The following is a 57,671-nucleotide window of genomic DNA, read 5'->3' as shown; positions in this document are numbered from 1 at the left end:
AGTGCCGGTGCCGAGCAGTACTACTGTCGTATTGGCGATGGGTATGTTCCAGTACTGTTTTTCTTCCTTGGCTTCTGTCAAATAGAGTACGCGGCCGTCTTTTTGCATCACCCGGCATTTTTCCAGGTAATAAATATTGGCGCGTTTGGAATGCAGTATGGCTTTAAGGTCGGTCAGTTGTTCCATTAAAAAACTATCCTGTTACATCTTGATGGCCTGGGGTATCGATTTTCAGGTTTGTATTATGAACCAGGCAACGGACAAAACCTGTCCTAGTTGCAAAATTTTTCGTAGGACTCCCTGATTCTCGCCGCGACCGCCGCTTTCAGTTCGACAGGTTCAAGCACTTCCACATGCGGCAGGTAGCGCATGATGTCCATTTCCAATTCTTCGCTTTTGTGGTAGGGAATTTCCAACAGATAGCTTTGCCCTATCCATTCCGATTTTTGTTTGCCATGCCAATGTTGCATGGAGATTTCTCTGGCAATGGAAGGGGCGAACTTTAATTTGGCAAGCCGAGTAGGTTGGCCGGCGAAGATGCCGTAGCTCTCTGAAAAATGGCGTTCCAGCGCTGCCTTTTCGATACTCTTGGCAGTCGCGTCCTGCAAACGAACGTCCGTTATGCGGGCAATCGAAAATGTTCTGATGTCCTCGCGCCAGTGGCACCACGCATCCAGATACCAGTTATCGCGGTAATATACCAAGGTCTGCGGACTGATAGTTCTTTCCGATGTTTGCTGCTCGAAATCGACATATTGAATGGAAGCCTGCCTTCCTTTGAATAAAGCTTCGCTGATCGAGTAAAGCGTTTTCGATGGCGGCGTTTTTTGGGCTATCGGCAAGACTTTCAGTTTTGCGCCGATAGCACTTCTGTCCAGCCCTCTGTCTTCGAGCAATTTGGTGATATAGGCATCGGCGCGCCGCATTTCTTGATTCAACAGTCCATTGCCGAATGTCTCCAGAATCGATAACAGCATGATCAAAGAGATCAGTTCGCTTTCGTTCATCCACAAGCCGGGCAATTCGAAATCTTCGGTAAGATCGGGCGAATAGCGCCAACCGTGATATTCGCGCAGATATTCCAACGGCGCATTCAGCTCCGCCTGCATTTGCCTGAGGGTACGGCTGATCGTTTTTTCCGAACAGCCTAGCTGCTCGGCCAAGTCGACAATCTTTACGGGAACTCTTCGATTGCTAAATTCCTGATGCAACTGCCAGATGCGATTAAATTTATCCATAGCCAAGGGAATCCGTTATTGGTCCGTTGGAAATTTAGCCGACTTGAAGACTCAGATCAACCCAAGAAACGTTTCCACCTGCTCCAACAAAGCATCACATTGCGTAGCGATGGGAAAAAGAAGGGAACGCGAGAATGGTGCCCAGGGACAGAATCGAACTGCCGACACGGGGATTTTCAGTCCCCTGCTCTACCGACTGAGCTACCTGGGCTTGGAGGATATGCATTTTTTGATGGTGCCCAGGGACAGAATCGAACTGCCGACACGGGGATTTTCAGTCCCCTGCTCTACCGACTGAGCTACCTGGGCTCACCAAAAGTTCGCTATTAAACTAATTTATCCGCCTGGAGTCAAGTGAAACATTCAAGCGGTAACACGACTAAGCCTGGGGCGGCTCGGCTTTTCTGGCAAACAAATTGATTATAAAGCCAAAAACCTTTTTGATGCCGCACCATATCTTCGGTAACAACCAGATCATCAATCCGATGAATACTGCCAGCGCGATCAAAAAGGCGACCGGGTGGTTCAGGCAGGCCCAGACTCCGCTGATGACGGCGACATCCTCGGCTATCGAAGCGGTCCAGTTGGTAAATGGCTCGGGCGAGGTGTTGATCAGGACGCGACTGCCGGCCTTGGTCGCATGCGAGCCGGCCGCCAGTCCTCCGCCCATGATCGCCGCCGCCACTTCCACCGCCGGATTGAGGTCGCCGACGGCGCCGGCCGCCAGCATCGCACCGGCGGGAATGCGGATAAAGGTATGCAGGGTGTCCCAGCCGGTGTCGACACCGGGAATTTTGTCGGCGAAAAATTCGACGCAATACATCAAACCGGCCGCCCCCATCACCGCCGGATTGGCCACGATTTGCAGGCCCGGCGGCAAGTCGAGATTACCGGTATTGGCCAGATAACCGAGCATGAACAGAGTCGCGTATAGGTTGATGCCGCTGGCCCAGGCCACTCCCATCGTTAACGCCAATGTCGTCGAAATTTGATCCAGTGTTTCCATAACCCCGCCTTTGCTATAGGTATGATCGGATATCATGCCTCGGTTACGATGAACGAAGGCTGACCGCCTGTTGTCGATTGTAGCAACAATTCGATTTTGTTGGGTTAGGTAGCGCCGCACCAACCCACTTTTCGGCTCTGACGCCATAGCCATCCAGGAAACTACTGAAGAAGTAATTTTGCCATGCGTAGAAGAGCGTCGACATTGGCTTAACTCTGGTCCGTCATCTGCTTGCCGTGACGCCGATATCCATATCGAAACGCATGGCGTCAACCAGAAAGAAAAAATTATCGCCATTCGCCTTTAAAAACCAAACTTTTCCCCTATATCGAGTAATAACCCTGTAGAATTGAAAAATTTTGAAATTTTGAGTGAGAGAGCTGTGAATTTAAGAGGTACCACCATACTTTCCGTCCGCCGCGGCGATAAAGTGGTGATCGGCGGCGACGGCCAGGTCACCTTAGGCAACACTGTCATGAAAGGCAATGCTCGCAAGGTGCGCCGCCTATATCACGACAAGGTCATCGCCGGTTTCGCCGGCGCCACCGCCGATGCGTTCACGCTATTCGAACATTTCGAAGGCAAATTGGAGAAACACCGCGGCAATCTGACCCGCGCCGCCGTGGAAATGGCGAAAGACTGGCGTACCGACCGCGCCTTGCGCAAGCTCGAAGCCCTGCTGACGATAGCCGACGCCAAGACCTCGCTGATCATTTCCGGCACCGGCGACGTGATCGAACCGGAGTACGACCTCATGGCGATCGGTTCCGGCGGTTCTTACGCGCAATCGGCGGCGCGCGCCTTGTTGGAGAACACCGATCTGAGCGCGCGCGATATCGTCGAGAAATCGCTCAACATTGCCGCCGATATCTGTATTTACACCAACCACAATCTGATTATTGAAGAATTAGACGCCGAGCCGCAAGAGTAATTCAATGAGCCAAATGACACCGAAAGAAATAGTAAGCGAACTGGATAAACACATTATCGGTCAGGCCAGCGCCAAGCGTTCGGTTGCGATTGCCTTGCGCAACCGCTGGCGCCGCAGCCGGGTCGAGCCCGCCTTGCGCGAGGAAATCACCCCGAAAAACATTCTGATGATCGGGCCGACCGGCGTGGGCAAGACCGAAATCGCCCGCCGCCTGGCCCGCCTGGCCAACGCCCCCTTCATCAAGATCGAGGCAACCAAATTTACCGAAGTCGGCTATGTCGGCCGGGATGTCGAATCGATCATCCGCGACCTGGTCGATACCGCGGTCAAGATGACCCGCATGTCAGCAATGGAAAAGGTACAAAACCGCGCCGCCGACGGGGCCGAGGACCGGGTCCTCGATATCCTGCTGCCATCCGCATCCGGCGGTATGCTCTCCGAATCCGAGCAATCCACCCGGCAAAAAATGCGCAAGAAATTGCGCGAAGGCGATCTGGACGACAAGGAAATCGAAATCGATATGCAGGCGCCTTCGGTCGGCGTGGAAATCATGGCGCCTCCGGGCATGGAGGAAATGACCAGCCAATTGCAGGGCATGTTTCAGAATCTGAATACCGGCAAGACCAAGACCCGCAAGCTGAAAATCAAGGACGCTTTGAAAGTGTTGCAGGAAGAGGAAGCGGCCAAGCTGGTCAACGAGGACGACATCAAGATGTCCGCGGTTGAAGCGGTGGAGCAAAACGGCATCGTCTTCCTCGACGAAATCGACAAGATATGCAAACGCGCCGACCTGGGCGGTGGCGGCGGCGAAGTATCGCGCGAAGGCGTGCAACGCGACTTGCTGCCGCTGGTCGAAGGCAGCACGGTCAGCACCAAATACGGCATGATCAAGACCGATCATATTCTATTCATTGCCTCCGGTGCTTTTCATCTGACTAAACCGTCCGATTTGATTCCGGAGCTGCAAGGCCGTTTTCCGATCCGTGTCGAATTGGATGCGTTGTCGGCCGACGATTTCGTCCGCATTTTGACCGAACCGGACGCATCGCTGACCGAACAGTATCAAGCTCTGTTGAAAACCGAAGGCGTGGAGCTGCACTTTAGCGAGGACGGTATCAAGCGTATCGCGGAACTGGGCTGGCAAGTCAACGAAACCACCGAAAACATCGGCGCGCGCCGTCTGCACACCATCTTGGAAAAGCTGCTCGAGGACATTTCCTTCCGCGCGCCCGATCTGGTCGACAAAGCCGTGACGATCGATGCGGCCTATGTCGACACCCATTTGACCGGATTGGCCGAAGACGAGGATTTAAGCCGTTATATCCTATAAAATACGGACAACTTTGTCGGGTTACGCTGCGCTAACCTACAACCGGCAACCGGGAGCAATGAAGCGCTTGTGTGCTTCATTGATCCCTGAATGCAACGACAGCCTGTTGGCAGCAAATGTCGGTAAAAACAGGTTGATGATAAAATATAACTGTTAAAGTCGTCGCCTTGCAAAATCCGCTTCGTTTAACGTCTCGCCCAACCCCCTGCCGGAGGGAAAAGGTATTAAGGGAAGCGAATCTTGATGTGCGCACAGGTTATGTTTGTTGGGTTATGCCCACCCATTCTATAATCCCCACGAGATAAATCACCATGCGTCTGACTATAGAGGAAAGCCACCGCGTTCCGACCGAAATCAAGCTGCACCAGCTTTCCGCCATCCTGGAAATCAGCTTCGATGACGGCAAAACGTTCAAATTGCCCTGCGAATATCTGCGCGTCTATACCCAATCGGCCGATGCGGTCGGTCACGGCCCGGGACAGGACGTATTGCAGGTCGGCAAAGAAGGTGTGACCATCACGGATATCCGCCCGGTCGGTAATTACGCCATCGCACCGACCTTCAGCGACGGCCACAAAAGTGGCATTTATACCTGGGATTTATTGTATAAACTGGGCTCGGAATACGACACGTTGTGGCCGGCCTATCTCCAGGAATTAGAAGCGGCCGGTTATCGCCGGCAAGCGCCTCGATAATTTTATAAGGCAATACCATGACACAAGAAAACACTACCCATTTTGGCTTTAAACAGGTCCGCAAGGAAGACAAGGTGAGCATGGTCCGCGGCGTCTTCGATTCGGTCGCGGACAAATACGACCTGATGAACGACCTGATGTCGCTGGGCATACACCGCATCTGGAAAAGAATCGCGGTACAACTGGCTAACGTTAGAGCGGGCGATCAAGTATTGGATTTGGCCGGCGGCACCGGCGATTTGACCACGCTATTCGAGAAGCGGGTCGGCAAAAACGGCCAAGTCGTGTTGGCCGACATCAATTCGGAAATGCTGCGCACCGGCCGCAATCGTTTGATCGACAAGGGTCTGACCGGCAATATCCGTTACGCCCAAGTCAATGCCGAATGCCTGCCGTTCGAGGACAATACTTTCGATTGCGTCTGCATCGGTTTCGGCCTACGTAACGTCACCGACAAAGACGCCGCCCTGCGCTCCATGTACCGGGTACTGAAACCTGGCGGCCGCGTTATCGTCTTGGAGTTCTCGCATCCGACCGACAAACTGACCGAGAAAGTCTACGATTTCTACTCGTTCAAGTTGTTGCCGAAAATCGGCGCCGTCGTCGCCAAGGACGAGGAAAGTTACCGTTATTTGGCCGAGTCCATCCGCATGCACCCGAAACAGGAAGAATTGAAAAACATGATGGAAAACGCCGGCTTCGAACGTTGCGAATATTTCAATATGACGCAAGGCATCGTCGCCGTGCATCGGGGGTATAAGATTTAACGTCCTGTAGCCAAGCGGAATGCGGAAAAAACAACGCAGAGCAGCCCCGGATTCCGCCGCGCTGCATCCGGGCTACGATTAGGTCCTCAATCAATCAGAAATCCCTATGATCATCAAACCGATTTTTGCGGGCATATTGGAAACCGCGCTAAACCAATACCTGGCACTGGACGAGGACGTAGAACTGTTTCTGGCCCCTCTGTCCGGCAAAGTGATCGCCGTGACGATAGAGCCCTACGGCGAAACTTTGTACCTGTGTCCGAGCGAGCACATCATTCAGGTTTTGGAATCCTATCAGGGCCGGATCGACACCACGATCAGCGGCACGTTGCCGGCCCTGGGAATGATGAGTTTGGATGCTTCTTCGATACGTTCCGTCTTCAGCGGCGAGGTGCGCATCGAAGGCGATACCCATACCGGCCATAAATTCCAACGCTTGTTCCAACAATTGGACATCGACCTGGAAGAGCAACTGTCTCGCTTTACCGGCGACATCATCGCCCATAAAATTGGCAATCTGTTCCGTTCCGGCCGGGACTGGAGCAAGCAAACGCTGGAGACATTCCGTCTTAATTTAGAGGAGTTTCTGCAAGAAGAAACGCGCCAGCTGCCTGCCAAGGCGGAAGCGGACATTTTTTTCCGCCAGGTCGATGAATTGCGTTCCGATTACGATCGGCTCGAGGCCCGGCTCGAACGTCTGCAAACGAAACAAAAACAACAAAACGAGACATGAGCGATACCGACTGACCCGCCACCGTAGATGAAAAAAACAATTCCTCAAGGAACATCGATCAGCCTCGCCACTCGCGCCCGCATATTCTAATAATAAACAGGTAAACCAGTGATTCGCCCCAAAATTTTATTGCGTCTCATCCATATCAACTGGGTCATGATGTTCCATGGCCTCGACGAAATCATCCTGAAAACCCATCTCTTCCGTCCTGTTCGGTTTCTGGCCCTGTTTTCTCCCAATTACTGGTTGCGCAAGCCCAAGGAGCCCCGCGGCGTCCGTATCCGCCGCACCCTTGAAGACCTGGGCCCGATTTTCGTCAAATTCGGCCAGGCGTTGTCGACCCGCAAAGACCTGCTGCCGGAAGATATCGCCGACGAACTGGTCAAACTGCAGGACCGGGTGCCGCCATTCTCCAGCGAGGTCGCGCGCCAGATCATCGAACAGCAACTGGGGCAAACCATAGACGAAGCGTTCGCCGAGTTCGAGCCAACCCCGCTGGCCTCGGCATCCATCGCCCAGGTGCACAGCGCCACATTGAAATCGGGCGAAAAAGTCATCGTCAAGGTGTTGCGCCCCGACATCGAACGGCGCATCCGCTCCGATGTCGGCCTGTTGTACGAACTGGCGAAACTGGCCGGACGCTTCTGGAGCGACGCACGCCGTCTCCGTCCATTGGAGGTCGTGGCCGAATTCGAAAGAACCATTCTGGATGAACTGGACTTGATGCGGGAAGCCTCCAACGCGACCAAAATCCGGGAAAACTTCGCAGGCTCGGAGGCCTTGTACGTTCCGGAGGTCCATTGGCCGCTGACGCGCGAGAAGGTCATGGTGATGGAAAGAATTGAAGGCATTCCAGTCGGCGAGGTCGATCGATTGCGCGCCGGCGATGCCGACTTCAAACTGCTGGCCGAACGCGGCGTCGAGATCTTCTTTACCCAGGTCTTCCGGGACAATTTTTTCCATGCCGACATGCATCCCGGCAATATTTTCGTCGAGCTGCCGGCCAAATATCTGGCTATCGATTTCGGCATCGTCGGCACGCTGTCTCCCACCGATCAACATTATCTGGCGGAAAATTTCCTGGCCTTCTTCAATCGCGACTATCGCCGGGTCGCGCAAATGCATATCGAATCCGGCTGGGTTCCGTCGTCGACACGAGTGGAAGAATTCGAAATGGCCATTCGCACCGTGTGCGAGCCGATCTTCGCCAAGCCCTTGAAAGACATCTCTTTCGGCCTGTTACTGCTACGCCTGTTCCAGACCGCAAGACGCTTCGAAATGGTAGTACAGCCGCAACTGGTGCTGCTGCAAAAAACCTTGTTGAACATCGAAGGATTGGGCCGGCAATTGTATCCCGAACTGGATCTGTGGCAAACGGCCAAGCCGTTTCTAGAGGATTGGTTCAAGGAGCGACTGGGGCCGAAAGCCAAGGTCAAACGGGTCATCGAGCAATTCCCCGAAATCGCCGAGCAATTCCCGGAACTGCCGACTCTGTTTTTCCAGGCCCTGGATAGCGCCAGCAAAAGTAAACAACAGCTGGAAGCGAACAACCGCGAAATCGAGGAGCTGCGCCGGCAGATGGAAAACAATCATTCCAGCACGCTGTGGGCGATTGCGGCCAGCGCCGCCATTATCAGCATGGCGGTGCTATTGCAATAATTGTTTCGGCAACATCCCTGATCGGTCCTGTAGATTTACTGAGCGAACGCGAAGCGCTTCACTCTGTTCAGCGCCCCCACAAATGGCGAGCGTCGGCAGATAAATGAGTCTCCTCACCGAATTGGAAAGTTATTGCGTCAAATGCTCCTGGGTACAAAAAACGCTTACCCGGAAATAGTTTCCACTTGGGTAACCACATGAGAGGACGCCAACTCCAGCCCTTTCCTGTAACTCTCGCAAGCCTTGTCTTTTTCGCCTTTTTGCAGTTGCAGGTCGCCGAGTAATTGGTAAGCCGCGACGGTCTCGTCGGTTGCAATGCTTTTCATCAGATACTGCTCGGCTTTTTCCATTTGCCCGCATTTAGCACTGATCTTGCCTAAAATTCTGAGCAAGACGGCGTCGGTATGATGCACGGCCAGCCACTGTTCGGCGGTTTGCAATTGTTTCGCGTAATCGTCCAACTGAATATTGGCATATAAAACCAACAAAGTCTCGTCCCAATGTTTCATCAGGGAGTTAACCAAGTCCTCCTCTATTTTCGCTCCCGCGCCCGCTTCGATCATCGCCGCATAATAAATGGCCGCAACCCCCTGCACGGTTCGAATATGCTCGGGCGTATCGATCCAGCATTGGCGGATGGCATGCTCGTCCTTTTCTTCCGCCGCCTGGCGCAGCAAACTGCTATAGGTTTCCGTTTCCAGCAGCTTGACTTCCGCTTCCATCAGCACTTTGTTCTTATGCAGGGACGGAATTAATTTACGCAGCCCTTCCCAGTCACCGGCCAATTGGTATGCCTGATGCAACATTTTCAAAACGCTGGCGTGGCCCGGGTCGATGGAATGTAATTTACTCAGCGTTTCCAGCGCGCGTTCGAATTGGTTTTCCGACATATGCAGCTCGGCCTCGGTCAAACCGACGGCAATATCGGCATCGGACGCTTCCTCGGCCGCCTTCTTGAGATATTCGTCGCGCTTCTCGATCGCACCGCGCGACTGCGCCGCACGCGCGGCGGTCAAATAATGCAGCAATGGCGCGCCGCTGTTGGCGGCATGCTTGATCAACACCTTTTCGGCCCGCTCCCAATTGCCTTCGGCGGAATCGACCAGACCGGCAATCAATGCCTCCTGGGAGCGGTTGAATTTAATATTTTTACCTTTTTCCTTCATCCGCGACGGCAACCGCAACAGCCAACCGATGAAACGGAAAAACACATAAAAAATGAAAAACAAGATCACCGCGGCGACCGCGAACACCACTAACGAGGTTTCCAGCGACCAATGCCCGAAACCGATCAGCACGTAACCGGGATCGTTGTATTGGGACAACCAGCTTTGAATCACGAAGGCTGTGGCTATCGCGACAAACAGAGCACCCAGAAAATAAACGATATTTCTCATAATGCGCCCTTATTGCGTTGGTTCGGACTGAACCGCCGGTTTTTCCTGTTGTTCCAGCATGCCCTTGTCATTTTCGATTCTCAGCTTGCTGATATCCCTCAGCATCTTTAAAGATCCGCTGATGTCGGGAAACTGCCCCCGAATTTTAATGCCCTTCAACTTATCGAGTTCGCTGGCAAAATGTCTTGACACACTATTTTGACTGAATTTTTGCGATAACCATTGCTTGGCGTCGTCTATGGCCGTTTGATAAAGTTCATCATTCTGCTGAACCAGGGCAATTTTGATCATTTCCAATTTCACCCCCATTTGATCCTTGATGAAAATCGCCTCCTCCGGCGTCAGAATTTCCTTGATGGGTTGGTCGCTATGGCGCAGCGTGACATAGCCTTCCAACTGTCCGAAGATAGCACTCAAGAAATCGTGGCCTTCCTCCGAGGGTATTCTATGGTCGTGGATCTGGCTCGACTTGGTCGGTTCCTTGCCGGCATAAGGCAGAAAAACCGACAGATCGACCACCTTTTCCTTCAATAATTGCAGTTCGGAATACATGCCGACGATGTCCGGCACTTCTACGGTTCTCAATCCGGCCAGTTCCTTGGCAATCTGCTCCCTGACCTTAAACACCGAAGCATCGCCGCTTTCCCGCAAACGCTGGTCGGCCGCTTCTAACGCTTCCCGAGTGGTATTGACGTCGCCGACCAAATGCAAACGCTGATTGGCGACGCTCAACAAATATTCGGCATCGGCGATCAACCAATCGCCACGGGTTTTGCCCAACTGCCGTTGTAGAAATTTCACGGCTTGTTGCAAGTCGGTGCGGGTAGATTCCAGTTTTTCCTGATGCAGTTGGGAAAAATCCTCCAGTTTTTTATTGAAATGCGCGTCTTTATTCGACACATCGTTGTCAATGGAAGCCAAATGAGATTGCATCGCGGCAATTTGCGACTGGAAGGTATTCAATTGTTTGTTAAGCTCGATCAGCTTCAGTTCGTCCTGGTTACTCAATGTATCCTGATGCTCGCGCAGTTGCTGCAGCAGGTAAAATCCGGCCCCGGCCAGCCCGATGAGGCATATGGAGATAATGATGCCAAACCAGAGGCCGGCGCGGGATTTTTTCGCTGCCACTTGGACCTCTTCCGGCTGGGCTTGTTGTTCTTCATTCACTTCGGCCACTGTTTTCCCCGTTATAACGTAATCAATGTCTGTAAAATCGACGTATCCGCCGGACCGTCGCTGACGACTATCCGTTTAAAACCCATTGTTTCGGCCATTTGCCCGATTCGGCGACTAATCACGACCAATGGAACCGGTAATAATAAACATGCCTGTCCGCCCAACATCTCCATCAAATTGCGCAGGGCCTCGCCACTGGTTATGGTGATGGCGTCAAGCCGATTTTCCCGCAGCCGCTCCAACAGCGCGGAATTGTCCGCCTGCGGCATCACGCGCCGATAAACTTCCAAATATTCGACGTCCGCGCCGCGTTCACGCAGCGTATCGACCAATATTTCCCGGCCTCCCTGCCCGCGCACGATGACGCATCGCTTACCGTCGACAGCCGACATGGCCGGCGTCCGCAACAAGGACTCGCTATCGAACCCATGTTGGGGCAACAAATCCACCGTCAAGCCGTTGTTTTGCAGGGCCTTGGCCGTTGCCTTACCGACCGCCGCAAGCCGCAGCCGCCGCAATCGGTTTATTGTGCCACTGTTCGAGTTAAGCACAAAATTTACCGCATTGGCGCTGATAAATATAAGCCAGTCGACATGCTCCAGGGCTGCCACCCTGGCGGCGATCGTCTCCGGCCGTTCAAGCGCTTGAATCTCCAATGTTGGGAACCTGACCGCGACACCGCCTTGTTGCTCGATCAAACGGCATAAGTTCCCAGCTTGATGACGAGGCCGGGTCACCAGAATCCGCTTGGCTTGCAATTGCTCGTTCAAAGCGTCATACCGTTGCGCTTGACTGTTACTGTTGCTCGTACAATTGTTGCAAGACCTTGTCGGCGCCTTGTTCCAGCAACTCTTCCGCGATGCCTCGTCCGATCTGTTCGGCCTGATCCACGGTTCCGCTGGCCTCGGCGCGGTAGACCACCGCCCCATCCGGCGTTCCGACCAAACCGCGCATGTAAATCCCTCCATCCCGCAATTCGGCAAACCCGGCGATCGGCACTTGGCAACCGCCATTCAAACGCGCATTCATCGCTCGTTCCGCACGCAGGCGGATCGTCGTGTCTTCGTCATGCAACGCCTGTAAATAAGTATTGATCTCGCTATCGTCGGACCGGCATTCGATACCAATCGCCCCCTGGCCGATGGCCGGAAGACTGACGGACGGATCCAGCGATTCGGCGATTCTGTCCTCCATCCCCAGGCGTTTCAAACCGGCCGAAGCCAGAATGATGGCATCGAACTCGCCGGCATCCAGTTTGGCCAGGCGGGTATTGACATTGCCGCGCAAATTGAGAATTTCCGCATCGGGGAAACGTTGTTTGATCTGGCATTGCCGACGCAAGCTACACGTACCGATACGAGCATTGCCGGGCAAATCGTTCAAGGACGCGTAGCGATTGGAGACAAAGGCGTCGGTAGGGTCTTCGCGCTCCAGAATTACGGCCAGATGCAGGCCGGGAGGAAATTCGACAGGCACATCCTTCATCGAGTGCACGGCAATGTCGGCCGTTCCTTCCTGCATGCCTTGCTCCAACTCCTTAACGAACAGTCCCTTGCCCCCCACTTTCGCCAATGGCGCATCCAATAATTTATCGCCGCGCGTCACCATCGTCACCAATTCCGCTTGCACTTCCGGAAAAGCCTGTTGCAGACGCTCCGCGACATGCTCGGCCTGCCATAACGCCAAGGGACTTTTTCGGGTTGCGATACGAATTATCTTTTCAGCCAAAACTCATCCTGAAAAACAGTTAAAAGTGAGTATTGTAAACTGAATCGCATTTAAAATCCCGGCAAATGAAATGCCGGCCTTTTCCTAACTCAGTTGCCAATGCAGGCTAAGTTCCCAATAGCCTGTTCTCATTCATGCCTGCCAAAATCGTTCGAATTTGGCATAGAAACCGACCCGTCGCTAACTCGAAACAGCTAGACCCCGCCGACTCGTTTTAGCCTCAATCGAGCACAAACTACCACACAATTTGTAAGCTATTATTTTTAAATAATTTTTCCTTCACCATGTTAGAATCCCGAAGGTGCGATTCCTTTTTACCGCACACAAAACTTACCGATACAAATTATTGAGGTTATATAACTAATGGATTTATTAAGAAAAGTATTGCTGGCGGTTTTTGTCAGCGTTGCCATGTTCGCCACCGCGCCTGCCACTATGGCGGCCGGAAAAATCGAAAACGCAACGGCCGAGGAAGTCAGCCAAGCAATCGAGGATGCCATCAGCAACTCGGAAAAAGCCGTTGCCGCCATGCAAAGCGGAGCGGATGAAGACACCGTTCTGGGACTGTTAAAAGCTACCAAACAAGCATCGAAAAGAATCGAAAGCAATGTCGTCGACAGATTACGTTCAAAAGCCAACTCCAGAATCGCAAAATCGCGTTCCGCCTTCAGAAAAGGCGATAAGGAAAAAGCGCAAGCCTTGGCGACTGAAGCGCTTGACATCTTCAAAGAAGTTAAAAGCAAATACCATTCTTTCTAAAGCGGCGATAATGCCAACGAGCTTTAGTCGAGTGTTTAAGAGTCTGGCGTCAACAAGTCGCCAGGCTTTTTCACCGCCTTCCCCCTCCCTACGGAATTGACGACTCCGCAACATCCAACGGCCCCTCAAACAACGCCCCGCGCTATTGCAAGCGACTCTCGATTATAGTTGTCGCACCGGCCTCACCTGGGCATAATAGCTTTACGCACGGCCGGAAAAGACTGGCGCAGGCGCCAGGCCATCCAGGCCTATCAACTGCCGAGCGAGCTTAATGGCGCAAAAGTATGCCGACTCCCGAACAAGTCCTGAGACGCCACGAATTGATCCTCAACGCCGCCGGAGAAGGCATTTACGGCCTGGACAAAGAGGGCAAAGCCACCTTCGCCAATCCGGCGGCGATCGCGCTGACCGGCTGGAACGAAACCGATGTCATCGGCAAACCGGTGCATGAGCTGCATCATCATACAAAGCGCAACGGCGAACCCTATCCTCACCATGAATGCCCGATTTATGCCACGCTGAATGACGGCGAGGTACATCATGTCACCGATGAAATCTTCTGGCACAAGAACGGCGGCTTTTTCCCGGTACACTACACCAGTACGCCGATTTGGGAAAACGGCGCCATCATCGGCGCGGTAGTCATCTTCCAGGATGTCAGCAAACTTAACCGCGCGGAAGCCGCCGTCATTCGCTTGCAGCGTCAAAACGAATTGCTACTAACCGCCGCCGGAGAAGGTATCTGCGGCTTCGATTGCGAAGGAAATGTCACCTTCATCAACCCCACCGCCGCGGCGTTGCTGGCCTGGCCGGACCGGGAATTGCGCGGCCACACCATCCACGACATTTTTGGCCGCGACGAGCCCAGGGCCGAGGAGTACTGCCCGGTACATAACATTATCAACGGCAAACGCCGCTTCGAAGTCAGCGACAAGCGCTTTTGGCGCCATGACGGCTCCAGTTTCCCCGTCGATTTCGTCAGCACTCCGGTGTTAGAAAACGACCGGCTGCAAGGCGTCGTCGTGGTATTTCGCGACATCAGCGAACGCAAACTGGCCGAGGAAAAGCTCAAAACGGCGCTGGCGGAAATCAAGCAATTGAAGAACCGTTTGCAGGCGGAAAATACCTATCTTCAGGAGCAAATCAACCTGAACCACCATTTCGGCGACATCCTCGGCCAAAGCCCGGCTTTGCAGTCGGCATTGCGCCAGGTTGAGCAGGTCGCTCCGACCGATACCACGGTTTTGATTCTGGGAGAAACCGGCACCGGCAAAGAATTGTTCGCGCGCGCCCTGCACACTCTCAGCCGGCGCAAGGATCGGCCGTTGGTCAAGGTCAACTGCGCCGCCTTGCCCGCCAACCTGATCGAAAGCGAACTGTTCGGCCACGAAAAAGGCAGCTTCACCGGTGCGACCGCGCGGCGCATTGGCCGTTTCGAACTGGCTCACGAAGGCACGATTTTTCTCGATGAAATCGGCGAATTGCCGCTGGAATTGCAAGCCAAGTTGCTGCGGGTATTGCAGGAGGGCGAAATCGAACGCCTGGGCGACGCCAAAACCCGTAACATCGACGTGCGGGTTCTCGCCGCGACCCACCGCGATTTAAAACAAATGGCGGCCGAAGGCCGTTTTCGCGAAGACCTCTTTTATCGGCTCAGCGTATTTCCCCTGGCCTTGCCCCCGCTGCGCGAACGCAAGCACGATATTTCGTTACTGGCGCAATGCTTCCTCGCTAAATACGCGCAAAAAACCGGCAAGACCGTCACGCATATCCCGCAAGCGGCCATGACTCAGTTGCAAAACTATCCTTGGCCGGGCAATGTCCGCGAACTGGAAAACGTCATCGAACGGGCCGTCATCCTGTCGTCAACCGACACGCTGCAAATACCGAAGCTCCATCAAGCCAATGTGCCTGAAAAAACGCCTGCCGAATGCTTGCAACCGCTGGCGGCAATGGAAAAAGCGCATATCATCAAAGTGCTGGAACATACCGGTTGGCGCATTTCCGGCGAGCATGGCGCCGCCGCCATCCTGGAGATGCACCCTAATACGCTACGCTCGCGCATGAGCAAGCTAGGCATACGCCGCGCCCTGGAAGCGAAGTAACAAGATAGCGTAATTTTACGACATTTCGTAAACGAAGTTCTTTTTACTCTTCCTTTTCTTCCCGCCAAATTTCCGCCAATTCCTTGTTTAATAAAAGTTTTTAGGTTCATTATCAACTCTGGCACGGCCTCTGCAATAACCGAATCGACTTTCGATTTTTTTGGAGGATGATATGCCACAAACCATTACAGCGATCTCGACGCGCCCTTACGGCGACTCCAGACCGCCGCTGCCGCCGTTTACGCAAGCCACCGCGACGGAAAAAGTCCAACTGGCCGAAAATGCCTGGAACAGCAAAGATCCTGTCAAAGTCGCCGGCGCTTATACGCTAGACAGCGAATGGCGCAACCGCTCCGAAATATTTTCGGGACGGGAAAAGATCATCGAATTTCTGACCCGTAAATGGGACAAGGAATTGGATTATCGGCTGAAAAAAGAATTGTGGTGCTTCGCCGCCAACCGCATCGCCGTCACTTTCCGTTACGAATGGCACGACGATGCCGGCCAATGGTATCGCTCGTACGGCAACGAATTGTGGGAATTTGACGATAACGGCCTGATGCGGCGGCGCATCGCCAGCATCAACGACAAACCGATCCGGGAAACGGATCGCGAATTAGCTTAACGAGGAGTATCGAATGAAAGACGTAACCATCTTGACCAGCCCCAACTGCGGCTACTGCCATTCCGCCAAACAATTGCTGCAAAAACATCGGATCGCCTATCGCGAAGTCGACCTGCACAGGGACGGGGCGGAAGCCCAACATTTGTTAGCGCAAAGCGGCCGGCGCACCGTACCGCAAATTTTCCTTCAGCAACAACCGATCGGTGGATACACCGAACTGGCCGCGTTGCTCGCCAGCAGTGAATTCGACATCACACAATGCAACATACTTTAACCATATCATTCTCAGGAGAATACCGATGAGCCAATTGAGATTATACCGCCACCCTTTATCCGGCAACGCCCACCGCGTCGAGCTGTTTCTGTCTATTCTCGGACTCGAAGCCGAGCTGATCGATGTCGACCTGCTGCACGGCGAACAAAAACAAGCGACATTTCTGGCAAAAAACATTTTCGGACAAGTGCCGGTATTGGAGGACGGCGACCTCACCATCGCCGACTCCCACGCGATCCTGGTCTATCTCGCCAATCAATACGATCACGCGCATACCTGGTTGCCGATCGAACCCGCCGGCGCGGCCGAAGTACAGCGCTTTCTCGCCGTCTCCGCGGGTCCGGTGGCGTATGGCCCGGCAACCGCTCGCTTGATCAACTTGTTCGATTTGCCGTTAGACAAAACCAGGCCGATCGACGTCGCCCACCAACTGCTGAGCACGCTGGAAAAACATTTACGGCAACGCGACTGGCTGGCGGCCGAATACCCGACCATCGCCGATATCGCAAACTACAGCTATATCGCATTGGCTCCGGAGGGCGGCGTTTCATTGGAAGATTACCCGCATATCCAAGCCTGGTTAAGGCGCATTGAGTCGCTGCCGGGCTTCGCGCCGATGCAGCACTCTGCGATCGGCCTGGCCGCCTAGAAATTAATCATTACGAACTATCGCTTCGTATGCAAGCTCTCTCGCCTCAGCCTGCCGCGGCACCCTCAGGCCCGGCAGTCTCTTTTTCAGAAGGTGACTTATGACTGAAGCAATTTCTACGAACTCTCCCTCATCGCCTTTCCATAAAGGCGAACGCCATATTCAACAAAAACTCGGCGTGCGCGACAAAATCGAGCGTATGGGCCACCGCGCCATCCGCAGCTTTTTGACCGAACAACATCGTGATTTTTATAGTGGTCTGAAGTATGCGTTCCTCGGCCATGCCGACCGGGACGGCCGCCCTTGGGCATCGATATTGTTCAAACAGTCCGGTTTGCTGACTTCTCCGCACAATCGCACCCTTCACATCCACGCCAAGCCCGTTGCGGGAGACCCGCTGAACGAAGTCACCACCGCCGGCACGCGCCTCGGACTGCTCGGTATCGATCTGAGCAGCCGGCGCCGTAACCGGGTAGCTGGCATAATTGACCGGGTCACCACGGACGGCATGGAACTCCGCGTCGTCCAGGCTTTCGGCAATTGCCCGAAATATATTCAAACCCGCGCGATTCAAATAATAAACCCCGAAACGCTGCCGCCATCCAGCGCCATCGAGCTAAACCGGCTCGACACGCAAGCCACTGAGCTAATCGGCAACAGCGACACTTTCTTCGTCGCCAGCCATATGGCCAACGGCGGCGAAGCCAGCGAGGGCGCCGACGTCTCGCACCGGGGCGGCAACAGCGGATTCATTCGGATAGACGATGATCGCTGTTTGACCATCCCCGATTACCAGGGAAATAATTATTTCAATACGCTTGGTAACTTCGTGGAAAATCCGCGGGCCGGATTGTTGTTCATCGATTTTAACAACGGCAACTTACTGACAATGACCGGCACGGTCGAAATCCTCTGGGATTCGCCCGATATCTCTCTTTTTCCCGGCGCCAGCCGATTGTGGACCTTTCGACTCGAACGCGGACTGTGGCTGAACAATACCCTGCCGTTGCGTTGGTCCCGTCCGCAATAGCCCCCCTTCGAACTCGTGAGCGTTTTTGCCCGCAACGAGCAATCGCACTATTCGCGACAGCGCCGGCGGACTGAATGGATCCTTACGGCATCTTTCAGCCTTAAGAAAATTGTCCTATTCCAGCCAGGAAAACGAACGCCGCAGAAAATCCGTGCCGTGACCGAACACGCATTCGCCATGGGCGATGACGATATTATCCGGCTGCCATTCCAACATCGTCGCCAGCGCCGCCCGCGCTTGTTTTTTGCCGAACAAAAAACTCATGCGCCAATCCACCGGCGTCTTGCCGTTCGGCGCCACTATACCGGTCAATCCGGCCACAAAGCGCTGCCAGCGATTGAATACCGAAGGTTCGAAATTCTCGATCAAATCGGCCAGGATCAGGGTTTTAGAATCGATATGGAAAAACACCACTTCTTGCATCCAGGGACTGCCGGAGAATAACGTTTGCGCGATCTCTCCCTTCCAGACCGCCTCGGCGGACGCATTCAATTCCTTGGCGAAAGCTAAATCGGGGCGTTTGGCCATTAAGCCGGGAGCGGCGTAGCATTCGGCCTCGGGATATGCCGCCTGCCAGGACGACAAAAACAAATGATGCAGTTTATTGGGCGCAACCAGGTAGCGAACCTTGCCTATGCTGTCGATTTCCTCTTGCAAGACCGGAGTTAATCCGATCGGAGAATGAATCCAAAGGCGTTGTTGGTCCAGTTTGACCACGGTCATCCTGGTCGAATACGGCAATCCGAGAAAACGAACCGTCTCACCGTCATGTATCCATAAATTGTCGGCGATTTGCTGAAATGCCATCATTTATACTCCTTGCTCTCGAATTGGAAACGGACTGGATAATTAACTCAACCTCCATTTTTCTGATTTTATCGTGCCGGCAAATGCATCTCGATGATGTCATCGGCCATGGCAACCATATCCACCGGACTGCTTGCCTTGTTAACCTGGGCAATGGCCGACATGCCTTCCAACAGCACCCATAACTTGTAGGCCAATTGATCGGCCTGCCGGGCGCCGATGCCATGGCAAAGCTCCTGCAGCACGCCGAGCTCCCATTGCTTGAATTGCCGGCAGGCATTTTCGATGGCCTGGTCCTTGCCGGCAAATTCGCCCATCGCATTGACGGCCAAACAGCCGTGAAAATTAACGTCGCCGAACCACGTCGCGGCATCATGGAATATCGCCCTGATTTTATCCCTGGCGCTTTCGCTGGCATTCCCCAACAAAGCCTCCAGGCGCTCCCGATAGTTGCTCTGGTAGTGCCTTATCACGGCCACAATCAGCTCGTTCTTGGTCGGAAAGTATTTATACAACGTTCTTTTGGATACGGCGGCCTCGCGCATGATCAAATCGACCCCGGTGGCGTAAAAACCATTCGTTTTGAACAACCTGAAGGCGGTTTCGACGATGGCGTCTTGCTTTGTGTTAGGCGGCATCTTACCTGTTAATCTGAATTTTCGGCGTTAAATAACGACAGCTTACCAGCGGCAGGAAAAAAGTAAACCGATTTGTTTACTCTTTGTTTGACAAAGTAAACCGATGAGTTTACTTTGACTTACACGTAAACCAATCGGTTTACCTATTTCATTTTTAGGAGGCACCCTCATGAAACCAGCTATCACATCCAAAAATCTGTGTTCCATCATCTTCGCCGTTCCGCTCGGATTGCTGTTTACATCGGCCACGAATGCGGCCGAACAACAGACGAACTCGACTCATGCCCGTTTCGATAAAAAAGGACAACTGATCAGACCGAGCGGCTATCGGGAATGGATCTTCATCGGCGCGCCGTTGACGCCGAATGACATGAATGACGGCAAGGCCGCCTTCCCCGAATTCCATAACGTCTACATCGATCCCGGCAGTTGGGATCACTGGAAAAAAACCGGCGAATTTCGCGACGGGACGGTTATCGTCAAGGAGCTGGTCAGCGTCGGCGGCAAACAGGCGCCTAGCGGCAACGGCTATTTTCAGGGCGACTATATCGGCCTGGAAGCGATGGTCAAAAGCAAGCACCACCTGCCCGATGCCAACGGTAATTGGGGCTTTTTTCGTTTCACGATAGAAAACAGTCCACAACTGCACAAATCCGCTTCGGCTCAACCCGAAGAAAACTGCATGGCCTGTCATCAGGCCAAGGCCGCCAAGGACCAGATGTTCCTGCAATATTATCCGGTGTTGCGAGCCGCCGCGGGAAAAGGCGAACAAGGAACGGGAAGATGATGGTAATCGAATAACGAGAATGTTATTTAGTAGGCCATGAAAAAACCTTATCGAACCCTGCTCGACGAAGTGAGAGGCTGCACCTTGTGCGCCTCTTACTTGCCGTTTCCGCCAAAACCCATTCTGCAACTGCATTCGCAGGCGCGGATTTTAATTGCCGGACAGGCGCCCGGCCTGAAAGCGCACGACAGCGGCAAACCCTTCGACGACGCCAGCGGCGTCAGGCTCAGGACCTGGTTGGGAATCGGCGAGACGGAATTTTACAACCCGGAATTGATCGCCATTCTGCCGATGGGATTTTGTTATCCGGGCAAAGGTCCGTCAGGCGATTTACGTCCCCGCCCGGAATGCGCCGAACAATGGCGCCGGCGCTGTCTGGCGCAACTTCCCAATATCCGCCTGACGTTGGTGATCGGCCGCTACGCTCAGGGCTGGCATCTGGATCAAGGCAATCAACATAGCCTGACCGAAATCGTCAAAAACTGGCGGGCGCATTGGCCGGAAGTCTTACCACTCCCCCATCCCAGTCCCCGCAACAACCGCTGGCTGAAACAAAATCCGTGGTTCGAGCAAGAAGTGCTGCCGGCCTTGCGCGTCCGGGTATCCGAACTGATCGCTCCCGAAGGGTAATTTTTCCGCAAAGGCCCGGCTCGGCCGTCCCGCGTTGCACCGCCGTCCTGTGATAAAGCTATTGCGGGAGGCATGAATAAGACCTATGAAAAATAATGAATTGGGTCGTTCGTTGAGACTTTCTCTTTATAAACGCTACAATGTCTTTAATTCATTCAAGGTTTGGACATGACGACAAGAAAGCTCTTCCTTCTTATCAGTTTGCCACTGCTTTTCTTTTTCCTCGACCAGACTGCCTTCGCTCATGGCGTCGATAAAAACACCGAGCGATTTTTACTGGCCAACCAAGGCATCGCCGTCGGCCCCTTTATGTATATCGGCGCCAAGCACATGGTCACCGGCTACGATCATTTGCTGTTTTTGGTCGGCGTCATCTTCTTTTTGTTCCGCACCCGCGATGTACTGCTTTACGCCAGCCTGTTCACGCTGGGGCACAGCCTAACCTTAATGTTCGGCGTGTTAGGCAATATCTCGGTCAACCCTTATCTGATCGACGCCATCATCGGCCTGTCGATCGTTTATAAGGGTTTCGACAACCTGGGCGGCTTTCAGCGTCTATTGGGTTTGCAGCCGAATACCAAGATTGCGGTGATGGTGTTCGGGTTGTTTCACGGTTTCGGATTGGCCACCAAACTGCAGGATTTTTCCTTGCCGAAAACAGGGCTGTGGAAAAACCTGTTGGCCTTTAACGTCGGCGTCGAACTGGGCCAGTTCCTGGCCTTGACCTTCATTTTGATCGCACTCGATTTTTGGCGCCGACACCGAAGTTACTATTCTTTTTCGACCGCAACCAATACGCTGCTGATGTCCAGCGGCTTGATTCTGTTCGGCTACCAACTCACCGGCTACCTGATACTCGGATAATTTCATGAACGATACCCAGCCTCCCGTCCAATCATTGCGCTCCCTGGTCATCGCCAGCAGTCTTGCCACCCTGATCGCCGGATTCGTGTTGACTGCTTTCGTGCTGCCCGCCGAATACGGCATCGACCCGACCGGCATCGGCAGGAAGCTGGGACTGACCGTGCTGGCGGAAACGAATTCGATTAGGGCGGCGGCTGTGCCATTAGCGCTGCCGCAGACGGAGGCGGCCACCTGTCCGGAGTCCAATGAAGCAACTAACAAAAACGCCATCGCGGCTAAAACCCCAGACACTCCCTCCATTCCGCAATGGCAGGACTCGGTGAAAATCCTCGTTCCCGCCAATCAAGGACTGGAATACAAGTTTCATTTGCAGAAAGACGCGACGCTGGAATATTCCTGGACGACCGACGGCGCGAAGCTGTATTTCGATTTCCACGGCGAACCCAAAGGAGATACAACCGGTTACTTCAAGAGCTATAAGGTGAGCACGCACCATAAATCGAGCGGCACTTTAACTGCGCCTTTTGAAGGTTCTCATGGTTGGTATTGGGAAAATAATTCGCCCGCCCCCATAACAATCATATTAAACACCAAGGGCTCTTACCGGGTTCTGGGCTTGATGTAACGCGGTTGATTCGCGATCCAACCGTGCCGATACATATTTCTGCAGCGCGTTCAGCCCTTGCCCAATTCTCGCTTTGGTTGCGGCCGGTTTAAAGGCTTTCTCGCCCTGAAGCCGTCATAATATGTGATCCCAATTCAATATTTCAGTTTTAAACACCGCATTTAAGTATTCGTTAACGTATTAACGCTATTTTCCATAAGGTATTTGTCTGCCTGGAGAAAATCATGAATAGCGTTACCATTACACTTAAAAGCTTGCTGTTCTTATGGCTAGCATTAGCCGCATTATCCTTACAAGCCGAGGACCGTCACAGGCGAGAGAGATCGTCGCTAAAGGTTTCGCCGTCCTCGGTCAGCATGAGTGCCGGTTCCAGCGCCGTCTTGACCATTTCCGGCGCTTACGGAAGTCTCTCGGCCGAATCCGGCGAAACATCGCTAGTCGAAGTCAGTGTTGCCGATGACCTCGTGACATTAACGGCGATCAAAACAGGTTCGACCACCGTTACCGTCAGGGACCGTAAAAACAGCCGCGAGATCCCCGTCACTGTCGTCAACTCCGCGCCGCCGCCACTGACTCAAGGCGGCTATAGCTTGCTGGCCTGGAACGACCTGGGCATGCATTGCGTGGACGGCAAGGATTATTCCGTTTTTTCCATTTTGCCTCCTTACAACAACTTAATCGCCCAGCTGGTCGATAACAACGGCGGACAGGTCAGCGAGGGCGTCGAACTGACTTACCAGGCCGTAGAGGATACTCACGGTTCGATCAATACCTACAGCGCCGGTAAAACCAATTTCTGGGATTATGTGCTGGCCTTGTTCGGCGCTAATCCAGCCCCCGATTACGGCCTCAATCTAAACGGTGATCCTGGCAATCCAACCCCTGGCCTGACTCCGGAGCCGATGCAATACAATGCCGAACGAGGCTGGTTCCAGGCGGAAGGTTTACCGATAACGCCTATCGACGATAATTCCACTAAAAATTTCTATCCGATGGTCGAAGTCGTCGCCAAAGACCTCGATGGCAATGTACTGGCCACCACGCAAACGGTATTGCCGGTCAGCGACGAAATGACCTGTAAAGCCTGTCACAGTTCGTTTTCCGGCGACGCCGCCAAACCGGCGGATGGTTGGCTCAACGATGCCGATGCGGAAAAAGATTGGAAAAGAAATATTTTGAAGCTGCATGATGAAAAACAGCTGGCCACATCGTTGTATCAGGATGCCTTAGTCAATTTCGGATACCTGAGCACAGGCCTGCTGGCAACGGCCGATAGCGGCCAACCGGTGTTATGCGCGTCTTGCCATGGTTCCAATGCCTTACAAAGCCCAGGGTTTTCCGATATAAAACCGTTGACCCAAGCCTTGCACGGCAGTCATGCCACGGTCACCGATCCCAATACCCTGATGACGCTCGACGACAGCAGCAACCGCGAATCCTGTTATCTCTGCCACCCGGGCCAGAAGACGCAATGTCTACGCGGCGCCATGGGTAATGCGCAGGACAGCAATGGAGATCCGGCAATGTCCTGTCAAAGCTGCCACGGTTCGATGAGCCAGGTCGGCAGCAGCGATCGCGACGGCTGGCTTGACGAGCCGACGTGCCAATCCTGCCATCACGATGGACAGCGTGAAATCGTCGGCATCGACGCCCAGGGATTACCGTTGCAATGGACCGACGAGACCTTCGCTTCGAACCCGGACACTCCGATAGCGGGCAAAAACCTATACCGCTTCAGCTCCGGCCACGGCGATTTACAATGCGAAGCCTGCCACGGCGCGACCCATGCGATTTATCCATCGCACGAGGCAAACGACAATGTGCAAAGCATCGCGCTACAAGGGCACGCCGGCACCGTGAACGAATGCAGCGCGTGCCATACCGACGTTCCGTTAACGGCCGAAGGCGGGCCGCACGGCCTGCATACGATCGGCGCTGCCTGGATCGAGGAGCACGAGGATGTCGCCGAACATAACGGCGCTGAATCCTGCAGCTACTGCCATGGCGCGGATTACCGGGGATCGCCCTTGTCCGCGCTTAAAACGGAAAAAATCTTCAGGGTCGAAGAAGAAACGAAAACGTTCGCGGCGGGCCATCAAATCGGTTGCTACGATTGCCATGACGGCCCCAATCCGTAAGTAAATTACAAAGACCTACCCCACTCAAGCCGCCTTGGTTCTAAACCGGGCGGCTTTTTTTGCATAAGCCCCATACCTAATCATGCTTTGCGGCGGGTTACTGAAGCCTGAATAGTTCGTGAAACCAACCACCTAAATTCCGGCACCGATAATTTGACCCATTTGGGTCATTTGTTTTCATGCCCGATTGTGTAATCTAGGCGATAAGCAATGTTGCAGCTTACGCCTCATTAACCTACCGCCGATCTTTTCGAGTCGGTTAACCGGGACATCATCATGAACTTAAAAAAAACTCTCTTGGCGAGCGGCTATGCCGCGCTGCTCGTGTCCGGCTGCACCTATATGTCCCAAGGGCTGTTGATCGACGAAAAACGCAATGCCGAGATTATCGACAAGGATGCTTTCGGCGATTCGGCCGAGCAAATCGTCTATCTGGAGCAAAACTGGGACCGCTACGACAGCCTGTGGTTTTACAATACCACCCAGGGCTCCGATTTTCTCCCATACCCGCTATTTCTTCACCTCGAACAGGCCGACAGCGTCCAATTGTTCCGCAGTTCGGCCAACATGAGCCGGTTGCGCTACCTGCCGCAATTACCCAGTTTCGACAACCCCGACGGCCTGCCGGTCGGTTTCGTCAAGGACTCTTACGAGGGCGCAGACTACATGGGATTTACCTGCGCCGCCTGCCATACGACGCAAATCAACTATCAAGGCACAGGCATCCGCATCGACGGCGGCCCTAGCCTGGCCGACTTCGAAGGCCTGTTGCTCGATTTGGAGAAAGCCTTGCAAGCGACGCTGGCCGATCAGGCTAAATTCAAGCGCCTGGCCGATAAGCTGATCGCCGCCGGTTTCGCCGATGACGAATCTCAGGCTAGAGAAAAGTTACAGGCCATTTATCAGGAAAAGAAACGCTACAACGAAACCAATGCGCCCAGGCACGGCGGGCAACTGGTGCATTACGGCTATTCCCGGCTCGACGCATTCGGCCGTATTTTCAACCGCATTCTGGAGCATTTGGTGGCACCGGGCGTGGACAATTCCAATCCCGCCAACGCCCCGGTCAGCTATCCGTTTTTATGGGATACGCCGCAAAGCGATTTCGTGCAGTGGAACGGCGTAGGCGACAACAACACCGGCGACGGACTGCAAGGCTATCTCGAACCCCTGGGCCGCAATACCGGCGAGGTGCTCGGCGTATTCGCCACCTTCGACTTGAAAAATCCGGGCAAAAAAGGCTATCTCTCTTCCGCGAATACCCGCAACCTGGTCAGGCTGGAGCGGCAACTGGGCGAACTGCAATCGCCGCTCTGGCCGGAGCATATTTTGCCGGCTATCGACCGAGAGCTGGCGGCCAAGGGACGAAAGGTCTTCCACGATTACCAATGCGCCGCCTGCCACGGCGATCCGGCCAAATTCGACCGCAGCGCCGACGACCGCCGGGTTTACACCCAATTCGCCAGTCTGCGGCAAATCCAGACCGATCCGACCATGGCGCTGAACGCCCTGCAATATCAGGGAAAAAGCGGTTATTTCGAAGGCCAGGAAATCCCCCGCTTGAAACCGGTCCGCACATTTCCGCCCGTCACGCCGGTATTGCCGGCCCTGCAGAAAGCGGTGGAAGGCGTCATACTCGAACCCGACCACGAAAAAAGCTTTGTCCGCAGATGGGCGGAACACATCTATGATCTGTTGGCGGCGGTGTTCGACAATCCGATCAAACACACCGATCGCCGGGTCGATTTCGAAGTGGTGCCGAAAGACGCTCCGCTTAAAGCGCAACAGGCCGCGCTGGCCGCCTACAAAGGGCGGATGTTGAACGGAATCTGGGCGACCGCGCCGTATCTGCATAACGGTTCGGTGGCCAATTTATACGAACTGTTTCTGCCGGTCTGCAACGAAACCGCCAACCAGCCCGGTATCGATTGCCGTTCGGAAAAATTCACGCTGGGCAGCCGCGAATTCGACCCGGTCAAAGTCGGTTTCGTCAGCAAAAGCAAGGCCGATTACCCCGACTTGTTCGAATTCGACACCTTATTACCCAGTAACAGTAACACCGGCCACGAATACGCCGCCGGCCGTACGCCGGTCATCAAACGCGATGCCGACGGTAAAGCCATGCGCGATGGCGACGGCAATTTCATGCTGGAATGGTTGCCGCCGATCGACGAGGAGCAACGCTGGGCGCTGGTGGAATACCTTAAAACCTTATGACCTATCCGGACGAATAAGCCAATTTTGCCGCCTTGTCGCCGCGCAGTGTTAGCGGGTACGACAAGACGGCGCCGAATTCACGGGCTATCGCCTGCGACAGCCTTATTGCGTTATTCAATGTCGCCCAGCCGGACTTAAATCAATAGGTCCTCCGTTAACATTATCCCTGGCAGCCAGGGTAAAATATGCCACTTTGGGTGAACGGCGTCCTCTGACGGACACCTCTGCGCCGAAATATCACAAACGATCAATAAATACTGTTCGCACTTCAAAGTTCGGCACCTAAATACCTTCGCCCTCTGGGAGAAGGCTGGATGAGGGCATAAAATGAACCGAACTTTGAAGTGCGATGACTTTACAAGCAAACTAAGGAGAACCGAACATGGCGTTAGTGTCATTGCGACAACTTTTGGATTACGCGGCGGAGCATGGCTTTGGCATTCCGGCCTTCAATGTCAGCAACATGGAGCAGGTCCAAGCCATCATGCAGGCGGCCGATGCCTGCGATAGCCCCGTCATCATGCAGGGTTCGGCCGGCGCCAACCGCTATGCCGGCGAAGTATTTTTACGCCATTTGATTCAGGCCGCCGTGGAGCAATACCCGCATATTCCCGTCGTCATGCACCGCGACCACGGCCCCTCGCCCGACATTTGCGCCCAGGCGATTCAGTCCGGCTTCAGCTCGGTAATGATGGACGGCTCCCTGCTGGAAGACATGAAAACCCCCGCCTCTTTCGAATACAACGTGGACGTGACGCGCACCGTGGTCAAGATGGCGCATGCCTGCGGCGTCTCGGTCGAAGGCGAAATCGGCTGCCTGGGGTCTTTGGAAGTGCAAGCCGGCGCCGCCAAACAAGAGTCGTCCGGGCAACCGGACCACAGCCGTTTGCTGACCGACCCCGACGAGGCGGTCGAATTCGTCAAACAAACGCAAGTGGACGCCCTGGCCGTCGCCATCGGCACCAGCCATGGCGCCTACAAATTCAGCAAACCGCCCACCGGCGAAGTGCTCGTCATCAGCCGTTTGCAACAACTGCAAAAACGCCTGCCCGATACCCACTTCGTCATGCACGGTTCGAGTTCGGTGCCGCAGGATTGGCTGCAAGTCATCAACGAGTACGGCGGAGAGATTCCGCAAACCTATGGCGTGCCGGTCGACGAAATTGTCGAAGGCATCAAATACGGGGTCCGTAAAATCAATATCGATACCGATTTGCGCATGGCCTCGACAGGCGCCATTCGCCGCTTCATCGCCCAACCGGAACACGCCTCCGAGTTGGACGCGCGCAAGATTTACCAGGCCGCCAGGGATGCGATGCAGGCCCTTTGCCAGGCGCGTTACGAAGCTTTCGGTTCCGCCGGGCATGCCGGCAAGATCAAGGCCGTGCCGTTACGGGAAATGAGCAAACGCTATCGATAAACCATCTCGACCGCCTTCGTCCGGGCGTTCCAAACACGCGTTATTGGCAGACGGTATTTCATACCGACTACACACATAGGTGCTATGCTTTATCTTTTTATTCGGAGGAAACATGAAATTTACAGCTCTCCCTCTTCTCGTTTTGCTACTGGCTTTAAGCGGCTGCGTCAGCAACGGCGGCAAACCGGCCCAAACCACCCAAGCCTTGCAACCGACCGGCACAGGCACCTTGGTGATCAAACCGATCGCCTTCAAAAAGGACCTGTACATCCGCGAAGCGGTCCGGAACGAATGTAACCTGGACGGCAAACTGGCCCAATTCATCGAGGATTATACCGCCGACCAATTCGCCACCATCATCACCGACGGCTCCAAGGCGCCGGCCGACGCCCAGGTGCTGACCATCGAAATCGACGAAGTCATGGGAGCGGCCGGCGGCGCCTGGTCCGGCGCGAAAGCGATCATGATTACGGGCGAGGTCAGCCAGAACGGCAAGGTATTGGGCGATTTCCGGGCACGGCGTTATTCCGGCGGCGGCATGTTCGCGGCCTACAAGGGCACGTGTTCGATCCTGGGCCGCTGCACCAAGGCGCTGGGCCGCGACGTGGCGGAATGGCTGAGACATCCGATGCCCAAGGCCGCATTGGGGGATCTGTAAAGCGCATGACGGCAATCCCCCGCTCCTGCGATGTGCTGGTGATCGGCGGCGGCCCCGCCGGCAGCAGCGCGGCCACGCACTTGGCGCAGGCCGGCATCGATACCGTGCTGTTGGAACGCGCCGAATTCCCCCGCAACCAGGTCGGGGAAAGCCTGATTCCGCATATCTGGAAATTTACCGACCTGACCGGCGTCTCGGACAAGATCGAACGGGAAGGTTTCCTGGCCAAGGCCGGCGGCATTACGGTCTGGAACGATAAGATCCACCAAATCCTGTTTTCCGATTTCGGCTATACCCGCCCCGGCCTGCATGTCGAGCGCGACATCTTCGATGACATCCTGCTGCGCCATGCCGGGGATTGCGGCGCCCGTATCTTTACCGAAGTCGCGGTCAAGAAGGCCGATTTCGGCGACAGCGATCGGCCTGAAATCATTTATACCGACAAACGCGGCCGCGGCAACAGCGACGGCGCGATCCGCTGCCGTTACCTGATCGACGCCAGCGGCCACAGCTCGTTTCTGGCCAGCCAGTTCAAGGTCCGCCAGACCATCAGCACGCAAATGAACTTTTTGTCGCTGTGGGGCTATTTCAAAAATTCCCGGTTCGTCGGCGTCGACCGCCGCAGCCATCCGCAGGAAGCATTGGCGCGAGTCAAGCCGGTGACCTTCGTCATGTCGTTCGAGGACGGCTGGCTCTGGCATATCATGCTGCGCGACAAGACCAGCGTCGGCCTGATCGTGCCGACCGAGCGCACTAAGGGCATGGACAGGCGGCAGCGCGAGGTATTTTTCAAACAGACCTGTGCCCGCCTGCCGCATCTGAGCGCGTTATTGGAACCGGCCGAGTTTATCGAAGGCTCGCTGCAATTCCGCCCGGATTATTCCTATTATTCCCAGCGAATATGCGGCGAAAATTTTTATTGCATCGGCGATGCCGCCGCCTTCGTCGACCCCATCTTTTCCCACGGCGTCCAGAACGCCCTGTATAACGCCGCCGCCGCGACCCTGGCGATCAAGGAATCGTTGAAAAACGGCAAAAACCGGCTGCGCTACAGCCGACTGTGCGAAAGCCGCATGCAGCAGTTTTACGGTTTCTCGCGGGCGCTGTCGTTGGGCGATTTCGGCTGTAACGGCGTCGATGCCGGCCTGGTCAAAAACCTGATTAAATCGCTGCCGCCATTGGAATTGGAATTGCTGTTGGTCGCGGCGGAAATGACCAACCGCTCGGACAACGTCCATCGCTTGGCCAGGGAAGCCGGGGTATTGGAAAAATTCGAGGAGAAATTTTCCGGCAGAAATGCCGAACGCATCGAGTCGCTGGAATTTTAGCGACTCTCTTTCGCGCCGGGGCGGCGCGCCTACCTATCTGAAGGCCAGATTGTCCCTACGAGGAGCGGCCGTCCCTGGCCGCAATTAGGATTAACATACTCCGTCGGCGCCGAAGTCGGCGCTCCTATTCCTGATTACCGCTTATTCGCAGTTCACGACTTCGTCGGCATCGCGGCGCGGCCCGGGCATGCAGCTGTCCTCGCCTTGTCCGCCATCGAGATAATCGTCGCCCGGCGCGCCCATCAACTGGTCGTCCCCGCGCCCGCCCAGCAAACTGTCGTTGCCGGGCGCGCCGCGGAGAATATCGTCGCCATTGCCGCCGTCCAGGGCGTCATCGCCCGGGCTGCCGATCAGTTCGTCCATGCCGTTGCCGCCCGCGATCACATCGTCGCCATGGCCGCCGCACACGACATCATCGCCGTTTCCGGCATCGACAGTATCGTTTCCTCCACCGGCATAAATGACATCGTCGCCGTCAGAGCCGATGATGACGTCGTCACCTTCCGTACCGGCACAAGTGATGGCGTAACCGTGACAAGTGCCGTCATGGCCCAATTCTTCCACATTCATATCTTCCGGAATATAAGGACAGTAGATTTCTTCGGCCGAGACAGAGAAAGAACCCATGGACAGAGCTCCGAATACGGCAGGGATTAAAACGTTTTTCATAGGCACACACTTAACTAAGTAATAAAAACCATCAACTAGCATGCGCCATGCCAATCTTATAACCTATTGAAAATACGCTATTGAGATAGCCTATCACGGAAAGTCAGTAATTAAGACTATGTTAAAAGTCTTATTTATATAGGTTAAATAACGCTGTTTAGTTTTGCCGCCCCCCTCAAGCCAATTCGAGCTCGCCCTCGGCCCGGCAAAAATCGTCATGAATCTCCCGCACAGACTCCGCCTTGGAATCGGTCTTACCGCCGCCAAATTTGGCGGCGAAGCGGCAGGCGAGAAGCGATTATTCAACCGCACCGCCTTGTTCGCGCCGGGGGCGGCGCTCCTATCTTTTGTTTTCCTGGCCGCCGACGAATAATCGGTAGGCCGGGTTGTCGGTCTCTTCCTGATAGGTAAAGCCTTCCTCCGCCAAGGTTTTCTGGAAGACCTTGCGCTCGCTCTTGGGCATTTGCAGGCCGATCAGCACCTTGCCGAAGGCGGCGCCGTGGTTGCGGTAATGAAACATGCTGATGTTCCAGCGCCCGCCCAGCGACAACAGAAATTTCAGCAATGCGCCGGGACGTTCGGGAAATTGCAAACTATAGGTCACTTCGTGCAGTTGGCACGGGGCATGGCCGCCCACCATGTAACGGATGTGGTCCTTGGCCAATTCGTTGGCGGTCATATCGGTCACCTTATAACCTTCCGCTTGCAACTGGGCGATCACGCCGGCACAGTCGTTTTCCTCGCCGCTGCTGCTGAGGCCGACGAACACCTGCGCTTGGCTGGCGTCGAAATAACGGTAATTGAATTCGGTGATGCTGCGCTTGCCCAGCAACTTGCAAAAATTGAGGAAACTACCGGGCGTTTCCGGAATAGCGACCGCCAGCAGGATTTCCCGGTGTTCGCCGACCTGGGTACGTTCGGCGACATAGCGCAAACGGTCGAAATTAATGTTGGCGCCGCTTTCGATCGCGACCAGGGTCTGTCCCGACACGCCCCGCTGCTCGGCATATTTCTTCAACCCGGCGGTCGCCAGCGCACCGGCCGGCTCGGCCACGGAACGGGTGTCGTCGAAGATATCCTTGATCGCCGCGCAAATCTCGTCGGTATTGACGGTGACGACCTCGTCGACATAACGCTGCGCCAGCTTGAAGGTCTCCTTGCCGATTTGCTTGACCGCCACGCCGTCGGCGAACAGGCCGACCTGTTTCAGGCTGACGCGGCGCTTAGCGGCCATCGCGCGATTGAGGCAATCGGCATCGTCGGGCTCCACGCCGATGACCTTGGTTTCCGGCCGCACGAATTTGACATAGGCGGCGATGCCGGCGATCAGTCCGCCGCCGCCGACCGGCACGAAAATGGCATCGATCGCGCCGTTATGCTGATGCAAAATTTCCATGCCGATGGTTCCCTGCCCGGCGATGACATCGGGATCGTCGTAAGGATGAACAAATGTCATACCCTTTTCCCCGGCCAATTGCATGGCATGGTCGTAGGCCTCGTCGAAGGAATCGCCGTGCAATACCGCCTTGGCGCCCCGCGCCTTGACCGATTCGACCTTGATTTCCGGGGTGGTCCTCGGCATCACGATCAACGCCTTGATGCCCAGTCTTTTCGCCGCCAGCGCCACGCCCTGGGCATGATTTCCGGCCGACGCCGCGATCACGCCGTTGGCTTGCTCCCGCTCGCCGAGCATGGCGATCTTGTTGTAGGCGCCGCGCAATTTAAAGGAAAACACCGGCTGTAAATCCTCCCGTTTCAGATAAACCCGATTGTCCAGTCGCTTCGACAACAGCGGCGCATAATCGAGCGGGGATTCCTGCGCCACATCATAGACTTTCGCCCGTAAAATTCTCTCTATGTATTGATGTATCATTCTTTTAAAAACGGCTGAAAAATTGGTCTTTGCCGCTATTATCCCATACAATCTACCTCCACCGAGTGATTGGCGAGTCCGGATTTTAGGGCCCGATAACGGCTTTGCCCAGGATGTCCCGTTGGCGCCGGCTTAGCCGAGGACGCCGCCAAATACAATTGCATCGACTCAATCGATCATTCCCATGCGCCGGCAGAGCACGGCCCGGGAACGCTATCTCAATCTGAAAATTGATAACTCAACCATTAGGAAAAACAACATGACTCAAGACGAATTGAAAAAACAAGTCGCCGCGGCCGCCATCGAATATGTCAAAGGCCTGCCCATCATCGGCGTGGGCACCGGCTCCACGGTGAATTTCTTCATCGAAATGCTGGCCGATATCAAAGGCGACATCGAAGGCGCGCTGTCCAGTTCCGAGGCGACCACCCAGCGCTTGAAAAACATCGGCATTCCCGTGCTTGACCTGAACAGTGTCGACAGCGTGGAAGTGTATGTCGACGGCGCCGACGAAGTCGACCCCAACAAAAAACTGGTCAAAGGCGGCGGCGGCGCGTTGACGCGGGAAAAAATCATCGCCGCGGCCAGCAAGAAATTCGTCTGTATCGTCGACGAAAGCAAATGCGTCGACGTATTAGGCAAATTCCCGCTGCCGGTCGAAGTGATCCCGATGGCGCGCGGCTATGTGGCCAGGGAAATGGAAAAATTGGGCGGGCGGCCGGTATGGCGCGAGGATTACTTCACCGATAACGGTAACGAAATCCTGGACGTGCATGACATGCAAATCACCGACCCGATGGAAATGGAACGCATCATCAACGACATCACCGGCGTGGTCACCAACGGCCTGTTCGCCCACCGCGACGCCGACGTTGTGTTGATCGGCAAGGGCGACACCGTCGAAACGGTGGCATAAGCCTTTTTGCTCTGGGCTTCCCAAAACGCCCAAACCTTGCTGGCCGGGCATGCTTTTATGCCCGGCCTTTTCAATATTCAAACCGGGCAACGGTCGCGGCATTACGATAAAACTCGATTATTCTCTCGTTCCTACGCGCTGCGTAGGAACGCAGAAGATACCGCGCTGCGGTACAGGCACCTAATTAGTCGCCGCAGGGTCGAGGGAGGACAAGCGTAAGGAGGTAATAGGCGCGGCGCGCCGGATAGGCGTTCCCACTCGGCGCGTGGGAACGAGGAACGGCTCTGTCACAGAACTTGATTTCACGGGCAGCTTGTAGGTCGGGCATGCTTTTTATGCCCGACAATTTCCATATTCGAACCGGGCAACGGTCGCAGCATTTCCGATAAAACTCGATTATTCTCTCGTTCCTACGCGCTGCGTAGGAACGAAGAAGATACCGCGCTGCGGTGCAGGCGCCTAATTAGTCGCCGCAGAGTCGAGGGAGGACAAGCGTAAGAAGGTAATGGGCGCGGCGCGTGGGAACGAGGAACGGCTCTGTCACAGAACTTGATTTCACGGGCAGCTTGTAGGTCGGGCATGCTTTTTATGCCCGACAATTTCCATATTCGAACCGGGCAACGATCGCAGCATTTCCGATAAAACTCGATTATTCTCTCGTTCCTACGTGCTGCGTAGGAACGCAGAAAATACCGCGCTGCGGTACAGGCGCCTAATTAGTCGCCGCAGGGTCGAGGGAGGACAAGTGTAAGAAGGTAATGGGCGCGGCGCGCCGGATAGGCGTTCCCACTCGGCGCGTGGGAACGAGAAAGAATACGTCGGGCAACGAAAAGCGGTTGCCCGACCTACGACTGCTATATTTCCTCGCCCGTTTCCGCCTCTTCCTCGTAAATACCGGTCAGCTTGCGCTTGAATTCGTCGGTGACCAATCTGCCGTCCAGTTTGCTTTTGACGACTCGCGGTGTAATCAACACAACCAATTCGGTTTTTACATTTTCTTTCAATGTCGACCCGAACAAGGGACCGATCAGCGGCAGCTTATGCAAGAAAGGAATCCCTGCTTTGTTAAAGGTATTGTCGTCTTTAATCAACCCACCCAAAACAATAGTTTCGCCGCTATGCACCGCCACAGAACTTGTGATTTCACGGGTAGCTATAGTAGGAGAATCAATACTTGATACAGTAGTCTTTGATACATTTTCTACACTCTGCTCGATCTCCATAATCACCAAACCGCCGGCATTGACCCGGGGTTTGACCTTCAATTTCACCCCGGTTTGCCTTTGTTGAATGGAACTAGTTTGAATTGGATCTACCCCACCACCACTAGTGTTTGTTGACTGTGAAGTTCTGATCGGCACTTCGTCACCGACCTGTATCGATGCTTCCTGATTGTTTAATACCATCAACGAAGGTGATGAGATAACATTCAGGTTTTTATTAGTGGCAGAAGCCTCCAAAACCGCCCTAACGTCTCCAGAATCACTAACAAAACCATAACCGAACCCCCCTGTAGCTGCACCGATAGCTAAATTAGCTGCCGTGTCCTTCAAGAGACCAATGTCAGTAAAACCAATTCTATTTTGTTCTGTTGCAAAATTATCGCCTGTGCTGACAGCATTTCTCCCATTATTGTGGCTCAAGAACCATTTGATGCCATAAGATAAACTATCTGTCAATGATACCTCTACAATCGTCGCATCGATCAACACCTGCAGCGGCATCACGTCCAGTTGTTTGATGACGCGCTGGATCACGGCGTAATCCTGGGCCGTGGCGACGATGACCAGGGCATTGTTGATTTCATCCGGGATGATCTTGACGTCGCCCAGATTGTCCAGCGACGGCGTGCGAATGTTGGCGCCGGCGGCCGCCGGCTTGTTGTCCGGCTGCGCCTTATTGGTAACCTGCACCGATTTGCGCCCGGACGCGACCGAGGCCTTGCTGGAGCCGCCGCCCTTGCCGAAGATGCTGTTCAGCGTGTCGGCCAGCTCCACCGCATCGACATGCTGGGCGCGGTAGACAATCACGCCGCCGCTGGCCGAGGTGTTGGCGCGGTCCAGGCGCAGCACCCAGCTTTCGATCTCCTTCAAATAGTCCGCCTTATGGGTGATCGCCAGGATCGCGTTGAGGCGCTCGATTTCCATGAAGCGGAAAAAGGCGCCGCCTTCCTTGTCGCCGTTGAACAACTGCTCCAACTCGGCGATCAGCGTGGCGGCCTCGACGTTGCGCAACGGAAACAGGCCGAACGACTTGCCCTTCATGACGTCGATATCGAAGGCGGCGACCATCTCATGGGCCCGCGCCAGTTCGGCGGCGGTGCCGGCCAACAACATGAGGTTGCGGCCGGGGTCGATATGCAGGATCGATTTTTCGTCCAGCAACGGCTTGATGATTTCCGCCAGGTCCTCGACGCCGACGTTCTTGACCGGGATCACCCTGACCAAATGGCCCGCCGGCAGCCGGCTGCCGGCGCGGCCGGTAAAGACGCCGGAGCCGGCCACCTCGACGGCAGGCTTGATCTGATAGACGCCGCTTTGGAAAACCATCCCCGCGCCGTTGACCTGCAACAGCATCTCCAGGGTCGGCAACAATTCTTCGCGGGTCAGCGGCTGCGTGGTTTGCAACGTCACCTTGCCGCCGACCTTGGGGCTGAGCAAGTAGTTTTGACCGAGAATATCGCTGAGGACCACCTTGACGACCTCGCCGAGGTCGGCTTCGTCAAAGTTGAGACTGTATTCCCCCTGTCCCTTTTTGTGCGGCGCCGCGCCGGCGCGATGGCCGGTAAAGCTTCCGCTGCCCGGATACAGCTCGATGGGCATGGGCTCGCTCGCGCTTTTTCCCAGCGCTTCATTGCTCAATTCCTGATAGACGATGTCGGGCCGTTCGGCCTCTTCCGCCTGCTTGACCGGCGTCAGCACCAGTTTTTCATGCTGTTTGGGACCGATCAATTCGCATCCGGACGATGCCAGCAGCAATGTCAACAGGAAAGGTGCTTGGGATTTTTTAACCATCTTTGCGTTTCTCAGAGTTTAGTTTTTTGTCGTTGAATATGACTATCTTCGCTTCGCCCGGGCCGCGGCCGCCTCCCGGGCCCGCATTTCGTCTTGTTCGCGCTGCTCCGCTTGTTCCTCTTCATCTTGTTGTTGCGCCTCGAATTGCGCCCGCGCCCGAGCCTCGGCCCCCTCCTGAGCCGAATTCTGCTTGAGCCTGGCGGCCGCCGGCGGAACCCTAGCCGCAGGAGCGACCAGCGGCTGCAGCTTGGGTTTGCGCAACAGCAGCGTTTGCCGTTTGCCGTCTTTATCGAGAACGACGCTATCGGCATGCACTTCCTGCAATAGCCAGTTGCCGATATCCTCGCCTTGCGCTTTTTTCAAAAATTTCTTGTCCCGGCCCTTTTTGCTGAATAACGCCATCAGGCGATTGTCGTCGGTATAAATACCGATCAACTCGAGATCGTCGACCGAATCGACTTCCTGGACACTCTCTTCTTCGTCCTCTTCGACCACCGGGCGGCGCCCTTCGATAAACAACGGCCGTTCCACCATGTCGGCATACATCTCCGCGGCCATCGCGGGGGGCTTGATTTCCGGTAATTCCAGCTGCAAGTCCGCGCCTTGCGTCGGGCGCGGTTCATCGTTCCGCTGCCGATCGGAGACGCCCGCCAACCACCATTCGAGCAGCAACACCAGCAGCAGCACCGCACATACGGAGAGCAACAGTTTGATTAGATTCCAATTCATGACGGTTCCGCCCTCATAAAACTGACGGCCTGAAAATTGACGTTCAATTTGTTGCTGGGTTCGATCTGGCGCGTCCTGCGGTTACGTCTGCCTCGCACCGGCCGGATATCCAGCTGGTCGATAACCATGATGGGCACGGTGGCTTCGATCTCGTGCAGTACGTTGCGCAACACCTCGATATCGCCGGACATCCTGACCTTGATGCTGATCTGGTTGAAGCCGCTTTTACTGCTACCGGGCAATACCTGGGTACTGGTCAATTCGCCGCCGGCCTGGGAGATGGCCGCCTTGATGAATTTTTGCAGATCGGCCGAGGCCAGCGCGACGGTGTCGCGGTTGCTGAAATAACCCCGTTCGCTGTATTGCTGCTTGATCCGCTCGATGCTCGCGGCGACCGTGTCTTTTTTATCCACAACCTGCCGATAACGTTGCAGCCTGAAGGTCAGCTCCTGTTTTTCTTCATGATAATCCAGGCCGGTCGAAATCAAGGGTACGAAGGCGGCAAATACCACCAGCATCAGCACCAGCACCAGCAGTCCGACAGCCAGCCAGCGTTGATTGCTCATTTCATTCAGCATCGCCGGACTCCTTCGCGGTTTCGACTTCGACGCTGATCTGGAAGCGCTCCATGCCGGTCCGCCGGTCTTGGGTCAAGGGCGAAACGAAGCGGGCGTTCATGAATAACGGCGAAGCTTCCAGCACGCCGATCAATACCGATGCGGTCGGCGACTGGCCCTGCAGTTGCAGTCGCCCCTCGTTGAATTGCAGATGGGTCAGCCAGGTGTCGTCCGGGATCAGTTTACTCAGGTTATTGATCAATTCGGTCAACGGCGGCATGCTGTTTTTGGTCTTGAGCAAACGTTCGGTTTCATTAACGATTTCGTCGATCTCCAGTTGCCTCGATTGGACGAAACGGGCGTCTTTTTCCAATTCGTCGATTTGTTGTTGCAATGCCTCCACCCGACGGCCCTCGTGCCAAACCGGAAACACCAGCACGGCAATAAACAGCAACAGCGTAGTCAATCCGATCGACCAATTCAGAAAGCGAGCCACGGGACTGCCGACCGGTCTAAGTGCTTCCGGAAGCAGATTATAGGGCTCGAAATCCTGCTCGAAATCGTTCGGCATTTCGGCATAATCGGCCACGGCGGGGTAGATTCCAGCATTTTGAAATTCCGCGACCAGGGCGTTTAACTTTTGTTGCGGCGTCACGACCAAAAACACTTTGAGCCGTTCATTATCCACCTTACCGAGAATTTTCGTGGCGAAATAAACTTGATCGGCCTTGAAAGGCATATACCGGTCCAATTCGAACTCAATCACCTGGTTGAGGTTTTCCTTGGCCGCCAGCGGCAAATACAGGACTTTGCCGATCGCCTGTTGCCGGTTGAGCCGCAATATGTAACGAGCTTTTTCCAGGTCCGGCTGTATCGTTTTCAGTCTTTGATAGAGGGTGCCGATCTGGTCGTCGAAAGGAACGGAAACCAACGGCTGGTTTTCGCCGTTGACAATTCTGCCGACATGCAATTGCTCGCCGTTCACCGCCAGAACGACCAGGCCGGATCTTTCGCTCAACCATTGCCGCAGCTTCTCCGGCACCAGGAATGCCAATTCCCTGCCCCACCAGCGAAAAAAGCGCCTGAAATCAAACTCGATATTACTGTCCAGATTCATCGTTAAAAGTCACTAATAATTGCTCCATTTCATCACTGAATAATGAAGCGGCTCCGTAGGTTTGACGCCAATCCAATACTTCATAAGAGGCCGCAGGATCGTTGCCGGCCGATTTTTTAATAATAGCCCTGATGCCGGCCTTACCCTCGCCGTGCAGGCGGGCCTGAGCAATAACAGTATAGACTTCCTCGCCGCCGGTTGCCTGATTCGCCGCAACGGCCTCCAGTGGCAACGGCGGAGGCGGCAGCTGCAAGCCCGCATTCTCCCGGCGCTGGCGTAAGTAATCGTTCAGCGAGGTTTCGTCCAAAACGCCCAGCGCCTGCAGAACCTCTTTCGAGGCCAATTGCAGATTCACCTGCGCCCGCCCCGAATATACGGTGATCAGCGGCCGCAGTTGCCGGTAGATATCGCTGTCGACGCCCAAGACCATCTGCAACTCGTCGAGCAAGGCGAAGGCTTTGTTGGCCGGACCGTAATTCAAGCCGGCCTCCTCGTATTCTTCTTTTTCGGCGCCGTTGATATAGACCAGGTCGTCCTGGTCGCGCCAGTCTATGATGGCGCTGACGACGGCTTGCTGCCGCTCCCAATCGGCATCGGTCGCTTGCAGCAGGGTTCGCAGCATTTCTTCATCGGCCTTGTTGATATCGATCTTGCCTTGTTCAGACAGGATACGCACACGCACTTCGGCATCCCGGTAAAAAACCCGATAAATACTGCCGTCGGCACGCCAGCGCTTGTTTTCGTCCCCCACCGCCAGCATCTGCCAGGCGATCGCCAGGCCGCTTTCCGCCGCCGCCAAGACTTCGGCGTTGTCCTTGACCGCGCTGATCACGGTGGTTTCCCGGCGCATGGTCAGGGCAAAGCTGCCGGCCATGATGGTCAGCAAACTGAGCACCCAGAGGACGATCACCAGCGCCAGCCCACCTTGCCTGCTCACCTGTCCCCTTCCTGCGCCTCGAAGTCGGGCATATCCGGAAAATCGGGATTGAGCAGCGCGCTTTCCGTCGGCGCGGCCAACCTGAGCGGGAATATCATATCCGGCCAATAACTTTCATCCTCCAGCCCGATACGGATTTTGACCAGGGCCGGCAAGTTGTCCCTGTCGCGCCAGTTATCAACCCATCTGCCGCCGCCGTCGTCCGCCGGTTCGAAATACTCCAGCCTGAACTCGGCGACATGTTCCAGCAGAACTTCCTCTTCCTCGCGCCACTCCCGGTTTTCTTCGGTTGGGTAAAAGGGAGACAGTTTGACGATAATCACGTCTTTTTCCATCTTCTTCGGGCTGATTTCGAACAACTGCAAACCTTTCCGGCCGGCGCTGGTCGGAAACAACGACACGAATTGCAACCAGTCCCGTTCGCCCTGGAATGAGAAATGCCGTTCGCTATCGCTAAAATCGTCCCAAAGCGGCCGAACGTTCGTCAGTTGGCGTTTGAAAAACTGGTATACCACCGCTTTTTCATTGACTTGCGCGACCTTGGTTTCGCCGGCGTTCCAGCTTTCCGAACTGATACGCAAGCTGGCGAACAGCAACACCACCATGATGCTGAGCAGGGTCATGGCCAGCATGACCTCGATCAGGGTAAAGCCGCGCGACGACTGCGGAAAGTTCACGCCGCCGGCCCCGCCGCCTTGATGGTATTCAATTCGATTTGGCGCGCAGCGCTGCCCCATTCTACCGTGACGTTGACATTCAGCAACACGGCCTCGCTTTGCTCGACATCGGGCAGGGGCGCCAGCTCGCTGATGCTGACCCGCCAGCGATATTTATCTTCCTCGACGCCTTCTCTGTCCCCGATGCTTAATGGCGTTTCGACGCCGGTGGTCGCCATCAGCCCCTCGGCAATTTGGGTGGCGACGGTGTATTCCTCGGCGATCACGGCGGTATTGACGCCGGAGGAAAATATTTGCAGCAATATTCCCAATGAAATTGCCATGATCGAGAAGGCCACCAGGATTTCCAGCAGGGAGAAACCTTGTTGCCGATTTGGGCCGGGCCCTAGACCGTTTTTTGCATTCACGAGGGAATGAACTGATGACGGCGAGCGCCTCCCTGCTTGCCAGGGCCGAGATGTCGTGTTGTCATTGTTCGGCATAAGACACTTTTCCGCTCAGCCAATTGACATCGATTTTTCGCATCAACTCGCCCCACTCCAGCGTAATCCGACCGCCGCTCGATGAACCGTCAGGATAAAAACGAATTTGGCCGATCTCGTCGTTCTTGAATTCGTCCTGGGCGATGACCAACGTCAGTTCGATCTCGCTCGGCAATGCGTAGTCCTTGTCGCGGTTGCTGATACGATAACTGTTGTCGGCCAGATTGACCGCGACGGCGATTTCCTGCTGCGCGATCAACGCCTGGCCTCGGGCGTAGCGCAAGGCCGACATCAAATCGCGGCTGGCGGCCTTAAGTTGCGAGGACTTGTTGCCGGAGGCGATATTGGAGCCAATCACGGCGAAGCCGAGCACGACGATAAACAGCACCAACGTCAGTTCGATCAGGGTAAACCCCCGCGAACGGCCCGGCATGGCTTATTCCCAGCTGTTGATGTCTTGGTCTTCGCCTTCGCCGCCTTCCTTACCGTCGGCGCCATAGGTGTACAAATCGAAACGGCCATGCTCGCCGGGCGAGACGTAATGATAATCTTCCAGCCACGGATCTTGCGGCACCTTGCTTTTACGCAAATAAGGCCCGTTCCAGCGTTTGTTGTCCGCCGGCCGCTCCACCAACGCGACCAAGCCTTGTTCGGTGGTCGGATAACGCCCGACATCGAGTTTATACATGTCCAGCGCGGCCGAAAGGTCTTCGATTTGCACTCGGGCGGCCTTGGTCTTGGAAGCCCCCATGTGCTTCATGACTTGCGGCCCGACGATACCGGCCAGCAAGGCGATAATGCCCAGTACGACCAACAATTCCAATAAAGTAAAACCCTGTTCGCTACGCTTATGTTTTAAGTTCATTTAAATCACACTCTTTAAAAAGCCAAATCGTTAACACTCAATATCGCCAGCAGGATCGAGACGATAATCCCGCCGATCATCAACCCCAGCGAGATAATCAGCGCCGGTTCCAACAGCGCCAGCATACGCTGTATCGCGGTCCTCAGCTGCTTGTCGAAAATTACGGCGATCCGCAGCAGCATTTCTTCCAGACGGCCGGTTTCCTCGCCCATCTTGATCATTTGCACCGCCATCTTCGGAAAGCGCTCGTTCTTAAGCAACGCCGAAGACATCGTTCCTCCTTCTTTCAGCTGGAGCTCTGCCTGTTCCAGCAGATCGGCAATTGCGGTGTTGCCGACCGTTTCCCGTACGATCCCGAGCGCCTTGAGAATAGAGACGCCATTGCCCAGCAGGGTTCCCAACGTACGGCTGAGATTGGCGATTTCCATCGTCAGGATGATGTCGCCGAACAGCGGCATGTGCAAGAAGCGTAGATCCCAGACTTTTTTCCGCTCCGGATCGGCCAACTGTGATTTCATATAACTGCTACCGACGATCACAAGCAACAGCAGCAGCCACCAGTAGGACTGCAGGCCTTCCGCCAGTCCCACGACGATTTGCGTCGGTAGCGGCAATTCCTGGCCGGAACTTTCGAACATTTCGGTGAATTGAGGCACAACGAAGGTCAGCATGACAAACAGCGAAGCCAGCGACATGATCAACAAAATCGCCGGATAAATCAACGCGGTGACGACCGTTTCCCTCAATTCCCGCGAGCGTTCCAGATATTCCGCCAGGCGGTTCAACACATCGCCCAGGTTCCCGCCCAGCTCGCCGGCGCGGATCATATTCAGATAAAAACGGGAGAACACGCCGGCCTGGCTTTCCAAGGCATCGGCCAGAGAGGAGCCGCCTTTGACTTTTTCCAGAACCTGGGAAACCAGCTTGCTGAGTTTCTCGTTGTCCTCGGTCAGCTGGATCAACACCTGTAACGAGCGGTCCAATGGCAGGCCGGATTCCAATAACGTGGCCAGCTCGCCGGTCAATATGCCGATTTCCTTGTGCGACAATTTCAGCGTCGCGACGCCCAGGCTGATGCCGAGAAAGCGCTTCCCCCGCGCCGGTTCGATGCGGATCGGCATGCAACCCTGGCCCTGCAGCTCGGCCAACAGGGCCTGCTGATCGCTGGCATTCTTGACCCCTTCTTCGATGTCCCCCTGGCTGTTGACGATTTTGTAGGAAAATAAAGGCATATCAGGATTCCGTCGTGACCCGCAACACTTCTTCCAGCGTGGTGATGCCTTGCACGGCTTTGAGCAGACCGTCTTCGTACATGGTCAGCATGCCTTCGCGGATCGCCTGCTGCTCGATCACGCCGGCTTCCTCGTGGCTCATGATTAGCTTGCGAATCGGGTCGGACATCGGCAGAAATTCGATGATGGCCTGACGCCCCTTGTAGCCGATACCGCCGCAGGCATCACACCCCACCGCCTTGTAAAGATATATTTCATCGCCCTCGACAAAACGCTGCAACTGCATTTCCTCGACCATCGTCGCCGGGGCCGGATGCTTTTCCTTGCAGTGCGGACACAGTTTCCGCACCAAGCGTTGCGCTAGGATTCCGTTAACGGTCGAGCTCAACAGATACTCCTCCAGGCCCATGTCCAGAAGCCGGGTCACGCCGCCGGCGGCATCGTTGGTATGCAGGGTGGACAGCACCAAGTGGCCGGTCAGTGCCGATTGCACGGCGATCTTGGCGGTTTCCAGGTCGCGCATCTCGCCGATCATGATGACGTCGGGGTCTTGCCGAACGATGGAGCGCAAGGCCGCCGCGAAAGTCAGGCCGATCTGCGGCTTGGCCTGGATCTGGTTGATGCCTTCCAATTGGTATTCGACCGGATCCTCGACGGTAATGATCTTGCGCTCGGCCGTATTGAGCCTTTTCAGCGCGGTGTACAAGGTCGTCGATTTACCGCTACCGGTCGGCCCGGTAATCAGAATGATGCCGTGCGGTTGCCCCAGCACCTCGATAAATTGCCGAGAGTTGTGCCCCGAAAAGCCGAGCGCGTCGAAATCGAGCACGGTCGCTTCCTTATCGAGCAAACGGATTACGACGCTTTCGCCGTACATGGTCGGAATCGTCGACACCCTGAGGTCCAGCTCCTTGCCTTGCATCTGCAGTTTGATCCGGCCGTCCTGCGGCAGACGCCGTTCGGCGATGTTCAGTTTAGCCATGATCTTGACCCGCGACAGCACGGCGGCGGTCGACGTGACCGGCGGGGCATCGATATCCTGCAGCACGCCGTCTATCCTGAGCCTGACCTTCAAAACCTCTTCGAACGGTTCGATGTGGATATCGGAGGCGCGCATTTCGATGGCTTTCTGTAAAATAAGATTGACCATCTTGATCACCGGCGCCTCGCTGGCCAGGTCTTTTAAATGCTCCAGATCCTCGCTGCCTATCTCGTCGCTGTCGAAATTATCGACCAGCTTGTCCATTTGCGATTTATTGTCGCCGTATTGCACATCCAGGGCCGCGTCGATTTCCGACAGCTGTCCGACCCGCAGTTCGATCTGTTTGCCGGTCGCCAGTTGCAAAGACTGGACGAGGAATTCGTCGCGCGGGTCCATCACCGCCACGGTAACATTTTGCTCATCCTCGGCCAGGCCGATCAAGTGATTGTATTTTTGAAAACGCTGGCTGATCGTTTCGGGAAACGGCGACTCCAACGGATAATCGCCGTTAACGATCCGCGGAAGCTGCGCGCTCTCGGCAAAGCTGTCGGCGATGTCCTTTTCCGAACACAAACCCAGTTTAATCAGCAATTGCGGTAAGGATTCCCCCGGCGCCGACTTCTGCATGCGTCTGACCTTGTTGTGGTCATTTTCTGACAACTTGCCGTTGTTTTTCAACAGCAATAAAAAATCCGCGTATTTCGTATCCTGTTCCAGCAAGGCTTCCTGATTCATCACACCACCTTAAATTTCGTTAGCCGCAAGTAATGATTTTGCCATAGCAACGATGTCATTTTCATTAATTTCGCCAATCGAGAAATCATTTTTATTCAATTTATAAGAATCGACCTGGGACGAAGATTTCAAAACCTTGTTGATCGGCGTCTGATAGACCCGGCTCACCGGGGTCGGGCCGAACAGGGTAATGGACGGCCGGTTCAGTCCCCAAGCCATGTGGGTCGGCCCGGTGTCGTTGCCCACTACCAATTCGGCACGGTCTAGAACCGCCTTAAGGTCGTTCAAATCCATTTTGGGCATTACTCTGGCATGCGGGGTTCGCGCAGCGATCCATTCGGCGGCTAAGCGTTCTTGCTCATTGCCCCAGCAGATCAGACCATTATCCTGAAGGGCATCGATGACCCGCAAATACTTTTCCCTGGGATAATTACGGCTGGGCCAGGTCGAGCCGATGACGAACACGATGTTAGCCTTGGTTGGTGAAAAGAACGTTTCCAGGTGCGTCGCCATGGGCCGGTAAAACAGAAAAGGTTTCTTTTCCATTATCTGTTGCCGGGAAATTTCCAGCCCCAGCGGGCGAGCGATGACGGCGGCATTGCGGTCTATCGTATTGGCGTCATAGGGAATGCCGACGCGTTGCCGGTAAAACAAGGCGGCCGCTTTCTCCCGAATCGAGTGCTGGTCGAAACCCGCCGTATCCGGCGCCAACAACCGGGCGGTCAACGCCGATTTAATGAGTCCTTGGGCGTCGATGACCAAATCATAACGATTTTCGGCGTAGCGGCGAATTTTGCCTATTTCACGAAAGATAAGACGCTTGTTTTGTTTCAGCGCTTTCAGATTGACCGTCAGGATACGGTCGATATCGGGGTTGCCCTGCAGGACGCCGGCAAGGCCCTGCTCGACAACCCAGTCGATATGGATATCGGGGATAGCCTGTTTGACGAATTGCAACGCCACCATCGCATGCACAATATCCCCTAGCGCGGACAGCTTGACGATAGCAATTCTCATGGCATTCAGTCGATGGCGGCCAGAATTCGATCGGGACTGATCCGGGTCAGGCAATGGGTATGGCCGAGCGGACATTCCCGGGCGAAACAAGGCGAGCAATCGAGTTTCAAGTCGATAATTTTGGCCGCTGAGTTCAATGGCGGCGTGAAACCTGGGTCGGAAGAACCGTAAATGGCGACCAGTTTCTTATTCAATGCCGCCGCGACATGCATCAGCCCGGAATCGTTGGAAACCACGACATCGGCCAGCGACATCAAGTCCACCGCTTCCGCCAACGAGGTTTGGCCGCTGAAATCGCGGCAAGAACCGGCCGTCAATTGATTGATTCGGTCGGCGACTTCCCGGTCTTTCTCCGATCCGAACAACCATACCGACCAACCTTCGCCAAGCTTTCTTTTCGCCAACTCGGCAAAATGCTCGGCCGGCCAGCGTTTGGCCGGGCCGTATTCGGCGCCGGGACACAGGGCCAATACGGGGCCGTTATCGCCCAGCTGAAATTTGTCGCGTACCGCTTGTTGATTGGCAGGCTCGATCGTCAATTCGGGGATCGGACATTCGGGAGGCGATTCCATGTCCTGCGCCGGGAAAGCCAACGCCACGAAGCGTTGCACCGTCATTTTCAGCTTGGTCTTATCCAATTTACGGGCGTCGTTTAACAACCCCCAGCGCAATTCGCCCAGATAACCGGTACGCCTTGGGATAGCGGCGAAAAACGGAACCAGCGCGGATTTCCAAGAATTAGGCAGGACGATAGCTTGATCGTAACGCTCGCCATGCAATTGTTTGCCCAGCTTTCTGCGGATCGATAGGCCGAATTGGCCGTGGGTCAAAGGCATTGCAACCGCCTTGGAAACTTGCGGCATTCTATCCAACAACGGAAAAGACCAGGCCGGCGCCAGTACGTCGATACGGCAAGCCGGCTGCCGGCGTTTCAAGGCCATGAACAAGCTTTGCGCCATGACCATGTCACCGACCCATGACGGGCCGACGACCAGAATTTTTTTCCCGTTAGCCGCCACTAAGCAACGTAGCTGAGCCAGTCGTCATGGTCGGCGCGGCGGCCATGAACATAGTCGAAATATAGCGCCTGCAGTTTTTCGGTAATCGGTCCCCGGGAACCAGAGCCGATGGTTCGTCCGTCCAGCTCCCGGATCGGCGTCACTTCCGCCGCGGAACCGGTAAAGAAAGCTTCGTCGGCCACATAGACCTCGTCCCGGGAGATGCGTTTCTCCGTCACTTCCAGACCTTGTTCCCTGGCGATGGTCATGATGGTATCGCGGGTGATGCCTTCCAGCGCCGAGGTAACTTCCGGCGTGTATAGTTTGCCGTTACGGACGATGAAGAGGTTTTCACCGCTACCTTCGGCGGCGTAACCTTCGTGGTCCAACAATAACGCCTCGTCATAGCCGGTCGCCAGCGCCTCTTGCAGAGCCAGGATCGAATTGATGTAATTGCCGTTGGCCTTGGCCTTGCACATGGTGCTGTTGACATGATTACGGGTATAAGAAGAGGTTCTGATACGAATACCTTTTTCCATGTTTTCCGCACCCAGATACGCGCCCCATTCCCAGGCGGCGATCATGACATGCACTTTCAGATTATCGGCGCGCAAGCCCATGCCTTCCGAACCATAAAAACACATACTGCGGATATAGGCGCTATCGAGGTTGTTTTTGGCCACGGCTTCGCAATGGGCCTGGTTGATTTCGTCCTTGCCGAACGGAATTCTCATATTCAGAATATGGGCCGAACGGTACAGCCGGTCGGTGTGTTCCGCCAGTTTGAAAATCGCCGTACCCTGATCGGCATGGTAGGCGCGCAATCCTTCGAATACGCCCGCGCCGTAATGCAGGGTATGCGTCAGTACATGCACCTTGGCTTCACGCCATTCCACCCAATTTCCATCCAGCCAAATTAAGCCGTCTCTATCATCCATCGTCATCATTTTCTTCAAGCCTGCTTGTTTATCTTCAAATTCGAATAGCCGCGACCTGAATCCTTGGCGACGGCCGATAAATCATTCCATCAAATCATGCCAGATATTGCGTACCTGGGCGCGCAGTTCTAAAAACTTCTCGCTCCCAGCCTGGGCACGTTTCCCTTGCAATACTTGCCGATGTCCGTAATCGCGATACGCACAATAGGCTTTTTTCAGCAAGGCAGCGTTTTCTTTGGAAATAAAGCCGTGCTCGGCCAATCCTTCCAACAATCTGACATTATCGGTATAAGTGGCCAATGCTTCGTTCTCCGAAGTATGGGCCAATACGCCAAATTGTACTATAAACTCAATGTCCGCAATACCGCCTTTGCTCTGTTTTAAATCAAATATATCCTCATCCTTTGGCGCTAGATTTTCGCGCATTTTCTCCCGCATTTCCCTGACTTCCTTGCGCAGTTCTTCGATGGCCCTCGGCAAAGCCAAAATCCTCCGGCGTATGGCTTCGTACTGTTGTTTTAACGCCGGATCGCCGGCGATAAAGCGGCCCCGCACCAGGGCCTGGTGCTCCCAGGTCCAGGCATCGCTCTTGAGATAATGCTCGTAACTGTTGATATGGGTCACCAGCAAGCCGGAATCGCCGCTGGGCCGCAAACGCAAATCCACTTCGTATAACACGCCGGACAACATCTTGGTATCGAGGATATGCCGCACTTTTTGCCCCAACCGCATATAGAATTGGGTACAACCGATAGGTTTAGGGCCATCGGTCATAGCCATGCCGTCTGCGCAGTCGTAGATGAACACCATATCGAGATCGGAGCCATAGCCCAATTCGATACCGCCGAGTTTACCCATGCCGATAATGGCGAATTTCTTGGCCGAATGGTCGGTTTCGGGAGGAAAGCCATGTTTATCGGTCAGCATTTTCCAGGCCCTTTCCACCACTTGCTCCAATATGGCTTCGGCAATATAAGTCAGATAATCACTGACCACCATCAGCGGAATGACGTTCATGATATCGGCGGCGGCGACCCTGAGAACATTTTGATGCTTGAACTGCCTGAGCAGAAACATCAACTGCTCATCATCTTGCACATTGACTTTTTGCAGTTCCAGTTCCAATTGTTCTGCCAAAGCCGCTCTTTGCAGGGGCTCGTATAGCGTCTGCGGATCCAACAATTCATCGAACAATACCGGATATTGCGCCAGATAATCGCTGATCCAGACGCTAGCCGACGATAATTTGACCAGTTGCGCCAATGCATCCGGGTTTTCGGCCAGAAGCGATAAATAGACAGTGCGACCGGCCACCGCTTCGAACAATGTCAATATGCGCAGCAAGGTTTCATCCTGGTTTTCGACGATACGCACTGTTTCGATGAGTTGCGGCAACAGCCGGTCCATCACTCCGGCGCCTTTGCTGGTGAGGCGTTTAAAGGCGTGGGAGTGCTTGAAATTCTGCAAGGCCTCGAACACTTGGGCGCAGTGCAGGAATCCATATTCCCCCAGGTATTCCAGAATCTGCTCCCGGTCGATTCCAGCGGCCCAGATCAAATGGGAGTTTTGCAGAGACTCTTCCTGCTCGGATAACGAAAATACCTGTTCGAAGATATGGTGGACGTCCTTTCTTACGCGGTCCAGCTCGCGCTTGAAGCCGTCCCAATCGGCAAAATCCAGCGAGTAAGCCAAAATTTGTCGCACCAGCGGGTCGGTCGGCAGATCGTGCGTTTGCCTGTCCTGATATTGTTGAATATGGTTTTCAACTCGACGCAAAAAAACATAAGAATTTCTTAATGTTTCCGCATCTTCTTTGGTCATCAGCCCAAGGTTTTCCAGGATCAGCAAAATTTTCTGGATCTCGCGCTGCTGCAGTTCCGGTTCATGCCCTCCGCGTATTAATTGGAAGGCCTGGCCGATGAATTCGATCTCGCGAATCCCGCCGGGCCCCAGTTTAATGTTTTCCATCCGGTCTTTACGGCGCAATTCCTGGGTAATTTGCAATTTGAGCGAACGCAACTCTTCGAAAGCGCCATAATCCAGATAACGGCGATAGACAAATGGCTTGATCATCGCCATCAGCTGCTTACCGCTGACGAAGTCTCCCGCCACCTGGCGCGCCTTGATCATTGCATAGCGTTCCCATTCCCGCGCCTGGGTCATGTAATACTGTTCCATGCCTTCGAAGGTCATAATCAGGGGACCGCTGTCGCCGAACGGACGTAAACGGGCGTCGGTGCGGAAAACGAAGCCATCGGGCGTGGTTTCATCGAGCATTTTGACCAGGGATCGACAAATGCGGGTAAAAAATTCGCCATAACTGGTCTCCTTGCGATCATGCAAAACGCCATCTTCGGCGTAGGCAAAGATCAAATCGATATCGGACGAATAATTTAATTCCCAAGCGCCTAGCTTACCCATGCCCAGCACCACGATATTGATCGGCGTACCGTCTTGCGATACCGGCGTTCCCCGCCGCTCACAGCCTTGACGATAAAGATAATCCAAACTGGTTTGTATGCAGGCTTCCGCCAATGCGGTAAGGTCTTGCATGGTTTCGTCCAGGTCCGCCCATCCCGCCAGATCACGCCAGGCGATCCTGACCATTTCCCGGCGCCTGAACTGCCTGAGTTGTTTCATCAAGTCGGCATCGTTGTCTATCGTTTCCGGTTCGATGGCCTTGGAATAGTTACCCCTACACTGCGCCGAAAACAAATCGCCGGACTCGACCAGATCGCACAGTATTTGCGGATTACGCAGGCAACTCTCGCGAACAAATTCGCTGCAGCATGCCACTCTGGCAATGGAACGCCGCACCCGCTCATCACTCAGTAACGGTTGTCGTTGGGCAAGTCGCTCATTCAGATCTGCAAAAAAAGGAGCGACGATAGCTTGTAAAGCGTCGGGTAAGGATTCGATAAGACCACCGGGATTGATTGTTGACGACATATTGTATTTTCAATTCAGCATCATAATCGTCAATAATAGCGAAATTGTCAGGTTCTGTCCGTAACCATAACCGTGATTTTAATTTTGCTTGCCGATGCGCAGGGGTCACTAGAATTTTACCGCAGCAAACACTGACACGATCGATCAAAACGACTGGCATATCGTTAAACGGCAACCTATCATTGCAACGTTTGTCGCTAATTCTGGAGCATGCGAGATTAACCGTTTCATAAAATGATGGAAAATATCAGCGCGAAATTACTTTGGGATATCTTCAAACATGCGCGGTCGTGGCTGGCGAATCTTCATCGCGCCGGAGATAAGCGAAAACAGCAGTCGATCCAGGCGTTGCGCAGCATCATCCTAGCCTCGCGGGAAACTGCCGTGTATATGCGCTTTCTGAACGCAAGCGGCATTCGTAACCAAGAAACCGAAAGTCATCTTTCGCTTCTGTGGACCGAGTTAGGATTCGCCTTGCAAGATCTGGGCATCGATAAACTGGCGAAACGTTGCCAAATTTCGGGAAAACATTGGGCCGATCCGGAACATTATGACGAGGAATTCATCCAAAAAGCCGATATCAGTCTCGAACGCATGGAGCAATTGGCCAAACAAATACTACATGAAATCAATCACTAGCTACTAGCCCCGAAATCATCATGTCTCATGAGCATCACCATCATCACCCAACCAACTATAACCGCGCCTTCGCCTTAGGCGTGATCCTCAACATCAGCTTTGTCGGCGTCGAAGTCGTTTACGGTATTACAGCGGGATCTTTGGCTTTAATAGCGGATGCCGGTCATAATTTCAGCGATGTGTTGAGCTTGTTATTGGCCTGGGGGGCCAGTTTGCTGGGCGCCAAGGCGGCGACCGAGAAAAGAACTTACGGATTTCGCAAGGTTACGATCATGGCTTCGCTAGCCAGCTCGATATTGTTATTGGTAGCGATTGGCGGTATCGCGTGGGAAACCGTTGGTCGTTTTCTCAATCCCACAGCGGTACAAGGAAAGACCGTGATCATTGTCGCCGCCGTGGGTTTTGTCATTAATACGCTGACCGCATTGTTGTTCATTTCCGGCCATAAACATGACCTCAACATTCGTGGCGCTTTTTTGCATATGGCGGCTGACGCGGCAGTTTCGCTGGGCGTCGCCATAGCCGGCGTCATCATTATGTTTACCGGCTGGCTGTATGTCGATCCGATTATCAGTCTGCTGATCATCACGGTGATTCTCTATAGCGCTTGGTCGTTGCTCTGCGAATCGATGAGCATGGCTATCGATTCGGTACCGAAAGACATCGATCTTACCGCAATCAAAGATTATTTCACTGGACTTGACCACGTCGACCAGTTCCACGATCTGCATGTCTGGCCTTTAAGCACTACAGAAGTAGCTTTATCCGTTCACCTAGTCATGACAGATAACGCCCTTCAAAATGGTCTGCTGGCAAAAATCCAGCAAGACCTGCACGACCGTTTTGATATCGAACATTCCACAATACAAATGGAGCACCCAAATGACGAGGAATGCATATTAGATAAGCAGCGATGCATATGAAACTTTGTTTAGGCATCGTCCGTTAACCATGGCGCCTTTACTTCTCAGCTATAATTTTTGTGCTGATCTTAACTTTTCTCTAGTCTGCTCATTGACGATTATCAATATCGCCTAATAATATCGCCCAGCAACTGATAAAAAACGTTACTGCCGCCACTTATTTCTTAATCCAGTCAGGAGGACCTATGTCTCGTACCGTTATTTCCATTGTCATATTTTCACTTTATCTCGGCTTATTTTATATCGAACCGGCTATGGCCGGCCCCGGAGGTAAAATAGCTAGCGCCGCATTCGAAACGTTTTGGGGCCGGATAATTCTGGGAATTCTCACTATCGTATTTCTCCCGCTCATACTTTATTCGATAATAAGAGAAAAACTATCAGAACGCCGAACGCTAAAAGATCTACGTTTTATGGCGCAATATGATAGCTGCTTCGACTGGTTAACGATTCAGCATCGCCTCAAAGACTGTTTTTTACGCATCCATTCCAGTTGGGAAAATGAAGACCTATCCGAAGCAAGTCAATAGATGACGGCTTGGTACTGGCAGAACCAGCAATCCGTCTACTTGGAACGATGGAAGAAGGAAGGACTGATTAATATTAGCGACGTAAAGAAAATCCTTAATATCAAACCATTACTGTTTGTTCACCGCAACCATAACGCAGAACATAACGATTCATTACTGGTGGTTTCCATCACCGCCAAAATGAAAGATTTTCTGCAAAATAGAAAAACAGGCAAAGTTGTCGAAGGAAGTAAACGTTATAAGGAAGTCGAGACCGTGTGGACATTAACCTTGGAAGACGGTATTTGGAAAGTTTCGGATATCGACGAAGGCAGCATGTCTCTCAGTTATGCCAAAATGACTGCAGAACTGCCCACCATTGAGTCCACCGTCATCAGTGATCTTAGAGCCTAACGAGACAACCAAGTAAGTAGGAAAAAGCAGTCGCGCTTTAATCATATCCCTATCCTATAGGCAAAGCTACCGCGTCCTGCTTATTCACAGGGACGTGATGTATGCCGGTTTTGCTGGTAGAAAATTGCTCCTGCATTTTCTATCTTTCCGCCTTCCTTGGCGGTCAGAGCAAAAACCGGTCACGCTCGAAACACAAGGATGTGTTGAATGTGGATATCGCAGGAGCACATATCCACCTTACCTACATCCCTGTAGGCAAAAAAAAACCCGTCCAGGATTCTGAACGGGTTTTTTGGATTAAACGCTTGGCGATTCCCTACTTTCACATGGCAACCTGCCACACTATCATCGGCGCTAAGAGGTTTCACTACCGAGTTCGGGATGGGATCGGGTGGTTCACTCTCGCTATGTTCACCAAGCAAACGGTGTTAGTGGGATTTTAGTTTTTTACCCACTGTCATGGTCAGCTCAGCTTTCACTGTCTAACCCATGGAAATCTGTATCAGTTCTCGTGCATTGAGCGGTTATTAGCTTTTATACAACACGCTCTCGATTCGCAAACCGATTGGGTGTTATATGGTCAAGCCTCACGGGCAATTAGTATCAGTTAGCTTCACACATTACTGCGCTTCCACACCTGACCTATCAACCTTGTCGTCTCCAAGGGCCCTTCAGGGGACTCACGGTCCCAGTGAGATCTCATCTTGGGAGGGGCTTCCCGCTTAGATGCTTTCAGCGGTTATCCTGTCCGATCATAGCTACCCGGCAATGCCACTGGCGTGACAACCGGAACACCAGAGGATCGTCCACTCCGGTCCTCTCGTACTAGGAGCAGCTTCCCTCAAATCTCAAACGCCCACGGCAGATAGGGACCGAACTGTCTCACGACGTTCTGAACCCAGCTCGCGTACCACTTTAAATGGCGAACAGCCATACCCTTGGGACCTGCTTCAGCCCCAGGATGTGATGAGCCGACATCGAGGTGCCAAACACCGCCGTCGATATGAACTCTTGGGCGGTATCAGCCTGTTATCCCCGGAGTACCTTTTATCCGTTGAGCGATGGCCCTTCCATTCAGAACCACCGGATCACTAAGACCTACTTTCGTACCTGCTCGACTTGTACGTCTCGCAGTCAAGCACCCTTATGCCTTTGCACTAATCTCCTGATTTCCGACCAGGATTAGGGTACCTTCGTGCTCCTCCGTTACTCTTTGGGAGGAGACCGCCCCAGTCAAACTACCCACCATACACTGTCCCTAACCCGGATCACGGGTCGAGGTTAGAACTCCAAACATACCAGGGTGGTATTTCAAGGTCGGCTCCACGACAACTGGCGTCGCCGCTTCAAAGCCTCCCACCTATCCTACACAAGTAGGCTCAAAGTCCAGTGTAAAGCTATAGTAAAGGTTCACGGGGTCTTTCCGTCTAGCCGCGGGTACACTGCATCTTCACAGCGATTTCAATTTCACTGAGTCTCGGGTGGAGACAGTGTGGCCATCGTTACGCCATTCGTGCAGGTCGGAACTTACCCGACAAGGAATTTCGCTACCTTAGGACCGTTATAGTTACGGCCGCCGTTTACCGGGGCTTCGATCAAGAGCTTCTCCGAAGATAACCCCATCAATTAACCTTCCGGCACCGGGCAGGCGTCACACCCTATACGTCCTCTTTCGAGTTTGCAGAGTGCTATGTTTTTGCTAAACAGTCGCAGCCACCAGGTTAATGCTACCCCTTTCCGCTCCAGCCGCAGGGCCTTCACGTAACAGAGGCGTACCTTCTCCCGAAGTTACGGTACCATTTTGCCTAGTTCCTTCACCCGAGTTCTCTCAAGCGCCTTAGAATTCTCATCCCACCCACCTGTGTCGGTTTGGGGTACGGCTCGTCATAACCTGAAGCTTAGAGGTTTTTCTTGGAAGCAGGGCATCAATCACTTCGTCTCCTTATAAAGAGACTCGTCATCACGTCTCAGCATTAAGAGTCCGGATTTGCCTAAACTCTCTGCCTACGCGCTTAAACTACCTAGTCCAACAGGCAGCTGACCTAGCCTTCTCCGTCTCCCCATCGCAGTTATCACAAGTACAGGAATATTAACCTGTTTTCCATCGACTACGCCTTTCGGCCTCGCCTTAGGTGCCGACTAACCCTGCGTCGATTAACGTTGCGCAGGAAACCTTGGGCTTTCGGCGTGGAGGCTTTTCACCTCCATTATCGTTACTCATGTCAGCATTCGCACTTCTGATACCTCCAGCCAACTTCTCAATTGACCTTCGCAGGCGTACAGAACGCTCCTCTACCGCTCATACTCAAAAGTATGAACCCGTAGCTTCGGTACATAGCTTAGCCCCGGTAAATCTTCCGCGCAGGCCGACTCGACCAGTGAGCTATTACGCTTTCTTTAAAGGGTGGCTGCTTCTAAGCCAACCTCCTGGCTGTCTGGGCCTTCCCACATCGTTTTCCACTGAGCTATGATTTGGGGACCTTAGCTGACGGTCTGGGCTGTTTCCCTTTTCACGACGAACCTTATCACCCGCCGTGTGTCTCCCGTACTAAAACTTGCTGGTATTCGGAGTTTGCATCGGTTTGGTAAAGCGGGATGCCCCCCTAGCCGAAACAGTGCTCTACCCCCAGCAGTTATATACGAGGCGCTACCTAAATAGCTTTCGAGGAGAACCAGCTATCTCCGGGCTTGATTAGCCTTTCACTCCGATCCACAGCTCATCCGAATCTTTTTCAACAGATCCCGGTTCGGTCCTCCAGTTGGTATTACCCAACCTTCAACCTGGCCATGGATAGATCGCCCGGTTTCGGGTCTACACCATGCGACTCAACGCCCTATTAAGACTCGCTTTCGCTACGCCTCCCCTACTCGGTTAAGCTTGCCACATAATGTAAGTCGCTGACCCATTATACAAAAGGTACGCCATCACAGAACTAGTCTGCTCTGACTGCTTGTACGCATACGGTTTCAGGATCTATTTCACTCCCCTCTCCGGGGTTCTTTTCGCCTTTCCCTCACGGTACTGGTTCACTATCGGTCAGTAAGGAGTATTTAGCCTTGGAGGATGGTCCCCCCATGTTCAGACAAGGTTTCACGTGCCCCGTCCTACTCGATTTCACACTGAGCAAATTTTCGTATACGCGGCTATCACGCTGTATCGCCAGACTTTCCAGACTGTTCTACTAATTTGCTCAATGCTTAAGGGCTGGTCCCCGTTCGCTCGCCACTACTTAGGGAATCTCGGTTGATTTCTTTTCCTCGGGGTACTTAGATGTTTCAGTTCCCCCGGTTCGCCTCTTACCCCTATGGATTCAGGATAAGATAATGGGCTTACGCCCATTGGGTTGCCCCATTCGGAAATCCGCGGATCAAAGTTTGTTTGCAAACTCCCCGCGGCTTATCGCATGCTACAACGTCCTTCGTCGCCTCTTACTGCCTAGGCATCCACCGTATGCGCTTAGTCACTTGACCATATAACCCCAATCAGTCTGTTCACTCAGTCATTTCTCACTTTCGTTTAAAACGACTTCGCATTCAGCCTTCCGGCGCTATACAATCGCTAACATTTTCGCTTTTCTGCTTGAGAACTCATTAAAATTTAACCTTACGGTTTTACTTTAATTCGTTTACAGATTTCCACATTGTTAAAGAGCTATTCGTTTCTTTCGAAAACGAATGCTATAGGCTCATTGAATAAACCTATAGCATTCACTTCCTATCACCTTAGCAAAAGCTTTCGCTTTCACCTGAAGCCTTTCCCTTCCCAACCACTCATCTTAAGATCAATGGTGGAGCCAGGGAGGATCGAACTCCCGACCTCCTGCGTGCAAGGCAGGCGCTCTCCCAGCTGAGCTATGGCCCCTTTTTACTGGCTATTCTCATTAAGCGCCTGGCTTAACTTCAAATCCAACATAATCCCAGAACCAATACTTCCTTCGCAGGAATTTTGTGCAGAACAAGGCAAAGATTCGCGTCGTGTGCGGCAGCACATGAGCGAAGCTTTAACGCCGTTATGCGCAAAATTGGTGGGCCTGGGAGGATTTGAACCTCCGACCTCACCCTTATCAGGGGTGCGCTCTAACCAACTGAGCTACAGGCCCAGGCTCATACTCTCAATCGAAATAATTTGTTGTGGATACTCATGACGGCTTTTAGCTGTCTTTGTAAGGAGGTGATCCAGCCCCAGGTTCCCCTAGGGCTACCTTGTTACGACTTCACCCCAGTCATGAATCACAAAGTGGTGAGCGCCCTCCCGAAGGTTAGACTACCCACTTCTTTTGCAACC

At 54.0% G+C, this 57,671-nt stretch carries 53 protein-coding genes, 4 tRNA genes and 3 rRNA genes (2 of these 60 cut by a window edge); 27 read left to right on the top strand and 33 right to left on the bottom strand.

Going from position 1 to position 57,671, the window contains the following annotated elements:
- The 5 genes from cas1f to EP25_RS0114770 all read right to left on the bottom strand — a co-directional run.
- On the bottom strand, positions 1-186 hold the 5' end (the start) of the coding sequence (gene cas1f, locus EP25_RS0114790; RefSeq protein ID WP_031434611.1) for a type I-F CRISPR-associated endonuclease Cas1f. It extends 768 nt beyond the left edge of the window; the window shows 186 of its 954 coding nt (coding positions 1-186); the start codon lies at positions 184-186; the stop codon falls past the left edge of the window.
- 86 nt (positions 187-272) lie between these two features.
- Positions 273-1,238, bottom strand: a complete 966-nt coding sequence (locus EP25_RS0114785; protein ID WP_031434610.1) for a helix-turn-helix transcriptional regulator — start codon at positions 1,236-1,238, stop codon at positions 273-275.
- A 135-nt stretch (positions 1,239-1,373) separates the two neighbouring features.
- Positions 1,374-1,449: transfer RNA gene (locus tag EP25_RS0114780), tRNA-Phe, on the bottom strand.
- Positions 1,450-1,471: 22 nt separating this feature from the next.
- Positions 1,472-1,547 (bottom strand) — tRNA-Phe (locus EP25_RS0114775).
- 70 nt (positions 1,548-1,617) lie between these two features.
- Positions 1,618-2,244, bottom strand: a complete 627-nt coding sequence (locus tag EP25_RS0114770) for a DUF4126 domain-containing protein (protein WP_031434609.1) — start codon at positions 2,242-2,244, stop codon at positions 1,618-1,620.
- 382 nt (positions 2,245-2,626) lie between these two features.
- On the opposite strand from EP25_RS0114770, the gene hslV reads away from it, so the two are divergent.
- The 6 genes from hslV (at position 2,627) to ubiB (ending at position 8,359) form a co-directional block, all read left to right on the top strand.
- Positions 2,627-3,175 (top strand): ATP-dependent protease subunit HslV, encoded by a 549-nt coding sequence (gene hslV / locus EP25_RS0114765; RefSeq protein ID WP_031434608.1) that lies wholly within the window; start codon positions 2,627-2,629, stop codon positions 3,173-3,175.
- A gap of 4 nt (positions 3,176-3,179) precedes the next feature.
- Complete coding sequence (gene hslU / locus EP25_RS0114760; protein WP_031434607.1) at positions 3,180-4,505, top strand: ATP-dependent protease ATPase subunit HslU; 1,326 nt, start codon at positions 3,180-3,182, stop codon at positions 4,503-4,505.
- 311 nt (positions 4,506-4,816) lie between these two features.
- Positions 4,817-5,200: a gamma-butyrobetaine hydroxylase-like domain-containing protein gene (locus EP25_RS0114755; RefSeq protein ID WP_031434606.1), complete on the top strand. Its 384-nt coding sequence runs from the start codon at positions 4,817-4,819 to the stop codon at positions 5,198-5,200.
- Positions 5,201-5,217: 17 nt separating this feature from the next.
- A complete protein-coding gene (gene ubiE / locus EP25_RS0114750) occupies positions 5,218-5,967 on the top strand; it encodes a bifunctional demethylmenaquinone methyltransferase/2-methoxy-6-polyprenyl-1,4-benzoquinol methylase UbiE (RefSeq protein ID WP_031434605.1) in 750 nt (249 codons plus the stop codon).
- Between the two features lie 106 nt (positions 5,968-6,073).
- Positions 6,074-6,700, top strand: coding sequence for a ubiquinone biosynthesis accessory factor UbiJ (locus EP25_RS0114745; RefSeq protein WP_031434604.1), 627 nt, complete (start codon positions 6,074-6,076; stop codon positions 6,698-6,700).
- A 108-nt stretch (positions 6,701-6,808) separates the two neighbouring features.
- Complete coding sequence (gene ubiB / locus EP25_RS0114740) at positions 6,809-8,359, top strand: ubiquinone biosynthesis regulatory protein kinase UbiB (RefSeq protein WP_031434603.1); 1,551 nt, start codon at positions 6,809-6,811, stop codon at positions 8,357-8,359.
- A gap of 164 nt (positions 8,360-8,523) precedes the next feature.
- On the opposite strand, the gene EP25_RS0114735 is transcribed toward ubiB, so the two are convergent.
- From EP25_RS0114735 to hemC, 4 genes are read right to left on the bottom strand one after another with little or no spacing between them, the layout of a single operon-like run.
- Positions 8,524-9,756, bottom strand: coding sequence for a heme biosynthesis HemY N-terminal domain-containing protein (locus EP25_RS0114735; protein ID WP_031434602.1), 1,233 nt, complete (start codon positions 9,754-9,756; stop codon positions 8,524-8,526).
- Between the two features lie 9 nt (positions 9,757-9,765).
- On the bottom strand, positions 9,766-10,932 hold the full coding sequence (locus tag EP25_RS0114730; protein WP_051906725.1) for a uroporphyrinogen-III C-methyltransferase: 1,167 nt from the start codon (positions 10,930-10,932) through the stop codon (positions 9,766-9,768).
- Positions 10,933-10,943: 11 nt separating this feature from the next.
- Complete coding sequence (locus EP25_RS0114725) at positions 10,944-11,702, bottom strand: uroporphyrinogen-III synthase (RefSeq protein WP_031434600.1); 759 nt, start codon at positions 11,700-11,702, stop codon at positions 10,944-10,946.
- A gap of 25 nt (positions 11,703-11,727) precedes the next feature.
- Positions 11,728-12,660, bottom strand: a complete 933-nt coding sequence (hemC, locus tag EP25_RS0114720) for a hydroxymethylbilane synthase (RefSeq protein ID WP_031434599.1) — start codon at positions 12,658-12,660, stop codon at positions 11,728-11,730.
- Between the two features lie 363 nt (positions 12,661-13,023).
- Here hemC and EP25_RS0114715 point away from each other — a divergent pair, with 363 nt between their 5' ends.
- The 6 genes from EP25_RS0114715 to EP25_RS0114690 all read left to right on the top strand — a co-directional run bounded on the left by EP25_RS0114715 (position 13,024) and on the right by EP25_RS0114690 (position 18,102).
- A complete protein-coding gene (locus EP25_RS0114715; RefSeq protein WP_031434598.1) occupies positions 13,024-13,419 on the top strand; it encodes a hypothetical protein in 396 nt (131 codons plus the stop codon).
- A 284-nt stretch (positions 13,420-13,703) separates the two neighbouring features.
- A complete protein-coding gene (locus tag EP25_RS24060; RefSeq protein WP_084191052.1) occupies positions 13,704-15,524 on the top strand; it encodes a sigma 54-interacting transcriptional regulator in 1,821 nt (606 codons plus the stop codon).
- Positions 15,525-15,696: 172 nt separating this feature from the next.
- Positions 15,697-16,149 (top strand): nuclear transport factor 2 family protein, encoded by a 453-nt coding sequence (locus EP25_RS0114705; protein ID WP_051906723.1) that lies wholly within the window; start codon positions 15,697-15,699, stop codon positions 16,147-16,149.
- Between the two features lie 13 nt (positions 16,150-16,162).
- Positions 16,163-16,423, top strand: a complete 261-nt coding sequence (locus EP25_RS0114700) for a glutaredoxin family protein (protein ID WP_031434595.1) — start codon at positions 16,163-16,165, stop codon at positions 16,421-16,423.
- A gap of 25 nt (positions 16,424-16,448) precedes the next feature.
- Positions 16,449-17,072 carry a glutathione S-transferase gene (locus EP25_RS0114695; RefSeq protein WP_031434594.1) on the top strand — a complete coding sequence of 208 codons (624 nt, stop codon included), beginning with the start codon at positions 16,449-16,451 and terminating at the stop codon, positions 17,070-17,072.
- 100 nt (positions 17,073-17,172) lie between these two features.
- Positions 17,173-18,102 carry a pyridoxamine 5'-phosphate oxidase family protein gene (locus EP25_RS0114690; protein ID WP_031434593.1) on the top strand — a complete coding sequence of 310 codons (930 nt, stop codon included), beginning with the start codon at positions 17,173-17,175 and terminating at the stop codon, positions 18,100-18,102.
- Between the two features lie 114 nt (positions 18,103-18,216).
- On the opposite strand, the gene EP25_RS0114685 is transcribed toward EP25_RS0114690, so the two are convergent.
- Together EP25_RS0114685 and EP25_RS0114680 are read right to left on the bottom strand one after the other, a co-directional pair.
- Positions 18,217-18,909, bottom strand: a complete 693-nt coding sequence (locus tag EP25_RS0114685; RefSeq protein ID WP_152555654.1) for a DUF4336 domain-containing protein — start codon at positions 18,907-18,909, stop codon at positions 18,217-18,219.
- Between the two features lie 68 nt (positions 18,910-18,977).
- On the bottom strand, positions 18,978-19,547 hold the full coding sequence (locus EP25_RS0114680) for a TetR/AcrR family transcriptional regulator (RefSeq protein WP_031434591.1): 570 nt from the start codon (positions 19,545-19,547) through the stop codon (positions 18,978-18,980).
- Between the two features lie 169 nt (positions 19,548-19,716).
- Between EP25_RS0114680 and EP25_RS0114675 the strand changes: the two genes are divergently transcribed.
- The 9 genes from EP25_RS0114675 to EP25_RS0114635 all read left to right on the top strand — a co-directional run bounded on the left by EP25_RS0114675 (position 19,717) and on the right by EP25_RS0114635 (position 30,214).
- Positions 19,717-20,334 carry a cytochrome P460 family protein gene (locus tag EP25_RS0114675; protein ID WP_031434590.1) on the top strand — a complete coding sequence of 206 codons (618 nt, stop codon included), beginning with the start codon at positions 19,717-19,719 and terminating at the stop codon, positions 20,332-20,334.
- Between the two features lie 36 nt (positions 20,335-20,370).
- Entirely contained in the window at positions 20,371-20,964 is a 594-nt protein-coding gene (locus EP25_RS0114670; RefSeq protein WP_031434589.1) for a uracil-DNA glycosylase family protein, read from the top strand.
- 168 nt (positions 20,965-21,132) lie between these two features.
- The gene (locus tag EP25_RS0114665) at positions 21,133-21,828 is read left to right on the top strand and encodes a HupE/UreJ family protein (protein ID WP_031434588.1); all 696 of its coding nucleotides are present in this window, start codon (positions 21,133-21,135) and stop codon (positions 21,826-21,828) included.
- Between the two features lie 4 nt (positions 21,829-21,832).
- Complete coding sequence (locus EP25_RS0114660; RefSeq protein ID WP_031434587.1) at positions 21,833-22,453, top strand: hypothetical protein; 621 nt, start codon at positions 21,833-21,835, stop codon at positions 22,451-22,453.
- Positions 22,454-22,677: 224 nt separating this feature from the next.
- A complete protein-coding gene (locus EP25_RS0114655) occupies positions 22,678-24,591 on the top strand; it encodes a hypothetical protein (RefSeq protein WP_036300654.1) in 1,914 nt (637 codons plus the stop codon).
- Between the two features lie 276 nt (positions 24,592-24,867).
- Positions 24,868-26,808 carry a di-heme-cytochrome C peroxidase gene (locus EP25_RS0114650; RefSeq protein WP_051906721.1) on the top strand — a complete coding sequence of 647 codons (1,941 nt, stop codon included), beginning with the start codon at positions 24,868-24,870 and terminating at the stop codon, positions 26,806-26,808.
- Positions 26,809-27,190: 382 nt separating this feature from the next.
- The gene (gene fba, locus EP25_RS0114645; RefSeq protein ID WP_031434584.1) at positions 27,191-28,228 is read left to right on the top strand and encodes a class II fructose-bisphosphate aldolase; all 1,038 of its coding nucleotides are present in this window, start codon (positions 27,191-27,193) and stop codon (positions 28,226-28,228) included.
- A 112-nt stretch (positions 28,229-28,340) separates the two neighbouring features.
- Positions 28,341-28,886, top strand: a complete 546-nt coding sequence (locus EP25_RS0114640; RefSeq protein WP_152555653.1) for a hypothetical protein — start codon at positions 28,341-28,343, stop codon at positions 28,884-28,886.
- Positions 28,887-28,891: 5 nt separating this feature from the next.
- Positions 28,892-30,214 carry an NAD(P)/FAD-dependent oxidoreductase gene (locus EP25_RS0114635; RefSeq protein WP_031434582.1) on the top strand — a complete coding sequence of 441 codons (1,323 nt, stop codon included), beginning with the start codon at positions 28,892-28,894 and terminating at the stop codon, positions 30,212-30,214.
- Positions 30,215-30,355: 141 nt separating this feature from the next.
- Here the strand turns inward: EP25_RS0114635 and EP25_RS22565 are convergent, their stop codons facing one another.
- Complete coding sequence (locus tag EP25_RS22565) at positions 30,356-30,883, bottom strand: calcium-binding protein (RefSeq protein WP_051906719.1); 528 nt, start codon at positions 30,881-30,883, stop codon at positions 30,356-30,358.
- Between the two features lie 217 nt (positions 30,884-31,100).
- On the opposite strand from EP25_RS22565, the gene EP25_RS23495 reads away from it, so the two are divergent.
- Positions 31,101-31,256: a hypothetical protein gene (locus EP25_RS23495; protein ID WP_160172739.1), complete on the top strand. Its 156-nt coding sequence runs from the start codon at positions 31,101-31,103 to the stop codon at positions 31,254-31,256.
- On the opposite strand, the gene ilvA is transcribed toward EP25_RS23495, so the two are convergent.
- Positions 31,224-32,756, bottom strand: a complete 1,533-nt coding sequence (gene ilvA / locus EP25_RS0114620) for a threonine ammonia-lyase, biosynthetic (protein WP_031434579.1) — start codon at positions 32,754-32,756, stop codon at positions 31,224-31,226. The two genes, EP25_RS23495 and ilvA, sit on opposite strands and share 33 nt — an antisense overlap.
- A gap of 259 nt (positions 32,757-33,015) precedes the next feature.
- Between ilvA and rpiA the strand changes: the two genes are divergently transcribed.
- Positions 33,016-33,672 (top strand): ribose-5-phosphate isomerase RpiA, encoded by a 657-nt coding sequence (rpiA, locus tag EP25_RS0114615; RefSeq protein ID WP_031434578.1) that lies wholly within the window; start codon positions 33,016-33,018, stop codon positions 33,670-33,672.
- An 854-nt stretch (positions 33,673-34,526) separates the two neighbouring features.
- On the opposite strand, the gene gspD is transcribed toward rpiA, so the two are convergent.
- From gspD to glnE, 15 genes are all read right to left on the bottom strand, one after another.
- The gene (gene gspD / locus EP25_RS0114610) at positions 34,527-36,686 is read right to left on the bottom strand and encodes a type II secretion system secretin GspD (protein ID WP_031434577.1); all 2,160 of its coding nucleotides are present in this window, start codon (positions 36,684-36,686) and stop codon (positions 34,527-34,529) included.
- A gap of 42 nt (positions 36,687-36,728) precedes the next feature.
- Entirely contained in the window at positions 36,729-37,415 is a 687-nt protein-coding gene (locus tag EP25_RS0114605; protein ID WP_031434576.1) for a hypothetical protein, read from the bottom strand.
- Positions 37,412-37,993, bottom strand: coding sequence for a type II secretion system protein GspM (gspM, locus tag EP25_RS0114600; RefSeq protein ID WP_031434575.1), 582 nt, complete (start codon positions 37,991-37,993; stop codon positions 37,412-37,414). Before gspM ends, EP25_RS0114605 begins: the two co-directional genes overlap by 4 nt.
- Complete coding sequence (locus tag EP25_RS0114595) at positions 37,983-39,089, bottom strand: PilN domain-containing protein (protein WP_031434574.1); 1,107 nt, start codon at positions 39,087-39,089, stop codon at positions 37,983-37,985. The genes gspM and EP25_RS0114595 overlap by 11 nt, the downstream gene beginning before the upstream one ends.
- Positions 39,073-40,026, bottom strand: coding sequence for a type II secretion system minor pseudopilin (locus EP25_RS0114590; protein WP_031434573.1), 954 nt, complete (start codon positions 40,024-40,026; stop codon positions 39,073-39,075). The genes EP25_RS0114595 and EP25_RS0114590 overlap by 17 nt, the downstream gene beginning before the upstream one ends.
- On the bottom strand, positions 40,023-40,703 hold the full coding sequence (locus EP25_RS0114585) for a prepilin-type N-terminal cleavage/methylation domain-containing protein (RefSeq protein ID WP_036300651.1): 681 nt from the start codon (positions 40,701-40,703) through the stop codon (positions 40,023-40,025). The genes EP25_RS0114590 and EP25_RS0114585 overlap by 4 nt, the downstream gene beginning before the upstream one ends.
- On the bottom strand, positions 40,700-41,110 hold the full coding sequence (locus EP25_RS0114580; RefSeq protein WP_235185911.1) for a prepilin-type N-terminal cleavage/methylation domain-containing protein: 411 nt from the start codon (positions 41,108-41,110) through the stop codon (positions 40,700-40,702). Before EP25_RS0114580 ends, EP25_RS0114585 begins: the two co-directional genes overlap by 4 nt.
- Before the next feature lie 61 nt (positions 41,111-41,171).
- Positions 41,172-41,618 carry a GspH/FimT family pseudopilin gene (locus EP25_RS0114575; RefSeq protein ID WP_031434570.1) on the bottom strand — a complete coding sequence of 149 codons (447 nt, stop codon included), beginning with the start codon at positions 41,616-41,618 and terminating at the stop codon, positions 41,172-41,174.
- 3 nt (positions 41,619-41,621) lie between these two features.
- Positions 41,622-42,050: a type II secretion system major pseudopilin GspG gene (gene gspG / locus EP25_RS0114570; RefSeq protein WP_031434569.1), complete on the bottom strand. Its 429-nt coding sequence runs from the start codon at positions 42,048-42,050 to the stop codon at positions 41,622-41,624.
- Between the two features lie 14 nt (positions 42,051-42,064).
- On the bottom strand, positions 42,065-43,282 hold the full coding sequence (locus EP25_RS0114565) for a type II secretion system F family protein (protein ID WP_031434568.1): 1,218 nt from the start codon (positions 43,280-43,282) through the stop codon (positions 42,065-42,067).
- 1 nt (position 43,283) lies between these two features.
- Entirely contained in the window at positions 43,284-44,999 is a 1,716-nt protein-coding gene (gspE, locus tag EP25_RS0114560; protein ID WP_031434567.1) for a type II secretion system ATPase GspE, read from the bottom strand.
- Between the two features lie 9 nt (positions 45,000-45,008).
- Complete coding sequence (gene waaC / locus EP25_RS0114555) at positions 45,009-46,016, bottom strand: lipopolysaccharide heptosyltransferase I (RefSeq protein ID WP_031434566.1); 1,008 nt, start codon at positions 46,014-46,016, stop codon at positions 45,009-45,011.
- Positions 46,017-46,021: 5 nt separating this feature from the next.
- A complete protein-coding gene (gene waaF, locus EP25_RS0114550) occupies positions 46,022-47,035 on the bottom strand; it encodes a lipopolysaccharide heptosyltransferase II (RefSeq protein ID WP_031434565.1) in 1,014 nt (337 codons plus the stop codon).
- A complete protein-coding gene (locus EP25_RS0114545) occupies positions 47,035-47,958 on the bottom strand; it encodes a branched-chain amino acid transaminase (protein ID WP_031434564.1) in 924 nt (307 codons plus the stop codon). Before EP25_RS0114545 ends, waaF begins: the two co-directional genes overlap by 1 nt.
- Before the next feature lie 75 nt (positions 47,959-48,033).
- Positions 48,034-50,901: a bifunctional [glutamate--ammonia ligase]-adenylyl-L-tyrosine phosphorylase/[glutamate--ammonia-ligase] adenylyltransferase gene (gene glnE, locus EP25_RS0114540; protein WP_051906717.1), complete on the bottom strand. Its 2,868-nt coding sequence runs from the start codon at positions 50,899-50,901 to the stop codon at positions 48,034-48,036.
- 237 nt (positions 50,902-51,138) lie between these two features.
- Here glnE and EP25_RS0114535 point away from each other — a divergent pair, with 237 nt between their 5' ends.
- From EP25_RS0114535 to EP25_RS23625, 4 genes are all read left to right on the top strand, one after another.
- The gene (locus tag EP25_RS0114535; RefSeq protein WP_031434562.1) at positions 51,139-51,540 is read left to right on the top strand and encodes a hypothetical protein; all 402 of its coding nucleotides are present in this window, start codon (positions 51,139-51,141) and stop codon (positions 51,538-51,540) included.
- 20 nt (positions 51,541-51,560) lie between these two features.
- Complete coding sequence (locus tag EP25_RS0114530) at positions 51,561-52,463, top strand: cation diffusion facilitator family transporter (RefSeq protein ID WP_031434561.1); 903 nt, start codon at positions 51,561-51,563, stop codon at positions 52,461-52,463.
- Between the two features lie 185 nt (positions 52,464-52,648).
- The gene (locus EP25_RS23630) at positions 52,649-52,993 is read left to right on the top strand and encodes a hypothetical protein (protein ID WP_200875040.1); all 345 of its coding nucleotides are present in this window, start codon (positions 52,649-52,651) and stop codon (positions 52,991-52,993) included.
- Positions 52,994-53,386, top strand: coding sequence for a Tim44 domain-containing protein (locus tag EP25_RS23625; RefSeq protein WP_200875039.1), 393 nt, complete (start codon positions 52,994-52,996; stop codon positions 53,384-53,386).
- 303 nt (positions 53,387-53,689) lie between these two features.
- Here the strand turns inward: EP25_RS23625 and rrf are convergent.
- From rrf to EP25_RS0114500, 5 genes are all read right to left on the bottom strand, one after another.
- Positions 53,690-53,805 (bottom strand): 5S ribosomal RNA (gene rrf / locus EP25_RS0114520).
- A 157-nt stretch (positions 53,806-53,962) separates the two neighbouring features.
- Positions 53,963-56,857, bottom strand: a 23S ribosomal RNA gene (locus EP25_RS0114515).
- Between the two features lie 315 nt (positions 56,858-57,172).
- A tRNA-Ala gene (locus tag EP25_RS0114510) sits at positions 57,173-57,248 on the bottom strand.
- Between the two features lie 161 nt (positions 57,249-57,409).
- Positions 57,410-57,486: transfer RNA gene (locus EP25_RS0114505), tRNA-Ile, on the bottom strand.
- Positions 57,487-57,550: 64 nt separating this feature from the next.
- Positions 57,551-57,671 (bottom strand): 16S ribosomal RNA (locus EP25_RS0114500); it runs 1,421 nt beyond the window's last position.
- The 16S, 23S and 5S rRNA genes sit together here with 2 tRNA genes alongside, the layout of an rRNA operon.

This window comes from Methylomarinum vadi, from assembly GCF_000733935.1.
Lineage (GTDB): Bacteria > Pseudomonadota > Gammaproteobacteria > Methylococcales > Methylomonadaceae > Methylomarinum > Methylomarinum vadi.
Note: the sequence above shows the minus strand (reverse complement) of the source record. Positions and strands in the feature narration are given on the sequence as shown.

Bases quoted from the DNA above. Each gene is read 5' to 3' on its own strand.
- gspD (WP_031434577.1), bottom strand. From the start codon at position 36,686: ATGGTTAAAAAATCCCAAGCACCTTTCCTGTTGACATTGCTGCTGGCA.
- hslU (WP_031434607.1), top strand. From the start codon at position 3,180: ATGAGCCAAATGACACCGAAAGAAATAGTAAGCGAACTGGATAAACAC.
- EP25_RS0114595 (WP_031434574.1), bottom strand. From the start codon at position 39,089: ATGAATCTGGACAGTAATATCGAGTTTGATTTCAGGCGCTTTTTTCGC.
- EP25_RS0114670 (WP_031434589.1), top strand. From the start codon at position 20,371: ATGAAAAAACCTTATCGAACCCTGCTCGACGAAGTGAGAGGCTGCACC.
- ubiE (WP_031434605.1), top strand. From the start codon at position 5,218: ATGACACAAGAAAACACTACCCATTTTGGCTTTAAACAGGTCCGCAAG.
- EP25_RS0114685 (WP_152555654.1), bottom strand. From the start codon at position 18,909: ATGGCATTTCAGCAAATCGCCGACAATTTATGGATACATGACGGTGAG.
- EP25_RS0114675 (WP_031434590.1), top strand. From the start codon at position 19,717: ATGAAACCAGCTATCACATCCAAAAATCTGTGTTCCATCATCTTCGCC.
- EP25_RS0114785 (WP_031434610.1), bottom strand. From the start codon at position 1,238: ATGGATAAATTTAATCGCATCTGGCAGTTGCATCAGGAATTTAGCAAT.
- gspM (WP_031434575.1), bottom strand. From the start codon at position 37,993: ATGCTGAATGAAATGAGCAATCAACGCTGGCTGGCTGTCGGACTGCTG.
- EP25_RS22565 (WP_051906719.1), bottom strand. From the start codon at position 30,883: ATGAAAAACGTTTTAATCCCTGCCGTATTCGGAGCTCTGTCCATGGGT.
- EP25_RS24060 (WP_084191052.1), top strand. From the start codon at position 13,704: ATGCCGACTCCCGAACAAGTCCTGAGACGCCACGAATTGATCCTCAAC.
- EP25_RS0114635 (WP_031434582.1), top strand. From the start codon at position 28,892: ATGACGGCAATCCCCCGCTCCTGCGATGTGCTGGTGATCGGCGGCGGC.
- EP25_RS0114650 (WP_051906721.1), top strand. From the start codon at position 24,868: ATGAACTTAAAAAAAACTCTCTTGGCGAGCGGCTATGCCGCGCTGCTC.
- EP25_RS0114745 (WP_031434604.1), top strand. From the start codon at position 6,074: ATGATCATCAAACCGATTTTTGCGGGCATATTGGAAACCGCGCTAAAC.
- EP25_RS23630 (WP_200875040.1), top strand. From the start codon at position 52,649: ATGTCTCGTACCGTTATTTCCATTGTCATATTTTCACTTTATCTCGGC.
- EP25_RS0114565 (WP_031434568.1), bottom strand. From the start codon at position 43,282: ATGCCTTTATTTTCCTACAAAATCGTCAACAGCCAGGGGGACATCGAA.
- EP25_RS0114735 (WP_031434602.1), bottom strand. From the start codon at position 9,756: ATGAGAAATATCGTTTATTTTCTGGGTGCTCTGTTTGTCGCGATAGCC.
- glnE (WP_051906717.1), bottom strand. From the start codon at position 50,901: ATGTCGTCAACAATCAATCCCGGTGGTCTTATCGAATCCTTACCCGAC.
- EP25_RS0114530 (WP_031434561.1), top strand. From the start codon at position 51,561: ATGTCTCATGAGCATCACCATCATCACCCAACCAACTATAACCGCGCC.
- EP25_RS0114705 (WP_051906723.1), top strand. From the start codon at position 15,697: ATGCCACAAACCATTACAGCGATCTCGACGCGCCCTTACGGCGACTCC.
- EP25_RS0114535 (WP_031434562.1), top strand. From the start codon at position 51,139: ATGGAAAATATCAGCGCGAAATTACTTTGGGATATCTTCAAACATGCG.
- EP25_RS0114755 (WP_031434606.1), top strand. From the start codon at position 4,817: ATGCGTCTGACTATAGAGGAAAGCCACCGCGTTCCGACCGAAATCAAG.
- EP25_RS0114700 (WP_031434595.1), top strand. From the start codon at position 16,163: ATGAAAGACGTAACCATCTTGACCAGCCCCAACTGCGGCTACTGCCAT.
- EP25_RS23495 (WP_160172739.1), top strand. From the start codon at position 31,101: ATGAATCTCCCGCACAGACTCCGCCTTGGAATCGGTCTTACCGCCGCC.
- EP25_RS0114605 (WP_031434576.1), bottom strand. From the start codon at position 37,415: ATGAATTGGAATCTAATCAAACTGTTGCTCTCCGTATGTGCGGTGCTG.
- ilvA (WP_031434579.1), bottom strand. From the start codon at position 32,756: ATGATACATCAATACATAGAGAGAATTTTACGGGCGAAAGTCTATGAT.
- waaC (WP_031434566.1), bottom strand. From the start codon at position 46,016: ATGAGAATTGCTATCGTCAAGCTGTCCGCGCTAGGGGATATTGTGCAT.
- fba (WP_031434584.1), top strand. From the start codon at position 27,191: ATGGCGTTAGTGTCATTGCGACAACTTTTGGATTACGCGGCGGAGCAT.
- EP25_RS0114640 (WP_152555653.1), top strand. From the start codon at position 28,341: ATGAAATTTACAGCTCTCCCTCTTCTCGTTTTGCTACTGGCTTTAAGC.
- EP25_RS23625 (WP_200875039.1), top strand. From the start codon at position 52,994: ATGACGGCTTGGTACTGGCAGAACCAGCAATCCGTCTACTTGGAACGA.
- EP25_RS0114660 (WP_031434587.1), top strand. From the start codon at position 21,833: ATGAACGATACCCAGCCTCCCGTCCAATCATTGCGCTCCCTGGTCATC.
- EP25_RS0114680 (WP_031434591.1), bottom strand. From the start codon at position 19,547: ATGCCGCCTAACACAAAGCAAGACGCCATCGTCGAAACCGCCTTCAGG.
- EP25_RS0114695 (WP_031434594.1), top strand. From the start codon at position 16,449: ATGAGCCAATTGAGATTATACCGCCACCCTTTATCCGGCAACGCCCAC.
- EP25_RS0114545 (WP_031434564.1), bottom strand. From the start codon at position 47,958: ATGACGATGGATGATAGAGACGGCTTAATTTGGCTGGATGGAAATTGG.
- EP25_RS0114665 (WP_031434588.1), top strand. From the start codon at position 21,133: ATGACGACAAGAAAGCTCTTCCTTCTTATCAGTTTGCCACTGCTTTTC.
- EP25_RS0114655 (WP_036300654.1), top strand. From the start codon at position 22,678: ATGAATAGCGTTACCATTACACTTAAAAGCTTGCTGTTCTTATGGCTA.
- rpiA (WP_031434578.1), top strand. From the start codon at position 33,016: ATGACTCAAGACGAATTGAAAAAACAAGTCGCCGCGGCCGCCATCGAA.
- gspE (WP_031434567.1), bottom strand. From the start codon at position 44,999: ATGAATCAGGAAGCCTTGCTGGAACAGGATACGAAATACGCGGATTTT.
- EP25_RS0114770 (WP_031434609.1), bottom strand. From the start codon at position 2,244: ATGGAAACACTGGATCAAATTTCGACGACATTGGCGTTAACGATGGGA.
- EP25_RS0114575 (WP_031434570.1), bottom strand. From the start codon at position 41,618: ATGCCGGGCCGTTCGCGGGGGTTTACCCTGATCGAACTGACGTTGGTG.
- gspG (WP_031434569.1), bottom strand. From the start codon at position 42,050: ATGAACTTAAAACATAAGCGTAGCGAACAGGGTTTTACTTTATTGGAA.
- EP25_RS0114715 (WP_031434598.1), top strand. From the start codon at position 13,024: ATGGATTTATTAAGAAAAGTATTGCTGGCGGTTTTTGTCAGCGTTGCC.
- EP25_RS0114690 (WP_031434593.1), top strand. From the start codon at position 17,173: ATGACTGAAGCAATTTCTACGAACTCTCCCTCATCGCCTTTCCATAAA.